At 65.0% G+C, this 56,680-nt stretch carries 53 protein-coding genes (1 of these 53 cut by a window edge); 36 read left to right on the forward strand and 17 right to left on the reverse strand.

The features are described from left to right. A partial coding sequence (locus HL671_RS31475) for a porin (protein WP_172241917.1) occupies positions 1-1,422 on the forward strand: 1,422 nt, incomplete at its 5' end. Between the two features lie 824 nt (positions 1,423-2,246). Continuing rightward, entirely contained in the window at positions 2,247-3,293 is a 1,047-nt protein-coding gene (locus HL671_RS31480; protein WP_307769045.1) for an alpha/beta hydrolase family protein, read from the forward strand. A gap of 116 nt (positions 3,294-3,409) precedes the next feature. On the opposite strand, the gene HL671_RS31485 is transcribed toward HL671_RS31480, so the two are convergent. Then, complete coding sequence (locus HL671_RS31485; protein WP_012044712.1) at positions 3,410-3,892, reverse strand: MarR family winged helix-turn-helix transcriptional regulator; 483 nt, start codon at positions 3,890-3,892, stop codon at positions 3,410-3,412. A 441-nt stretch (positions 3,893-4,333) separates the two neighbouring features. Here HL671_RS31485 and HL671_RS31490 point away from each other — a divergent pair, with 441 nt between their 5' ends. Together HL671_RS31490 and HL671_RS31495 are read left to right on the forward strand one after the other, a co-directional pair. Continuing rightward, positions 4,334-5,893: a porin gene (locus HL671_RS31490; RefSeq protein ID WP_012044711.1), complete on the forward strand. Its 1,560-nt coding sequence runs from the start codon at positions 4,334-4,336 to the stop codon at positions 5,891-5,893. Positions 5,894-6,614: 721 nt separating this feature from the next. Then, a complete protein-coding gene (locus HL671_RS31495) occupies positions 6,615-8,180 on the forward strand; it encodes a porin (RefSeq protein WP_012044710.1) in 1,566 nt (521 codons plus the stop codon). A 99-nt stretch (positions 8,181-8,279) separates the two neighbouring features. On the opposite strand, the gene HL671_RS31500 is transcribed toward HL671_RS31495, so the two are convergent. Beyond that, positions 8,280-10,586 (reverse strand): lytic transglycosylase domain-containing protein, encoded by a 2,307-nt coding sequence (locus HL671_RS31500; RefSeq protein ID WP_012044709.1) that lies wholly within the window; start codon positions 10,584-10,586, stop codon positions 8,280-8,282. A 368-nt stretch (positions 10,587-10,954) separates the two neighbouring features. Between HL671_RS31500 and dapA the strand changes: the two genes are divergently transcribed. The 4 genes from dapA (at position 10,955) to HL671_RS31520 (ending at position 13,438) form a co-directional block, all read left to right on the forward strand. Beyond that, a complete protein-coding gene (gene dapA, locus HL671_RS31505; protein ID WP_172241923.1) occupies positions 10,955-11,845 on the forward strand; it encodes a 4-hydroxy-tetrahydrodipicolinate synthase in 891 nt (296 codons plus the stop codon). A 54-nt stretch (positions 11,846-11,899) separates the two neighbouring features. Next, positions 11,900-12,316, forward strand: coding sequence for a large conductance mechanosensitive channel protein MscL (gene mscL / locus HL671_RS31510; protein WP_012044707.1), 417 nt, complete (start codon positions 11,900-11,902; stop codon positions 12,314-12,316). A 1-nt stretch (position 12,317) separates the two neighbouring features. Further along, a complete protein-coding gene (smpB, locus tag HL671_RS31515; RefSeq protein ID WP_012044706.1) occupies positions 12,318-12,791 on the forward strand; it encodes an SsrA-binding protein SmpB in 474 nt (157 codons plus the stop codon). A 62-nt stretch (positions 12,792-12,853) separates the two neighbouring features. Then, a complete protein-coding gene (locus HL671_RS31520) occupies positions 12,854-13,438 on the forward strand; it encodes a peroxiredoxin (RefSeq protein ID WP_172241926.1) in 585 nt (194 codons plus the stop codon). Positions 13,439-13,581: 143 nt separating this feature from the next. Here HL671_RS31520 and HL671_RS31525 read toward each other — a convergent pair whose 3' ends face one another. Then, complete coding sequence (locus HL671_RS31525; protein ID WP_012044704.1) at positions 13,582-14,271, reverse strand: uracil-DNA glycosylase; 690 nt, start codon at positions 14,269-14,271, stop codon at positions 13,582-13,584. Then, a complete protein-coding gene (locus tag HL671_RS31530; protein ID WP_012044703.1) occupies positions 14,252-14,905 on the reverse strand; it encodes a LabA-like NYN domain-containing protein in 654 nt (217 codons plus the stop codon). Before HL671_RS31530 ends, HL671_RS31525 begins: the two co-directional genes overlap by 20 nt. A gap of 354 nt (positions 14,906-15,259) precedes the next feature. Between HL671_RS31530 and rpoZ the strand changes: the two genes are divergently transcribed. The 11 genes from rpoZ to HL671_RS31585 all read left to right on the forward strand — a co-directional run bounded on the left by rpoZ (position 15,260) and on the right by HL671_RS31585 (position 25,260). Next, positions 15,260-15,652, forward strand: a complete 393-nt coding sequence (rpoZ, locus tag HL671_RS31535) for a DNA-directed RNA polymerase subunit omega (RefSeq protein ID WP_006612728.1) — start codon at positions 15,260-15,262, stop codon at positions 15,650-15,652. Positions 15,653-15,814: 162 nt separating this feature from the next. Continuing rightward, on the forward strand, positions 15,815-18,109 hold the full coding sequence (locus HL671_RS31540) for a RelA/SpoT family protein (protein ID WP_172241929.1): 2,295 nt from the start codon (positions 15,815-15,817) through the stop codon (positions 18,107-18,109). An 81-nt stretch (positions 18,110-18,190) separates the two neighbouring features. Continuing rightward, positions 18,191-18,964, forward strand: coding sequence for a pyridoxine 5'-phosphate synthase (locus HL671_RS31545; protein WP_172241932.1), 774 nt, complete (start codon positions 18,191-18,193; stop codon positions 18,962-18,964). After that, complete coding sequence (acpS, locus tag HL671_RS31550; protein WP_012044700.1) at positions 18,961-19,380, forward strand: holo-ACP synthase; 420 nt, start codon at positions 18,961-18,963, stop codon at positions 19,378-19,380. Before HL671_RS31545 ends, acpS begins: the two co-directional genes overlap by 4 nt. A 286-nt stretch (positions 19,381-19,666) precedes the next feature. Next, a complete protein-coding gene (gene lepB, locus HL671_RS31555; protein ID WP_172241935.1) occupies positions 19,667-20,428 on the forward strand; it encodes a signal peptidase I in 762 nt (253 codons plus the stop codon). Then, positions 20,425-21,531, forward strand: a complete 1,107-nt coding sequence (gene rnc, locus HL671_RS31560) for a ribonuclease III (RefSeq protein ID WP_012044698.1) — start codon at positions 20,425-20,427, stop codon at positions 21,529-21,531. The genes lepB and rnc overlap by 4 nt, the downstream gene beginning before the upstream one ends. Beyond that, entirely contained in the window at positions 21,521-22,447 is a 927-nt protein-coding gene (gene era, locus HL671_RS31565) for a GTPase Era (protein WP_172241938.1), read from the forward strand. The genes rnc and era overlap by 11 nt, the downstream gene beginning before the upstream one ends. Positions 22,448-22,449: 2 nt before the next feature. After that, positions 22,450-22,830, forward strand: coding sequence for a hypothetical protein (locus tag HL671_RS31570; protein ID WP_012044696.1), 381 nt, complete (start codon positions 22,450-22,452; stop codon positions 22,828-22,830). A 247-nt stretch (positions 22,831-23,077) separates the two neighbouring features. Beyond that, on the forward strand, positions 23,078-23,824 hold the full coding sequence (gene recO / locus HL671_RS31575; RefSeq protein WP_172241941.1) for a DNA repair protein RecO: 747 nt from the start codon (positions 23,078-23,080) through the stop codon (positions 23,822-23,824). A 32-nt stretch (positions 23,825-23,856) separates the two neighbouring features. Continuing rightward, positions 23,857-24,843 carry a glutathione S-transferase family protein gene (locus HL671_RS31580; protein WP_172241944.1) on the forward strand — a complete coding sequence of 329 codons (987 nt, stop codon included), beginning with the start codon at positions 23,857-23,859 and terminating at the stop codon, positions 24,841-24,843. A 9-nt stretch (positions 24,844-24,852) separates the two neighbouring features. After that, positions 24,853-25,260, forward strand: coding sequence for an ACT domain-containing protein (locus HL671_RS31585; RefSeq protein WP_172241947.1), 408 nt, complete (start codon positions 24,853-24,855; stop codon positions 25,258-25,260). Between the two features lie 37 nt (positions 25,261-25,297). Here the strand turns inward: HL671_RS31585 and HL671_RS31590 are convergent, their stop codons facing one another. Then, a complete protein-coding gene (locus HL671_RS31590; RefSeq protein WP_172241950.1) occupies positions 25,298-26,329 on the reverse strand; it encodes a LysR family transcriptional regulator in 1,032 nt (343 codons plus the stop codon). Between the two features lie 154 nt (positions 26,330-26,483). On the opposite strand from HL671_RS31590, the gene HL671_RS31595 reads away from it, so the two are divergent. The 3 genes from HL671_RS31595 (at position 26,484) to HL671_RS31605 (ending at position 30,679) form a co-directional block, all read left to right on the forward strand. Beyond that, entirely contained in the window at positions 26,484-28,145 is a 1,662-nt protein-coding gene (locus HL671_RS31595) for an acetolactate synthase large subunit (protein WP_172241953.1), read from the forward strand. A gap of 1 nt (position 28,146) precedes the next feature. Then, complete coding sequence (locus HL671_RS31600) at positions 28,147-29,748, forward strand: FAD-dependent oxidoreductase (protein ID WP_172241956.1); 1,602 nt, start codon at positions 28,147-28,149, stop codon at positions 29,746-29,748. 307 nt (positions 29,749-30,055) lie between these two features. Further along, a complete protein-coding gene (locus tag HL671_RS31605) occupies positions 30,056-30,679 on the forward strand; it encodes a glutathione S-transferase family protein (protein ID WP_172241959.1) in 624 nt (207 codons plus the stop codon). A 3-nt stretch (positions 30,680-30,682) separates the two neighbouring features. Here the strand turns inward: HL671_RS31605 and HL671_RS31610 are convergent, their stop codons facing one another. The 6 genes from HL671_RS31610 to HL671_RS31635 form a co-directional block, all read right to left on the reverse strand. Then, positions 30,683-31,474 (reverse strand): IclR family transcriptional regulator, encoded by a 792-nt coding sequence (locus tag HL671_RS31610; RefSeq protein WP_172241962.1) that lies wholly within the window; start codon positions 31,472-31,474, stop codon positions 30,683-30,685. Between the two features lie 32 nt (positions 31,475-31,506). After that, positions 31,507-32,268, reverse strand: coding sequence for an SDR family NAD(P)-dependent oxidoreductase (locus HL671_RS31615; protein ID WP_172241965.1), 762 nt, complete (start codon positions 32,266-32,268; stop codon positions 31,507-31,509). Continuing rightward, the gene (locus HL671_RS31620; RefSeq protein WP_172241968.1) at positions 32,265-33,998 is read right to left on the reverse strand and encodes an FAD-dependent oxidoreductase; all 1,734 of its coding nucleotides are present in this window, start codon (positions 33,996-33,998) and stop codon (positions 32,265-32,267) included. The genes HL671_RS31615 and HL671_RS31620 overlap by 4 nt, the downstream gene beginning before the upstream one ends. A 10-nt stretch (positions 33,999-34,008) precedes the next feature. Next, on the reverse strand, positions 34,009-35,220 hold the full coding sequence (locus tag HL671_RS31625; RefSeq protein ID WP_172241971.1) for an ABC transporter substrate-binding protein: 1,212 nt from the start codon (positions 35,218-35,220) through the stop codon (positions 34,009-34,011). A gap of 322 nt (positions 35,221-35,542) precedes the next feature. Then, positions 35,543-35,761 (reverse strand): hypothetical protein, encoded by a 219-nt coding sequence (locus tag HL671_RS31630; RefSeq protein ID WP_012044684.1) that lies wholly within the window; start codon positions 35,759-35,761, stop codon positions 35,543-35,545. Positions 35,762-36,286: 525 nt separating this feature from the next. Next, positions 36,287-37,117, reverse strand: coding sequence for an alpha/beta fold hydrolase (locus HL671_RS31635; protein ID WP_172241974.1), 831 nt, complete (start codon positions 37,115-37,117; stop codon positions 36,287-36,289). A 390-nt stretch (positions 37,118-37,507) separates the two neighbouring features. Between HL671_RS31635 and parC the strand changes: the two genes are divergently transcribed. Next, on the forward strand, positions 37,508-39,760 hold the full coding sequence (gene parC, locus HL671_RS31640) for a DNA topoisomerase IV subunit A (RefSeq protein WP_172241976.1): 2,253 nt from the start codon (positions 37,508-37,510) through the stop codon (positions 39,758-39,760). An 83-nt stretch (positions 39,761-39,843) separates the two neighbouring features. Beyond that, complete coding sequence (locus HL671_RS31645; protein ID WP_172241979.1) at positions 39,844-40,806, forward strand: cation diffusion facilitator family transporter; 963 nt, start codon at positions 39,844-39,846, stop codon at positions 40,804-40,806. A 12-nt stretch (positions 40,807-40,818) separates the two neighbouring features. Here HL671_RS31645 and chrA read toward each other — a convergent pair whose 3' ends face one another. Both chrA and HL671_RS31655 read right to left on the reverse strand, forming a co-directional pair. Continuing rightward, entirely contained in the window at positions 40,819-42,210 is a 1,392-nt protein-coding gene (gene chrA, locus HL671_RS31650; protein WP_012044680.1) for a chromate efflux transporter, read from the reverse strand. After that, positions 42,207-43,025 (reverse strand): chromate resistance protein ChrB domain-containing protein, encoded by an 819-nt coding sequence (locus HL671_RS31655; protein ID WP_172241982.1) that lies wholly within the window; start codon positions 43,023-43,025, stop codon positions 42,207-42,209. Before HL671_RS31655 ends, chrA begins: the two co-directional genes overlap by 4 nt. A gap of 210 nt (positions 43,026-43,235) precedes the next feature. On the opposite strand from HL671_RS31655, the gene dmeF reads away from it, so the two are divergent. The 4 genes from dmeF to HL671_RS31675 all read left to right on the forward strand — a co-directional run bounded on the left by dmeF (position 43,236) and on the right by HL671_RS31675 (position 46,445). Further along, on the forward strand, positions 43,236-44,192 hold the full coding sequence (gene dmeF, locus HL671_RS31660) for a CDF family Co(II)/Ni(II) efflux transporter DmeF (RefSeq protein WP_172241985.1): 957 nt from the start codon (positions 43,236-43,238) through the stop codon (positions 44,190-44,192). Positions 44,193-44,228: 36 nt separating this feature from the next. Next, entirely contained in the window at positions 44,229-44,633 is a 405-nt protein-coding gene (gene arsC, locus HL671_RS31665) for an arsenate reductase (glutaredoxin) (RefSeq protein WP_012044677.1), read from the forward strand. Positions 44,634-44,673: 40 nt separating this feature from the next. Further along, positions 44,674-45,948, forward strand: a complete 1,275-nt coding sequence (locus HL671_RS31670) for an adenylate/guanylate cyclase domain-containing protein (RefSeq protein ID WP_172241988.1) — start codon at positions 44,674-44,676, stop codon at positions 45,946-45,948. 62 nt (positions 45,949-46,010) lie between these two features. Further along, entirely contained in the window at positions 46,011-46,445 is a 435-nt protein-coding gene (locus tag HL671_RS31675; RefSeq protein ID WP_012044675.1) for a universal stress protein, read from the forward strand. Between the two features lies 1 nt (position 46,446). On the opposite strand, the gene HL671_RS31680 is transcribed toward HL671_RS31675, so the two are convergent. Further along, entirely contained in the window at positions 46,447-47,673 is a 1,227-nt protein-coding gene (locus tag HL671_RS31680; protein WP_172241991.1) for an MFS transporter, read from the reverse strand. A gap of 309 nt (positions 47,674-47,982) precedes the next feature. Here HL671_RS31680 and HL671_RS31685 point away from each other — a divergent pair, with 309 nt between their 5' ends. Then, positions 47,983-49,365: an Nramp family divalent metal transporter gene (locus HL671_RS31685; protein ID WP_041750812.1), complete on the forward strand. Its 1,383-nt coding sequence runs from the start codon at positions 47,983-47,985 to the stop codon at positions 49,363-49,365. 73 nt (positions 49,366-49,438) lie between these two features. Here HL671_RS31685 and HL671_RS31690 read toward each other — a convergent pair whose 3' ends face one another. From HL671_RS31690 to hemB, 3 genes are all read right to left on the reverse strand, one after another. Continuing rightward, positions 49,439-50,215 (reverse strand): arginyltransferase, encoded by a 777-nt coding sequence (locus tag HL671_RS31690; protein ID WP_012044672.1) that lies wholly within the window; start codon positions 50,213-50,215, stop codon positions 49,439-49,441. A gap of 88 nt (positions 50,216-50,303) precedes the next feature. Next, a complete protein-coding gene (locus tag HL671_RS31695) occupies positions 50,304-50,849 on the reverse strand; it encodes an RDD family protein (RefSeq protein WP_012044671.1) in 546 nt (181 codons plus the stop codon). Positions 50,850-50,974: 125 nt separating this feature from the next. Continuing rightward, the gene (gene hemB / locus HL671_RS31700) at positions 50,975-52,033 is read right to left on the reverse strand and encodes a porphobilinogen synthase (protein WP_012044670.1); all 1,059 of its coding nucleotides are present in this window, start codon (positions 52,031-52,033) and stop codon (positions 50,975-50,977) included. A gap of 230 nt (positions 52,034-52,263) precedes the next feature. On the opposite strand from hemB, the gene HL671_RS31705 reads away from it, so the two are divergent. From HL671_RS31705 to nrdR, 7 genes are all read left to right on the forward strand, one after another. Beyond that, positions 52,264-52,731 (forward strand): DUF6163 family protein, encoded by a 468-nt coding sequence (locus tag HL671_RS31705; RefSeq protein ID WP_041750811.1) that lies wholly within the window; start codon positions 52,264-52,266, stop codon positions 52,729-52,731. Between the two features lie 360 nt (positions 52,732-53,091). After that, a complete protein-coding gene (gene ldtR / locus HL671_RS31710) occupies positions 53,092-53,604 on the forward strand; it encodes a transcriptional regulator LdtR (RefSeq protein WP_006612768.1) in 513 nt (170 codons plus the stop codon). Positions 53,605-53,808: 204 nt separating this feature from the next. Then, positions 53,809-54,033, forward strand: a complete 225-nt coding sequence (locus tag HL671_RS31715; RefSeq protein ID WP_012044668.1) for a hypothetical protein — start codon at positions 53,809-53,811, stop codon at positions 54,031-54,033. A gap of 18 nt (positions 54,034-54,051) precedes the next feature. Beyond that, complete coding sequence (locus HL671_RS31720) at positions 54,052-54,273, forward strand: hypothetical protein (protein ID WP_006612770.1); 222 nt, start codon at positions 54,052-54,054, stop codon at positions 54,271-54,273. Positions 54,274-54,304: 31 nt separating this feature from the next. Then, entirely contained in the window at positions 54,305-54,910 is a 606-nt protein-coding gene (locus HL671_RS31725; protein ID WP_246706021.1) for a hypothetical protein, read from the forward strand. Between the two features lie 129 nt (positions 54,911-55,039). Continuing rightward, positions 55,040-56,344 (forward strand): serine hydroxymethyltransferase, encoded by a 1,305-nt coding sequence (glyA, locus tag HL671_RS31730; RefSeq protein WP_012044666.1) that lies wholly within the window; start codon positions 55,040-55,042, stop codon positions 56,342-56,344. 14 nt (positions 56,345-56,358) lie between these two features. Continuing rightward, positions 56,359-56,680, forward strand: partial view of a transcriptional regulator NrdR gene (gene nrdR / locus HL671_RS31735; RefSeq protein WP_006612773.1) — the 5' portion only. 164 nt of this gene lie beyond the right edge of the window; the window shows 322 of its 486 coding nt (coding positions 1-322); the start codon lies at positions 56,359-56,361; its stop codon lies off the right edge, out of view.

Genomic DNA, 56,680 nt, shown 5'->3' on the forward strand with positions numbered 1-56,680 from the left:
ATCCCCGGCACCGACACCTGCATCAAGCTCGGCGGCTATCTCCGTGCTGAGACGTCGTTCGCCAGCAACGGCCAGTACAACAACGCCGTCAACGGCGTTTCCGGTGCGAACAACCGTCTGAGCAACTACTTCTACAGCCGCGCTCGTCAGGACCTGAACATCGACACGCGCACCGCGACCGAATACGGCGTGGTCCGCACCTACTTCGATGCGACGTTCACCTGGACCTCGGGCACCTACGGCGGCACCGGTTCGGCTGCTGGCGGCACCGCCTACAGCAGCGCCATCGGCCTGAACGCCGCTGGTACCGCGACCGCTGGTGCGACCAGCGTCAACCCGACCGACGGCGGCATCGCCGGTGGCTCGCTCGGCGTGTACTATGCCTTCATCCAGTTCGCTGGCTTCACCATGGGTAAGGCCGTGTCGCAGTTCGACGCGCCCTGGACCAACTACCCGGGCAACAACTTCGACGGTCTGTGGGGCGGCGGCGGCACTGTCACCGGTGTCAACCAGTTCACCTACACCGCCGATTTCGGCTCGGGCATCACGGCGGCGATCTCGGCGCAGGATGCGACCCAGTACTACCAGACCAACCTCTGGAACGTGTCGGGCATCACCGCGGCCGGCATCATCGGCGGCGCCTACGGCAGCAACAGCTACGGCGGCAACGTTGCTCCGGACATCGTCGGTATGGTCCGTGTCGACCAGGCTTGGGGTCTGTTCCAGGCGTCGTTCGCGGCGCATGACAACCACACCGGCTACTACGGCGCTTCGGAGACCTCGGGTCATCCGGGCGACAAGTGGGGCTGGGCTGCTCAGCTGGCCTTGTCGATCAAGAACATCCCGACTGGCCCCGGCGACACGATCAGCATCCAGGGCGTCTACACCAACGGTGCGAGCCGCTACAACGCGCAGAGCCTGGTTCCGACCACCTACGCGATCTACGGCGGCAGCAGCACGCCTGGCGTGTACGGCACGCTGGCCTTCGCTGGCCTGAGCGACTCCGTCTACGTGAACGGTGGCGAGCAGCAGCTGACCACGACCTACGGCTTCCGTGGCGCTTACACCCACAACTGGAGCCCGACCTGGAACTCGGCGATCTACGGTTCGTGGGCTGCCGTGAGCTACAACAACACTGCCAAGGGCCTGATCTGCGGCAGCGCGGCGATGACGACGATCGCGGGCGCAGGCTTCACCTGCAACCCCGACTTCAACATCTCCTCGCTGGGTGTGATCACCCGTTGGACCCCGGTCAAGAACCTGACCTTCTCGGCTGACGTTGCCTGGACGAACCTCGACCAGAAGTACACCGGCAACATCGCCTATCCGGGTTCGGCTGGCATCGCGAAGCCGGCTGCGACCTACCAGCTCAAGGACCAGAACTCGGTGTCCTTGCTGCTCCGCGCTCAGCGCAACTTCTGATCTGATCGAGAGATCGGTTCAAGGATCCCCGGCAGGCAACTGCCGGGGATTTTTGTTTGTGTGGTGCTTGTCTCCGAAGGTGGGCACGCGCCTCAGCCCGCCGCGTGGTAGGATCGGATCGTGGCGTCGGGCAGGGCGATGACCGCAGGGCGGCAGTGCTGCGCGTTTCGTCCCGTCGCTCCGCCGCGTGAGGATGGAGACGTGAGAGCCTGATTTCTGTGCGCAGTGCGGCGAGACGGGGCCTGCTTGCGCCGCATCATGCCGATCTGGAATCCAATCTCTATCGCTGAAAAGCGCGGGTCGAGCCGCGATCACGCGCCGAGGGCAATGAGCACAGCGATAAAAGACGTTTATCAACAGGGCCTTATAAGAATTTTTCCGGTTTCGATAATTGGGTATTGAAATTAGATGAGTTGATAAGATAATTTTCCAGCGTCGCTACATCAGCTGTGTACCGGCCGAATGCTACCGTCCAATGTTGAATCTCCGAAGCCCTCGACGATGCCCCGTCGGGGGTTTCTTCATTTGGGCGGAACCCGCGCGGGCTCCGGTCCTTCCGCTTCGCGTTGAAGCTCTCTCCATATGGGGGCGTGCTCGAGCCGCATTGGCATCAGCGACCCTGTGCTATGGTGACGCGACCGGTTGCTAACCTCCAGAAACATACGGAAAAAAGAGTCATGACGTGGCTTGACCGTGAATTCGCGGATCATCACAGTCTGACAAACAGATGACGGATGAAAAAGCCGTCACGGGCGAGGAAGCGGTGCGCGATGGGTTCGGAAGGCGTTCTGAAGGCGTTTGGGCCGTGGTCTGAGAGGGAAGAGGTGTCCGACGCGTTGACGCGTCTGTTGGACGCGACGTCGGAAAGGGAAAGCGAACTCGCCGAATGTCTGGCGATCGTGCAGCGCATCTACAATGATGACGCCGACTCCTGGTACCAAGAATGGATGCGAGCGGCCGAGGTCATGCGAGGCGGTGCGTGCAGTCTCGCGGATGCAGGGCTGCTCGAAGCGGCCCGGAGAAAGTGGCTTCGCGCCGTCAACTACTATGAGGTCGCCGCGTCGTCGATTGGCAGCTGCCCCGTGCGGTCGCAAAGCGTAGACGCAGGCATTCGCACTTGCGCGTTGGACTATCTCAGTCTCGGCGTTCGGCAGGGCGAGGTGGTCACGATCGCCTGGCGGCCGGATTATTCGCTGGAGGCCTGTTTTCTCCCGGCATCCGATCGGCCAGAGCCTGCGCCGATGGTGGTCTGCATCTGTGAGCCCGGCCGCCGTAAAGAGAAGTCTCTGCTCATGCTTGCCGGACACGCCGCAGAGCGCGGCCTGTCGCTTTTGGTCGTCGATCTGCTCGGGCCGGGGCCGACCAGCCGGTTCGAGGACATCGTCGGGCATCGCGATCTCGAGACCGCGATCGGCAGCGTGATGGATTATGTGTGCGGACGGGACGACGTGGATGACGGCAGGATCGCCATCCTGGCCGACGATTGGAGTTCGTCCTTCGTGGCCCGCGGGATCGCGCTTGATCCGCGCTACGCAGCCGCGGTGTGTGATGCCGGACTTTGGGACATTCACGAGCGCGTCTGTTTGTCTCGCCGGCTGACCCCGGACGAGCGCGCCTGCCTCCCAAGCGCCAGCGATTGTCGCGTGGCGCGACAGATCATGTGTCCGCTTTTGGTCGCTCTGCCTGACCGCGGCTGGTTGCGCGCCGACATTGCGACCCGCTTGGTCGCACAGATGAAGCGCGAGCATCTTGATGTCACGCTGAAGATCTTTGCGAGCGATCAGGGCGGCGTGTGCGACGCGCAGTCGAATGCCGCGATATTCGACTGGATTGCGGCGCGTCTCGCGGGCGCTCCCAAGCTGCCGAGCTGAAGCGGTCGGCTTCTCGAAGGGATCAACGCGCTTCGAGTCCGGGCGCAGCGGTTGCTGTGAGTTGAGCTGTCGATACCGTCACGCTCGTCCTGACGGCCGCGGCTGCCGCGATTCGATCAGACCCCGAGCGAAACTCGGGCGCTCGCCTTTTCGAAGCGCTCCTTGAGCGCGGCGAGCTTGTCCGTGAAAGTCGAAAGCTCGGAGGCGTCGAACTCCTCGAAGATGAAGCCGAAGATCTGCGCCTGGTGGGTTTCGAGTTCGGAAAAATGCTCCGAGGTCTTGGCGGTCAGGGACATCCTGACCACGCGTGCATCCTCCGGGGCGGGCTTGCGGTGCACGAACCCCTTTTTCTCGAGCAGCTTCGACTGAGTCGTGACGAAGGAGGGGTCGACGTGGAGCCGCTTGGCTGCCGCATTGACCGCGACGCCTTCGCCCTGATCGAGTTCCGAGATGGCCATCAGGATCATCCATTGTGGACCGCTGATGCCGATTCGCTTCGCCCAGAAGTACCTCAGTTCCTCGAGATGCACGTTGATCGTTGCGATCTCCCGGGCGAAACGCAGAACAGCGTCGCGATTCTTCGGCAGACGATCTGACATCTGCTGTTCCTCAGCCGCCTCCACAGATGCGGCAGATATATTCTTCAAGGGCGCCATTGCTCGAGAGGTCCAGTTCCTCGGTCGACCCTAATGAAAAAAAATCTGCAGCAAAATCACTAATCTAGGAGGTAATGCGCAGGTGCCCTTGCGTCGCACAATGAGCTGCCTTGGTGTTGCCCTGGGGACACATTTCGGCTTCATTCAATTACCTGACTGCATAAACTATTTTGCTTACCGAATGAGCGGAGGCATAGTTCCTGGCGACGGTGGGGGGATTACTCGATCGTCCCGTTACAGGTGGTTTCGCTTAAGTCCCTCGCGTGATGCGGGTGTGTCCGATGGCGCGAAGCGACTGAAGCGGTTTTTCGGGAGCGGAGGAAGCGGATCGTCCTGGGGGATCCTGGTCCGGTTCTTTCTCAAAAGCGCAACTTGGAGGTTTAAATGAAGACGGTTAAGAGCCTTGTCCTCGGCTCAGCGGCGGCCCTGCTCGCCATGTCCGGGGCTCAGGCGGCCGACCTTCCGATCAAGGCCAAAGCGGTCGAGTATGTGAAGGTTTGCTCCCTGTATGGTGCGGGTTTCTACTACATCCCCGGCACCGACACCTGCATCAAGCTCGGCGGCTACCTGCGCGTGGAAGCCGGTCTGGGCACCAACAGCCTCTACAACTGGGCCAGTGGCGCTCCCGCCGGCGCGCATAACCGCCTCAGCAACTACTACACCGCTCGCGCTCGTGAAGATCTGAACATCGACACCCGCACGGCGACCGAGTACGGCGTTGTCCGCACCTTCTTCGATGCGACCTTCTCGTGGACCACGGGCGGCTACACCGGTACCGGCTCAGCCGCCGGTGCGACGGCCTACAGCACCGCGATCGGCCTCAATGCCGCGGGTACTGCGACCGCAGGTGCGGCGAGCGTCAACCCGACGGACGGCGGCGTCGCCGGCGGTTCGCTCGGTGTCTACTACGCCTTCATCCAGTTCGCTGGATTCACCATGGGTAAGGCCGTGTCGCAGTTCGATGCGCCCTGGCAGAACTACCCGGGCAACAACTACGACGGTCTGTGGGGCGGCGGCGGCACTGTCACCGGTGTCAACCAATTCTCCTACACGGCTGACTTCGGCCAGGGCATCACCGTGTCGGTGTCGGCCGAAGATGCGACCCAGTACTATCAGGCTGGCAACCTCAACCTGTCGGGCGCCAGCGGTGCAGGCATGATCGGCGGTGCTTACGGCGCCAACGCCATCGGCGGTACGCGCTCGCCGAACCTCGTCGGCCAGCTGCGTATCGATCAAGCCTGGGGTCTGTTCCAGTTGTCGGTTGCGGCGCATGACAACCACGTCGGCTACTACGGTGCCAGCGAGACCAGCGGCGCGCCTGCCGACAAGTGGGGCTGGGCGGTCCAGGGTGCTCTGTCGATCAAGAACATCCCGACGGGTCCCGGCGACACGATCAACATCCAGGGCGTCTACACCGATGGTGCGACGCGCTACAACGCGCAGAGCCTGGCTCCGGTCAGCTACTCGATCTACGGCGGCAGCAATGTTGCCGGCGCCTATGGCAGCATCGCCTTCGCCAACGCGCCGGACACGGTGTTCGTGACCAACGGTGCGCAGGAGAGCGTCAAGACCTGGGGCTTCCGTGGTGCTTACACGCATAACTGGAACGCTGCCTGGAACACGGCGATCTACGGATCGTACGCTCAGGTGAAGTACGGCACGGTCGGCACGGCGGCGATTTGCGCCAATGCGACGGCTCTGCTGGGTCTGGTCGGAACCTGCAACCCGAACTTCGATATCTCGACGATCGGCTTGATCACCCGCTGGACCCCGGTCAAGAACCTCACCTTCTCGGCCGACTTCGCCTACAGCCAGCTCGACCAGAAGTATTCGGGCACGATTGCGGCCCCCGCGAGCGCTGGCAATGCCAAGCCCGCCGGCATCTACGAGCTGAAGGATCAGAACAGCATGACCCTGCTGATCCGCGCTCAGCGCAACTGGTAACAGTGCTCTGATCACAGGCTACGACCCCCGGCAGGCAACTGCCGGGGGTTTTCTTTTGCGCCGACGCTGGGCTGGGCGAACGGAGCAGGGCCCGGGCTGATTCGCCGTGCAAGGGACGAATTTCCTGGCCTGCTCTCGAGGCTGGCCGATCAGCATCGCTCTGCAGGATCATTGTAGTTTCGCCTTGTCCCGATTGTGGTGTCGCCGCAGTTCAGCCGCTGACCGGCGCAACCAGCATGCCCACCATGCGCGCGGACCGTCCGGTTGATCGGTCATCGAACCGCGACATGGTGAAACGTGGCGGCGCAGATTGGGCGGCCGCACGGCGAGGTCCTGACGGCATCGAAGCCTCAGACCTTCAGAACAGGCCGCACGGCGGCGCGCCTCCTGAGCAACAGGCCTGACCCCAGTATTGCCCCGCCTGCGGCCGACATTTCCGCTTCATTGCTGCCGTGCTCTCGACATGGATCCGGCGCCGCCGGCCAGCCTCACTCTCTATAAGGCGAAGGTGCGCTGCAGCCGTGCGTGCCGCATCGGCGTCACATGCATGGTCCGGCCCGCCACGAGAATGGTCCGATAAAACACCAAAAGCGCCTCGCGATCGTTCCCACTGTAACGCTATGCGCAAGCACTGTACGGCGGCTGGAGATGAGCTGACCCCGTGGGGGCGGACGTTCGCTTCTGAGCCAGGCCGTCTCGCGTGAGTCATGTGGAGGTTACTATGAAGACTGTGAAGAGCCTTGTTCTGGGCTCAGGGGCGGCTTTGCTCGCCATGAGTGGGGCTCATGCAGCCGACCTTCCGATCAAGGCCAAACCGGTCGAGTATGTGAGGGTTTGTTCGATGTACGGTGCGGGATTCTTCTACATCCCGGGCACCGACACCTGCATCAAGCTGGGGGGATTTCTGCGTGCTGAGGCGGCCTTCGGGACCAACGCTCTGTTTCAGAATGCCACCAACGGCGTAGCTGGCGCGCGCAATCGCCTCAGCAACTACTACACGACTCGCTCGCGCGCCGACTTCAACATCGACACGCGCACCGCGACCGAATATGGCGTCGTCCGCACCTACTTCGATGCCGTCTTCCAGTGGACGTCGGGCAGCTATACCGGCACCGGCTCGGCCACGGGTGCCACTGTCTATAGCAGCAACATCGCCCTCAACGCGGCCGGAAATGCGATTGCCGGCGCAACGACGGTCAATCCGTCCGATGGCGGCATCGCCGGCGGTGGACTTGGCGTGTTCTACGCTTTCATCCAGTTTGCCGGCTTCACGATGGGTAAGGCGGTGTCGCAATTCGATGCGCCCTGGAGCAACTATCCCGGTAACAATTTCGATGGTCTCACCGGCGGCGGCGGCAGCATCACCGGCGTCAATCAGTTCACCTACACCGCCGATTTCGGCTCCGGCATCACGGCCGCGATCTCGGCCCAGGATGCGACGCAATATGGGCAGTCGCAGATCTGGAACACGACCGGGCAAACCGCAGCCGGCGTCATCACCGGCGCCTATGGCACGTCGAACTTCGGCGGCAATGTCGCGCCCGACATCGTCGGCATGGTGCGCGTCGACCAGGCCTGGGGCCTGTTCCAGGCCTCTTTCGCCGCTCACGACAATCACGCCGGCTTCAACGGCGCGACCGAGGTCACCGGCCATCCCGCCGACAAATGGGGCTATGCCGGCCAGCTCGCGCTGTCAATCAAGAACATCCCGACCGGACCTGGCGACACCCTCAATGTGCAGGGCGTCTACACCAACGGCGCCAGCCGCTACAATTTCCAGAGTCTTGCGCCGATCAACTACGCCATGTACGGCGCCAGCAACATGGCGGGTGCCTATCAGAGCCTCGGCTTTGCCGGTGTGTCTGATTCCGTCTTCGCGACGGGCACCCAGCAGCAGCTGACGACGACCTATGGCTTCCGCGGCGCGTTCACCCATAATTGGGATCCGTTCTGGAACACCGCCGTCTACGGTTCCTGGAGCGCGGTCAGGTACAACAACACGGCCAAGGGATTGATCTGCAACGGCGCCGGCATGGTTGCGCTCGGCATCACCGGTGCGAACTGCAATCCGGACTTCAACATCTCGACGCTCGGCGTGATCACCCGCTGGACCCCGGTCAAGAACCTGACCTTCTCGGCCGACGTGGCGTGGACCCGCCTGGATCAGAAGTTCAACGGCGTGGCGAACGCGCCGGCCGCGGCGGTCGTCGCCAAGCCGGCGACGACCTATCAGCTCAAGGACCAGGATTCGGTCTCGCTGCTGCTCCGCGCCCAGCGCAACTGGTAACGAACTGCGAGTGGTAAATAGGGAGTAGCGAATGGCGTTGACAGGCCGGACAAGGCTTGTCTCGCTACTCGCTACTCGCTACTCGCTACTCGCTACTCGCTACTCGACCACGGCACCGCGACGCAGATCGGCCTCGATCTGCAGCCGCGAGCCGCCGCCGAAACGGGCGCGATAGACCTGCAGATTCTCCATGACGCGCTGCACGTAGTTGCGGGTCTCCGCGAATGGGATCAGCTCGACCCAGTCGACCGCGTCGACCTTCGGATCGCGCGGGTCGCCGTAGCGCTCGACCCATTTCTTCACGCTGCCGCGGCCGGCATTGTAGGCCGCAAACGTCATGATGTACGAACCGCGATAGTCCTCGAGCAGCCCGCCCAGCTCGGCGGCGCCGAGGGCGGCGTTGTAGACCGGATCGGTCTTCATCCGGTTCAGATCAAAGCTGACGCCAGCGCGCTTGCAGACATAGCGGCCAGCATCTGGCGTCACCTGCATCAGGCCATAGGCCTGCGCGGGCGAGACCACGGCCTGGTTGAAGGCGCTTTCCTGGCGCGCGATCGAGAAGATCACGCTCTGCTCGACCTCCGGTCCGATCGAGCGGAACGGCGGGATGCCGGTCACGGGATACGCGTAGTGATCGAACGGCAGTCCGCGATTCAGCGCCGCCTTGCCGACCAGCAGCATCGCCCGCGCGTCGCTGTTCCGTCCCGCGATCTCGGCGAGGCCGACCAGCACGTCCGGATCGCCATTGTCCCCCATGTCGGCGAACATCGGGATCGCGACCTCGCCCTCGTCGAGCTCGTAGAGCAGCTGCGCGGCACGCACCACTTCCAGCCGCTCGACGCCGCGTCCGCGGCCGCTCGGCGCGGCGTTGAGCCCGAGCTGCGGCAGCCCCAGCTTGGCCCGGGCGAGCTGTCCATAATAACTGGTCGATTGCTCGGCGGCCGCCGTGTAGGCCGCGCGCGCCTCCTGCATGCGCCCCATCGCTTCCGCCGCACGGCCCTGCCAATATCCGGCCCGGGCCAGGGTGGTCGGATTGACGCTGCCGACGCCGATCCGGGCAAAATGCTGGGCCGCGGTCGCGGGATCGTTGAGGAAGCGCAGCGCGATCCAGCCGGCGGTGAATTCCTGCTCGGTCTTGTAGATGTCGCGGTTGGGCAGTGCGGCATCACGGGCGATCAGATAGGCGCTGCGGTACTCGCCGGTGTCGATCATCTTGCGCGACAGCAGCCGTCGCTCGATCCACCATTCGTCGAGATTGTGCAGGCGTCCCGGATCCTTCGGCGCGTTCAGCATCAGTTGTGCCGCCTCGGCAAACTTCTCGTCGCGTCGCAGCAGCTGGATCCGGCTGAAAATGTAGCCGGCGTCGCCGTGCAGCTCGTGCGGCACCGCATCGAGCAGAGCGCGGCTGTTGGGCGCCTTGCGGTAGGTCGCGATCCGCGCTTTGGCCAGGGCGACATGGCCGGCGCCGAGGCGCCGGGCCGCACGCAACGCGGCCTCGTGCTCGCTGCCATACAGTAGAGTGTCCATCCGCGCCTTGTGGTCGCCGCCGGAGATCAGCGGGCCAAACTGGTCGAGGATGTTGTTCTCCGTCTCCTCCGACATGGCATCGTTGCGCCAGGCTTCGCGCACCAGGCGCTCGGCATTGGCGCGATCCCCCCGGTTGAGCATGACGCGGGCCAGCGCGAACCGGCCCTTGGCCGATAGCGGCGACTCGTTCTCGAACCAGGACCACACCACGGCGTCGTCGCGCTTGTCGTCCCACAGCGCAGCCTCCAGGCGGCGGCGCAGGAAGCTCTGGGACGGCCAGCTCGGATTCGCCGTGATGAAGGCGCGATAGCGCTCGACGGTGGCATTGTTGTTGTCGCTGCGCAGGATCACCCATTCGGCCAGCTTGCGCGCCACGGGATCCGAGATCGCCTGCGCGACCTGGGTGGCATCGTCGGGCTTGCGCTTGCGAACCAGTTCAATGACGTTTTCGAGCGCGTCCTTGTCCGATTGCGAGGTCGAAGAGGTTGCCGCCACGGCGGCCGGGACGACGGGCTTGCGGGCGGCGGGCAGGGCAGCGTGCTGGCGCGGCGCCGGCAGGCCGGCGGTTCCAGGCATGATGTCCCGCGGCGCGGCGGCCCGCGGCGCCTCGCTCGCACCCTTGGGGCCGCTCTTGCTGTCGGGTTTTGCCTCGGCCCGGGCGTCGGCCTTGCCCTTGGACTCCGCGCCCTCTTTGGCGGCGGTACCGGGAACCACGCTGCGGGCGATCGGGCGCGCCTTGGGCAGCGGAACCTTGTCCTTGGCGAGAGCGATGTCTCCGGCGAGCCCCCATGCGAGCGTCAGGCCGGCGGCCAAGGACACCGAGAGGGACTTCGACAGGGCGGTCGAGCGCAATGCGGCGGCGCGGGCAGAGAGGGGCACGGCGTTCCTTTGCGGCGGATAACTTCGATCCCTGACGAACGTGGTCTATCGAAAAGGTGAACAAATCCTAAATGTACCGGGAGGCCCGGCAACCTGCGCCAACACCGCGGCAAAATCACGACCGGAGGGCGGCATGCGGCGACCCCGACCCAGGTGTCGAGGTTCTTGACCCCCCGACAACCGGCACGTCTCGTATCTGGCTTGCAGGGACCGAAGCTCTGGCCTCAAGGTCGGTCCATGGGTGATTCGAACGATTGGTGTGCCTGTTGAGAAGGCAGCTCCGGGGCCGGCGGGCCTTCCGCCCCGTGTCCGGACCCGTTATGTAGGGCGTTTCGTACAGGGGCCAACACGCGTTGGGAGGGAGTTTCATGGCAGCCAAGACGAATTTCCGGGGCTCTTTCACCGCCTTGGTCACTCCTTTCAAAAACGGGGCCGTCGACGAGGCCGCGTTCCGCAGCCTGGTGAACTGGCAGATCGACGAGGGCACCAACGGCCTGGTGCCGGTCGGCACCACGGGCGAGAGCCCGACACTCAGCCATGACGAGCACAAGCAGGTGGTCGAGTGGTGCATCGCCGAGGCCAAGGGCCGCGTGCCGGTGATCGCGGGGGCCGGATCGAACTCGACCAGGGAAGCCGTCGAACTCGCGGAGCACGCCGAGAAGGCCGGCGCCGACGCGGTGCTGGTGGTGACGCCCTATTACAACAAGCCGACGCAGGAAGGCCTGTATCAGCACTTCAAGGCGATCAACGACGCAATCGGCATTCCGATCATCATCTACAACATTCCGCCGCGCTCGGTGATCGACATGTCGGTCGACACCATGAAGCGGCTGTTCGAGCTGAAGAACATCGCCGGCGTGAAGGACGCCACGGCCAGCATGGTGCGGGTGTCGCAGCAGCGCGCGGCGCTGGGCGAGGATTTCAACCAGCTGTCGGGCGAGGACGCCACCATCATCGGCTACATGGCCCATGGCGGCCATGGCTGCATCTCGGTGACCTCGAACGTCGCGCCGCGGCTGTGCGCGGAATTCCATGCCGCCTGGCAGAAGGGCGATGTCGCCACCGCGCTGAAGATCCACGACAAGCTGATGCCGCTGCACACCAACCTGTTCATCGAGTCCAATCCGGGTCCGGTGAAATACGCGCTGTCGCTGCTCGGCAAGCTGGAGGAGCGGCTGCGTTTGCCGATGGTGCCGGTCTCCGAGCCGACGCGGATCGCCGTACGCGAGGCCATGGTCCATGCCGGGCTGATCAACTGAGACGGGGCGGCCCGGCCGGGAATTTTCTCGCAACGCTTCAAGGGGGATGAGAGCATGCTGAAGGAATTCCGCGAATTCGCGATGAAGGGCAACGTCGTCGACCTCGCGGTCGGCGTCATCATTGGCGCGGCCTTCGGTGCCATCGTCACCTCGCTGGTTAGCGACGTCATCATGCCGATCATCGGCGCGATCACCGGCGGCCTCGATTTCTCGAACTACTTCATCCCGCTGTCCAAGTCGGTCACGGCCGGCAATCTCGCCGATGCCAAGAAGCAGGGCGCTGTGCTGGCCTATGGACAGTTCCTGACACTGACCTTGAACTTCTTCATCATCGCCTTTGTGCTGTTCCTGATCATTCGTGGGATGAACAGGCTGAAGCGGTTGCAGGAGACCCAGCCTGCGGCGGCGCCGAAGCCCTCGCGCGAGGTGGAGCTTTTGACCGAAATCAGGGATCTCCTGAAGAAAGCCTGACGTGGCAGACAAGAAAGAGCCCAAGATCACGGTCGCTGCCGAGAACCGCAAGGCGCGGTTCAACTATGCGATCGAGGACACGATCGAGGCCGGCATCGCGCTGACCGGCACCGAGGTGAAGTCGATCCGCAGCGGCAAGTCGACGATCGCGGAATCCTATGCGGATTCCCGCGACGGCGAGATCTGGCTGATCAACGCCAACATTCCCGAATATCTGCAGGCCAACCGCTTCAATCACGAGCCGAAGCGGCCGCGCAAGCTGCTGCTCCATCGCAAGCAGATCAACAAGCTGATGGGCGCGGTCGAGCGCGAGGGCATGACGCTCATTCCGCTCAAGCTCTATTTCAACGAGCGCGGCCGCGCCAAGCTCTTGCTCGCGGTCGCCAAGGGCAAGAAGCTGCACGACAAGCGCGAGAGCGAGAAGAAGCGCGATTGGGGCCGCGAGAAGGGGCGGCTGCTGCGGGCGCGCGGCTGACCAGGCGATGGCGCGGTCGTCCGTGCCAGCGCAAGCGGCAAAACCATGCTGGGACATGACCGATGACTCAGAAGAACCTGCTCGACGTCGACTGGAGCAAGATTCCGGCACCGACCGATGACGGTGCGGCTGATCATCTGGTCGGGATGATCATGCCCGCCATCGGGCTGCGGGCCACCGACGACACCGTCGTGGATCTGTCGGCCCTGAAGGGGCGCACCGTCGTGTTCGCCTATCCTCGGACCGGCGAGCCCGGCAAGGCCTCCCTGGTCGAAGACTGGGACATGATCCCGGGCGCCCGCGGCTGCACGCCGCAGGCCTGCAGCTTCCGCGACCTGTTCGGGGAACTGAAGGCCGCAGGGGCCGCGCATGTGTTCGGGCTATCGACGCAGAGCAATGCCTATCAGACCGAGATGGCCTCACGGCTGCATTTGCCGTTTGCCGTGCTGTCGGACGAGAAGCTCGAACTGACCGGCGCGCTGCGATTGCCGACCATGGAAATTGCCGGCCTGACCTTGATCAAGCGGCTGGCGATGATCGTTGACGATGCGCGCATTACCCACGTCTTCTATCCGGTCTTTCCGCCGGACCGGAATTCCGCCGACGTGCTGGCCTGGCTGCGCGCGAACCGCCTGTCCGCTGCGTGACGGGCCGGCATACAACAGATGCGCGGGATCAGGGGCTGCTCGCTCGGCCCGTGGGCTGCGCCGATCTGGCGCGAGGGCTGATCGGATCATTCGTTGCGCTTGATCTTTTCGGAAAACCGGTTTCGACCGTTCCGGACCTGGCTCTAATCCAGCTCCGCCTTCACGCGGGCGAACACGGCATGAAACATCTCGGTGGTGAGCACGCCGGTATTCGTGTTGTAGCGTGAGCAGTGATAGCTGTCGTAAAGCTTGATCGCTCCGGCCTGATGCACGGCGCCGTGAGCAAACGGCGCGGCGGCGGCGCGCAGCCCGAGCAGTTTCAGCAGCGTGTCGTGCGAGATGCGGCCGAGCGCGACGATGCTGCGCAGGCGCGGCATCGCTGCGATCGTGGCGCCGAGAAACGCCCGGCACTGATTGATCTCGGCCGGCAGCGGCTTGTTCTGCGGCGGGACGCAGCGGACGGCGTTGCTAATCCGGCAATCGACCAGCGTCAGCCCGTCATCGGGGCGTGCTTCGAAGCGGCCTTTGGCAAAGCCGTAGCGCAGTAGGGTTCCATAGAGCAGTTCCCCGGCGTAATCGCCGGTGAAGGGGCGGCCGGTACGGTTGGCACCCTGCAGTCCCGGCGCAAGCCCGACGATCAGGAGGCGGCCGTCGGCGGCGCCGAACGAAGGTACGGGGGAATTGAACCAAGACGGCTCGCGCGCCCGCTGCGCCTCGCGGAACTCCACGAGGCGAGGGCACAGCGGACAGTCTTGATGCGGATCGGTTGACGAGGGCGGGGCGCTGCCGGCCCGGCCGCCGCTGGAGCGCGGCCTAGTCGTCGAAGTCGTCATCAGGGGTCGTGGCGGCGGTGGTCGTGGTGCTGCGGGTGGCCGGGGTGGTCGAGCGCTGCAGGAACTGCGGAGAATGGTGGCGCGGCTCGCGCGGCGCCGGGCGTTCCGACGGATCGCGGCCGAGCTTGGATTGCAGCTCGACGAGATCGGTGAACACATCGGCTTGGCGGCGCAGCTCGTCGGCGATCATCGGCGGCTGGCTCGAAATGGTGGAGATCACGGTGACGCGAACGCCGCGCCGCTGCATCGCCTCGACCAGGGAGCGGAAGTCGCCGTCACCGGAAAACAGCACCATCTGGTCGATGTGCTCGGCGAGTTCCATGGCATCGACGGCGAGCTCGATGTCCATATTGCCCTTCACCTTGCGCCGGCCGCTGGCGTCGATGAATTCCTTGGTGGCCTTGGTGACCACCGTGTACCCGTTGTAGTCGAGCCAGTCGATCAGAGGCCGAATCGACGAGTACTCCTGATCTTCGATGATCGCCGTGTAATAGAACGCGCGCAGCAGGGTGCCGCGGCTCTGGAATTCCTTGAGGAGGCGCTTGTAGTCGATATCGAATCCGAGCGTCTTGGCCGTGGCGTATAGGTTGGCGCCGTCAATGAAGAGCGCAATCTTGTTGGTCGAAGATGACATTCAGTGTCTCGCGTTGAGTTAGCTTCTGTTTTTTGGCGCGACTCAGGCCGGCCGCGCATTCCATCTCAAGATACTGCCAAGGCGTCGAAGCCGCCCGTCTGGTGTGAGGCTACCGCAAACTGGAGTGATATGGGCAACAAAGGCGCACTAATGACGACGCAATGAAGCGTTTTCTTGTCCAAAGTGCGCACGAGGCAGATCCGGGCGGACTGCCAGCCAAGGTTGCGGAATCCTTACTCCTTGCCCCTTACCGAAGCCTGACCACCAGATTGGCCTTGCGAAAACCCGTCAGGCTCTATAACTAGCCCAGCATAATCAGCATATTAAGCACACAAACGACCGGAGCGACAATCAATGGCGCGCGTCACCGTTGAAGATTGTATTGATAAAGTGGACAATCGGTTCGACCTGGTCCTCCTGGCCGCGCATCGCGCCCGTATGATCTCGTCGGGCTCACAACTTACAATTGACAGAGATAACGACAAGAATCCCGTTGTGGCACTCCGGGAGATTGCGGATTCTACCATTTCTCCCGAAGACTTGAAGGAAGAGCTGGTGCATTCGCTGCAGAAGTTTGTCGAAGTCGATGAGCCGGAGCCCGATACGGTGCCGCTGATCGGTTCGGCCGGCGCCAGCGTCGATGCCGACGACACCGAGGTCGCGGTCGAGCGGATGACCGAGGAAGAGCTCCTCAAGGGGCTCGAGGGCCTCGCCCCGCCGGAAGAGCAGCCGGAAGAGGACGAGTGACGATCCCGCCATCGTCCTCTCGGATTAACTTGTGAGAATGTGAAGGCCCGGATCGCGTCCGGGCCTTTGCATTTGATCGGGATTCCGTGATTACCATAGGGGCATCGGGCGGCATCGGCGTCGCCGAATCAGGCACTGACGGTAAAGGTTTAGACAATTTTCATGGCGGTCTCTCGCCACACGCCTCCGCAAATGCAGGCCGCAGCCGAATCAGCTGTGGCGGCCCCGACGGCTGAGCGGCCTCGGCCCCAGAAGCCGCGCTCCCGCATGATGCGGCAGTATGACCTCGTCGAACGGGTCCGCTCCTACAATCCCGATACTAACGAGGATCTGCTCAACCGCGCCTATGTCTATGCGATGAAGGCGCACGGCTCGCAGACCCGGGCCTCGGGCGATCCGTATTTCACCCATCCGCTCGAAGTCGCGGCCATTCTGACCGACCTCAAGCTCGATGACGCCACCATCGTGGCTGCGCTGCTTCACGATACGATCGAGGACACCGAGGCCACCCGCGCCGAGATCGATCGCCTGTTCGGGCCCGAGATCGGCGCGCTGGTCGAAGGTCTGACCAAGCTGAAGCGGCTCGAGCTCGTCTCGCGCGAGGCCAAGCAGGCCGAGAACCTGCGCAAGCTGCTGCTGGCGATCGCCGACGACGTGCGTGTGCTGCTCGTCAAGCTTGCCGATCGTTTGCACAACATGCGCACGCTGGAATTCGTGCCGGAAGCCTCGCGGCGGCGCATCGCCGAGGAGACGCTCGACATCTATGCGCCGCTCGCCGGGCGCATGGGCATGCAGGAGATGCGCGAGGAACTCGAGGATCTCTCGTTCCGGACGCTCGACCCGCAGGCGTATGACGTCGTCATGCAGCGGCTCGACGCGCTCGCGGAGCGCAACCGGAACCTGATCGGCGAGATCGAAAGCCAGCTCGCGCGGAAGTTTCGCGATCACGGCCTGACGGCGCGGGTTTTTGGTCGTCGCAAGCGGCCATTCTCGATCTGGACCAAGATGGAGCGCAAATCCATCGGCTTTGAGCAGCTGTCGGACATCTTCGGCTTCCGGGTCATCATGCCGGACCTCGAGTCCTGCTATCGTGCGCTCGGCATCGTGCACACGACATGGCCGGTCGTCCCAGGGCGCTTCAAGGATTACATCTCGACGCCCAAGCAGAACGATTATCGCTCGATACACACGACTGTGATCGGACCCGGTAAGCAGCGCGTCGAGCTCCAGATCCGCACCGAGGAGATGGACCAGATCGCCGAGCTCGGGATCGCCGCTCACGCCTTCTACAAGGACGATATCGGCTCGCCCACCGAGCTGCTCAAGCGCGAATCGAATGCGTTCGCTTGGCTCCGTCACACCATCGGAATCCTGTCGGAGAGCGCCAACCCCGAGGAGTTTCTCGAGCATACCAAGCTCGAACTCTTCCACGACCAGGTGTTCTGCTTCACGCCGAAGGGGAAGTTGATCGCGCTGCCGCGCCACGCAAATGTGATCGACTTCGCCTATGCCGTGCATACCGATGTCGGCAACAGCGCCGTCGGCTGCAAGATCAATGGCAAGTTCGCCGCACTCTCGTCGGAATTGCAGAACGGCGACGAGGTGGAGGTGCTGACATCGGATGCTCAATCCGCGCCGCCTTCGGCCTGGGAGACGCTCGCGGTCACCGGCAAGGCGCGAGCTGCGATCCGCCGCGCCACCCGCACGGCGGTGCGCGATCAATATGCCGGGCTTGGCCGGCGCATCGTCGAACGCCTGTTCGAGCGCACCAAGCTCGATTATGCCGATGACAAGCTCAAGGGCGCCTTGCCGCGCCTCGCGCGGGCCTCGATCGAGGACGTGATGGCGGCGGTCGGCCGCGGCGAGATCAAGGCCTCCGACGTCGCCCGCGCGATGTATCCCGACTATAAGGAAGAGCGGATCGTGCGCTATGGCAGCAAGAAGACAGCCGCTGCGGCTGCCAAGGCTGCTGCGGCGCCGACGGCCGAGCCCGCGCGCGGGGCTTTCGCGATCCCGATCAGTGGCCTCAATTCAGGCCTGCCGGTGAAGTTCGCGCCCAATGGCGGCGCCGTTCCCGGCGACCGCATCGTCGGCATCGTGACGCCGGGCGAGGGGATCACGATCTATCCGATCCAGTCGCCGGCCCTGAAGGATTTCGAGGAGGAGCCGGAGCGCTGGCTCGACGTGCGCTGGGATGTCGACGAGACCACCCCGCAACGCTTCCCGGCGCGGATCCGGGTGGAGAACGTCAACGAGCCCGGCAGCCTCGCCCAGGTCGCGACCGTGATCGCCGAGCATGACGGCAATATCGACAATATCAGCATGAGCCGCCGCTCGCCCGATTTCACCGAGCTGACGATCGATCTCGAAGTCTACGACCTCAAGCATCTCTCGGCGATCATCAACCAGCTCCGCGCGAAAACCATCGTCGCCAGGGTCGACCGCGTGAATGGCTAATCTGCGGGTTTGGTGGCGGCGTTCTGGCTCGTGATGCGCTAAACAAGCCGTATTCCTACCGAGAGTTCTGCGAGCCGGTCCATGTCAGATCCTGCGAAGCCACATCCTCCGAAGCTGCGCCTCGGCGTCAATGTCGACCACGTGGCGACGTTGCGAAATGCCCGCGGCGGCAGCAGTCCGGATCCGGTGCGCGCCGCGCTGCTGGCCATCGAGGCCGGTGCTGACGGCATCACCGCCCATTTGCGCGAGGATCGGCGGCATATCCGCGACGACGACATGGCGCGCCTGAAAGCGGAAATCGCCAAGCCGCTGAATTTCGAGATGGCCGCGACCGACGAGATGGTGCGGATCGCGCTTGCAACCCGCCCGCATGCCTGCTGCCTGGTGCCGGAGCGGCGCGAGGAGCTGACCACCGAGGGAGGCCTCGACGTGGTCGGCCAGCACAATGCCCTGGCGCCCGCGATCGCCCGGCTGAACGATGCCGGCATCCGTGTCTCGCTGTTCATCGCCGCCGATCCTGCGCAGATCGAGATGGCAGCGCGCCTGCGCGCGCCGGTGATCGAGATCCACACCGGCGGCTGGTGTGATGCCATCGCCGACGGCCATCACGACAAGGCTGCCACCGAATGGGAGCGAATCGTCGCCGGCGCCCGGTTGGCCTATTCCGCCGGCCTCGAGGTCCATGCCGGCCACGGGCTCGATTATACGACCGCCGAGCAGATCGCGGCTTTGCCGGAAATCGTCGAGCTCAACATCGGTTACTTCATGATGGGGGAGGCGCTGTTCGTCGGCTTGCCCCAATCGGTGCGGTCCATGCGCGTGGCGATGGATCGCGGCCGGAGCCGGGCGGCATGATCATCGGCATCGGCTCCGACCTCATCGACATCCGCCGCGTGGCCGAGGTCATCGAGCGCCATGGCGATCGGTTCTTGAACCGTATCTTCACCGAGGCCGAGCGCGCCAAGGCCGAGCGGCGTGCCAAGAACGAGAAGATGGTGGTCGCCACCTATGCCAAGCGATTCGCCGCCAAGGAGGCCTGCTCCAAGGCGCTCGGCACCGGCATCCGGCACGGGGTGTGGTGGCGCGACATGGGCGTGGTCAATTTGCCCGGAGGCCGGCCAACGATGCAGCTCACGGGCGGCGCGGCGGAGCGGCTGAAGGCGCTGACCCCGGCGGGCCATGACGCCCGCATCGACCTGTCGATCACCGACGATTGGCCGCTGGCGCAGGCCTTTGTCATCATTTCGGCGGTGAGCCTGGCCACCTCCTGAGCCGTCCCGGCTTTGTCGGAAAAACAAAAATGCAATCGATTCCAGTACGTTATGGAGTTTTGATGCGGCCCTTGATTGCGCGGGCCGGAACAGTCGTCTAAAACCCGCTGGAATTGAACCGGCAGCATCAGGGGCGGATTCTGGGTCATACCGGAATTGGCCTTTACCACCAGAATCAGGCCAGACTCCCTCAAACCGCGGCACGAAGCGTTGTTCGCGGGGAGGAGGGTGTTCTGCAACGGCTGGCGAATCGTCGGACCATTCGCCAAGGGACAGTGAAAGAGCGATGAGCGTGACCTCCGGAACCAAGACTGAGAGCGGCGTCGGCGAAACCGTTCGCGTCGTCGTTCATGCGCTCCTGATCGCGCTCGTGATCCGCACCTTCCTGTTCCAGCCCTTCAACATCCCGTCGGGCTCGATGAAGGCGACGCTGCTGGTCGGCGATTATCTGTTCGTGTCGAAATATTCCTACGGCTACAGCCACTACTCGATCCCGCTGTCGCCGCCGCTGTTTTCCGGCCGCATCTTCGGCTCCGAGCCGAGCCGGGGCGATATCGTCGTGTTCCGTCTGCCGAAGGACGACACCACCGACTACATCAAGCGCGTGATCGGCTTGCCGGGCGATCGGATCCAGGTCCGCGAGGGCCTGCTCTACATCAACGACAAGCCGGTGCAGCGCGAGCGTCTCAGCGACTTCATCGGAGAGGATCCGTGCGGGCAGCCGGACTCCACGGCGCGGGTGAAACGCTGGAAGGAAACCCTGCCGAACGGCGTGAGCTACGAGACGCTGGATTGCGTCGACAATGGCTATGTCGACAACACCAATGTCTACACCGTGCCGCCCGGCCACTTCTTCATGATGGGCGACAACCGCGATAACTCGACCGATAGCCGCTTCCTGTCCCAGGTGGGCTATGTGCCGTTCGAGAACATTGTCGGCCGCGCCCAGCTGATCTTTTTCTCCATCGCCGAAGGCGAGCATGCCTGGGCCTTCTGGCGTTGGCCGGTGTCGGTGCGTTGGAACCGTATTTTCAAAATTGTGCGATGATCGACGACTCACCCGAGATCCAGACCACCCAGGCGGCCGCACCGAGCCCGCAATCGGGCACGGCTGCGCTGGACTCGCCGGCGAAATCCGTGTCCCGGCCCAGATCGGAGAGCAAGTCCGAGATAAAGTCCGAACCGAAGCCTGACGGAAGATCTGAAGCCAAGTCTGATACCAAGTCTGATACCAAGCCTGAAGCCAAGGTCGAGGCCAAGTCCGACAAGGCAGAGGCAAAGACCGAGTCCCGCGGCGCCGACGCTAGCGAGGCCCAGGCGGAGACAGACGCCGGACCTGACGCACCGCCTGCGGAGAAGTCTGATGCCAAGCCGCGGAGCAAGGCCAAGGGCAGTCGCGGCACCAAGAGTGCTGGCGCCAGCGCGACCAAGGGCGCCAGGGCCGCCGAGAAGGCGGCCAATGCCGCGATCGAAGCGCGAATCGGGCATCACTTTGCCGATCCGTCCTTGCTCAGCACCGCCGTTACCCACGTCTCGGCGCTGAAATCGTCCAAGAAGCGCGGCGACAGCTATCAGCGGCTTGAATTCCTCGGCGATCACGTGCTCGGCCTGATCGTCTCCGACATGCTCTACCGGTCGTTTCCAAGTGCCGATGAGGGCGAATTGTCGAAGCGGCTGGCCGATCTCGTGCGCAAGGAAAGCTGTGCCGACGTTGCCAAATCGCTCGGCCTGCTCGATGACATCAAGCTCGGCGCCGTCGGCGCAGGGGCGGGCGCGCGGCTGCGCAAGTCGGTGCTGGGGGATGTCTGCGAGGCGGTGATCGGCGCGATCTTCCTGGACGGCGGCTATGCGGCCGCGGCCGGTTTCGTCGAGCGCAACTGGACGGAGCGCATGCACAAGCCGCGGCGTCCCTTGCGCGATCCCAAGACGGTGCTGCAGGAATGGGCCCAGGGCAAGGGCCTGCCGACGCCGGTGTATCGCGAGGTCGAGCGGACCGGTCCACATCACGACCCGCAGTTCCGGGTCGCCGTCGATCTGCCGGGCCTGGAGTCGGCCGAAGGGGTTGGCGGGTCCAAGCGTGCAGCGGAGAAGGTGGCCGCATCCGTCATGATCGAACGTGAAGGCGTCAGCGGCGGCAGCAATGACGGCTGAGCAACACGCCGGGCCGGAGGCCGAGACCCGCTGCGGATTCGTCGCGCTGATCGGCGCCCCCAATGTCGGCAAGTCGACGCTGGTCAATGCGTTGGTGGGCTCCAAGGTCACGATCGTCTCGCGCAAGGTTCAGACCACGCGCGCGCTGATCCGTGGCATCGTGATCGAGGGAACGTCGCAGATCATTCTGGTCGACACGCCCGGCATTTTCTCGCCGAAGCGCCGGCTCGATCGCGCCATGGTGACGACGGCCTGGAGCGGCGCCCATGATGCCGATCTCGTCTGCGTGCTGCTCGACGCCAAGAAGGGTCTCGACGACGAGGCGCAGGCCATCATCGACAAGGCGGCCGCGGTCGCGCATCAGAAGATCCTGGTGGTCAACAAGGTCGATCTGGTGCCGCGCGAGAAGCTGCTGGCGCTGGTTGCGGCGGCCAATGAGAAGCTGCCCTTTGCGCGCACCTTCATGATCTCGGCGCTCTCCGGCGATGGAGTCGACGATCTCAAGCAGGCGCTGGCGGCAATGGTGCCGCCCGGTCCGTTCCATTATCCCGAGGACCAGATGTCGGACGCGCCGATGCGTCACCTCGCGGCCGAGATCACCCGCGAAAAGATCTACTCGCATCTGCATCAGGAATTGCCGTATCAATCCACCGTCGAGACCGACAGCTGGACGGAGCGCAAGGACGGTTCGATCCGGATCGAACAGACGATCTTCGTGGAGCGCGACAGCCAGCGCAAGATCGTGCTCGGCAAGGGCGGCGCGACGATCAAGTCGATCGGCGCACAGTCGCGCAAGGAGATCGCCGAGATCACCGGCGTGCCGGTGCATCTCTTCCTGTTCGTCAAGGTCCGTGAGAACTGGGGCGACGATCCCGATCGCTATCGGGAAATGGGGCTTGAGTTCCCCAGGGAATGACAATGAGCGTGCCGCGCAACGTGTTGTGGTTCGAAGTCCTGCTCTACATCTCGTTGATGCTGGATGCACTTTCTGTGGCCGTGTCCGATCGCACGCCGAGCTTCGACATGACGGAGGACATGATCACGGCGCAGACCGTGCTCAACGGCGCCATCATCCTGCTGCTGTTCTATTTCGTTTATCTGGCGGCGCAGCGCCGCAAGAACTGGCCGCGCTGGGTGATCCTGGCCGCGCTGGTGCTGTCGGACATGTCGCTGGTGCAGGTCATCGGCCAGAAGGGCATGACCCTCGACGCCGGCATCGAGGTCATCTCCTGCGCACTCACGACCATCGGGCTGTACTACTCCTTCACTGGCGATGCTCGCGGCTGGTTCAATGCGTGAGCTCACTGTGCCCGGCCTCGTTTGAAGCTGGAGCGGAGCCCGTCATCGACCAGCAAGCCTGACGCGTTCGCCGCATGATTGCCGGCGTCACCGGGCGGTGCCAGGGAGAATCGGAGGCGGCAGGCCCGCTTGGCTCGTCCCATTGAGGTGTTTGCGGAGACATCACGCGCAGGCTACGTTAGCCATCGATGCGCAGTTGGCGTTGGCGATCGAGCGCCCTGTGAGAACCGTGGAGACCGTCCGCCTCATGGAATGGACCGATGACGGCATCGTGTTGGGGCTGCGGCGGCACGGCGAATCCTCGGCCGTGCTGGAACTGCTGACGCGCGAGCATGGCCGCCATCTCGGGCTGGTGCGGGGCGCCAGCGGCGCGCGCATGCGGCCGATGCTGCAGCCCGGCAATACGGTGCGGGCGGTCTGGCGTGCACGGCTCGACGAGCATCTTGGCATGTACGCGATCGACGGCCTGACGCTGCGCGCGGCGGAGCTGATGTCGGTCGCGCATGGCGCCTATGGGGTGACCCATCTCGCGGCGCTGGCGCGGCTGTTGCCCGAGCGAGATCCGCATCAGGAGATGTATCTGAGGCTGGAACATGCGCTCGACGATTTCGCCGAGGCCGGCGGAGCCGCGGTTCACATCGTGCGCTTCGAGCTCGCGATCCTGGCCGAGCTCGGCTTCGGGCTCGATCTGGAGTCCTGCGCCGCGACCGGCGAAACCTCCGACCTGGTCTACGTCTCGCCCAAATCCGGCGGCGCGGTGTCGCGCAGCGCCGGCGCGCCCTGGGCAGACCGGCTGCTGCCGCTGCCGCCGTTCCTGCGTGAGAGCGAGGACGATCATGGCTTCAGCGATCAGGACCTGCTCGATGGCTTTCGCCTGACCGGCCTGTTCCTGCTACGTCACGTGCTGGAGCCGCGTGGGCAGGGCCACTCCGATGCGCGCGAAGGCTTCATCAATGCGGTGACACGGGCGAGGGCGCGGCTGGCGCAAGTCTAGGGCTGGCGCAAATTTAAGGTTGGAGAAGGCTGATGGGATTGCTCGTCGACGGCCAATGGCACGACGTCTGGTACGACACGGCGGCCTCGGGCGGGCGCTTCGTGCGCAAGGATTCGTCGTTTCGCAGCTTTGTCACCGCCGACGGCAGCCCGGGCCCGACCGGGTCCGGCGGCTTCAAGGCGGAGCCCGGGCGCTACCACCTCTATGTCAGCCTGGCCTGTCCCTGGGCGCACCGTACCCTGATCATGCGGGCGCTGAAGGGATTGACCGAGATGATTTCCGTCTCGGTCGTGCATTGGCTGATGCGGGAGCAGGGCTGGACCTTTGCCGACGGCCCGGCCGTCGTGCCCGACAGCATCAATCACGCCGAGCTGCTGCACCAGGTCTACACCGCGGCCGATCCGCATTATTCGGGGCGCGTCACCGTGCCGGTGCTGTGGGACAAGGCGCAGCGAACCATCGTCAACAACGAGTCGTCCGAGATCATCCGGATGCTCAATGCGGCGTTCGACGGCATCGGGGCCACGCCAGGCGACTACTATCCGGAGCCGTCGCGCAGCGAGATCGACGCCATCAATCAGCGCGTCTACGACACGCTCAACAACGGCGTCTACAAATGCGGTTTTGCGACCACCCAAGCCGCCTATGAGGAGGCGATCGGGCCGCTGTTCGCGACGCTCGACTGGCTGGAGGAGCGATTGGCGACCCGCCGCTTCCTGCTCGGCGATGCCATGACCGAGGCCGATATCCGGCTGTTCACCACGTTGATCCGCTTCGATGCCGTCTATGTCGGCCACTTCAAGTGCAACATCCGCCGCATCGCCGACTATCCGCATCTGTCGGCCTATACGCGCGACCTCTACCAATGGCCCGGCGTTGCGGCGACGGTGAATTTCGAGCACATCAAGCGGCATTATTACGAAAGCCACCGCACCATCAATCCGACCGGCATTGTCCCGGTCGGGCCGTTGCAGGATTTCGCCGCGGCGCATGGGCGCGAGCGCCTGTCGGCGAGCTGACGAAGGCCGATGACAGGCGAGCGTGAGCTGGCTTCGCTGCTCAAGACGATGACGCCTGAGCTGCAGGATGGCGTCTTCGTGTTCTGCACGATCGGTACGACCGACGCGCTTCCCGCGTCGCTGACGCCGATCATGCTGTTTCGTGAGCGTGAAGGCATCACGCTGATCCTGCGGCGTGAGCATGCCGAGCTGGCCGGCCTGACCTGTCAGTTCGCGGCACGCCTGATCACGCTCACCGTCCATTCCGCACTGGATGCGGTCGGTTTTCTCGCCGCCGTGACGGCGGAGCTGGCCGCAGTCGGCATCAGCGTCAACGCGGTATCCGCGTTTCACCACGATCATCTGTTCGTGCCCGAGCAACGCGCCGAAGAGGCGCTGGCGGTGCTGCTGCAGATGTCAGACCAAGCCCGGCGCTGACGGCTGGCCGCCGACGCGGGCTGGCCGACGCGGGAGCTCAGGCGCGGCGCTTGATGGCGGAGCGAGCCGGCTTCGGCTTGGTGCGCGACGACGGCCGCGTCTTGCGGCGCGGCGGCGCTGCCCCGGCTCTCGGCGGCATCAGCGTTCGGCCGGCTTCCGCGCGGACCATGTCCATCAGCACCATGGCGGCAGGCGAGAGCGTGCGCCCCTTCAGCGTGAGCATGCCGAACTGAGCCATCAGGAGACCTGAGATGCGCGGCTCCTCCAGCTCCTTGACATCGAGCCGGACCAGCTGGCCGGATGCAAGCTCGGAGGTGAGCACGGCATCGCCGGCGAGCAGCAGGAGGTCCGAGCGGATCGCGACCTGCGTCAGCAGGCTGACATTCTCGGATTGCAGCGTGACGGCGAAGCCATTGCCGTCGTCCGACGCGATCAGCTGGTTCAAGCGCTTGCTGAAATCCTCCGGGATGATGACCGAGGCGAAGCGCTGACCGGCCAGGTCGCGGGCCGAGAGCGCAGACCGTCCGGCCAGCGGATGTGCCGGCCGGCAGTAGAAGTGTCCCGGCTGATTGCCGAGGGCCTCGACCTGAAGGCCGTCATCGCCGCGGATATCCGACGTGTGCGCCAGGAAGAAGTCGAGCTTGCCCTGCTGCAGCAGATGCATCAGCGCGCGCCAATTGTCCTGCACCAGGGTCACGCGGACCGACGGGTGCTCGGCATAGAGCCGCGCCAGCGCCTCCGGCAGCAAGGTCAGCGCGGTGAAGGCGCCGACGCCGACGGCGACCTCGCCGGCATCGCCCGACCGCAGCATGCGCATCTCGCGGCCAAGATCGGCGGCGCTGGAGAGCAGCGTCTGCGCGTGGGCCACCAGCCGCTCGCCGACCGGCGTGATCTCAACCGAGCGCGAGCTGCGGTCGAACAAGCGCATGCCGACCGCGTCCTCCAATGTCTGCAGGCTGCGGCTGAGCGCCGACTGGGTGACGTTCGCGCGCTTGGCAGCCTTGGCGAAATGCCGCTCGTCGGCGAGGAACACCAACTGCTGCAATTGCCGGAGGGTTGGAATATCCATTGATGATCGCAATGCATTGATTGAGGCACAACAATTCATTGGATTTCTTGGCGCGTCAATCCCACAATGACACAAACAACATCGGGGAACGCCACAGCCAGGCCGATCGGGGTCGCGCTCATGCTCTGGCGCCCCTCGGCAACAGGCCGTCTCCATGCCCAATGGCGCACAAGCTCTGATACGGACCCTCGCCAATGCTGGCGTGCGGGTCTGCTTCACCAATCCCGGCACGTCCGAAATGCACTTCGTCGCGGCGCTGGATTCCGCAGCCGAGATGCGCGCCGTGCTGTGCCTATTCGAGGGCGTCGCCACCGGCGCGGCCGATGGCTATGCGCGCATGACCGGCATGCCCGCGGCGACCTTGCTGCATCTCGGCTGCGGTCTCGGCAATGGGCTCGCCAACCTGCACAATGCGCGCAAGGGCAAGGTGCCGGTCGTCAACATCGTCGGCGACCACGCGACCTACCACGTCAAATACGACGCGCAGCTGCAGTCCGACATTGAGACCGTGGCCCGCAACGTCTCGCCCAACTTCGTCTGGACGTCGCAGGTGACCTCCGAACTGTGCCGGGACGCGGTCGCGGCCGTCAAGGCGGCGTGCTCCTGGCCAGGGCAGGTGGCGACCTTGATCCTGCCCGCCGATGTCTCCTGGGGCGAGGGCGGCGTTCCGGAGCCGGCACCGGTGATCGAGCCGCCTCCCGCCGCGGACGATGCGACCGTGACGCAGGTCGCCGACACCATCAAGGCGGGCGGCCGCAGTGCCATTCTGCTCGGTGGCACGGCGCTGCACGAAGAGTCGCTGCTGGCCGCGGCGCGCATTGCCGCGACTTGCGGCGTCAAGGTCTATGCCGAGACCTTTCCGACGCGCATGCAGCGCGGCGCCGGCCTGCCTGCGGTCGATCGCATCGCCTATCTCGCCGAGATGGCGTCGATCCAGCTCCGGGAGATCGACACGCTCATCCTGGTCGACGCCAAGGCGCCGGTGTCGTTCTTCGCCTATCCGGGCAAGAAGAGCTATCTCGCTCCCGACAATTGCAAGGTGCTGACCCTGTCGACCCCGGCGCAGGACGCCGCCGGCAGCCTTAAAAAGCTTGCGGCCGCGCTGCAGGCTGAGAGTGCTACGCCACCATTGGCGCCGCCGGCGCGGCCCGGACGTCCGCGCGGCAACAAGCTCACGGCGGAGAAGGTCTGCAAAGCGGTGGGGCATCTGCTGCCCGAGAACGCCATCCTCATCGACGAGGCCATCAGCTCCGGCCTGATGCTGTCGAAATTCACCGCCGGCGCGCCGCGCCATGATCTGATCACGCTGACAGGCGGTGCCATCGGGCAGGGGCTGCCGAATGCGATCGGCGCCGCGATCGCCTGCCCGGACCGGCCGGTGATCGCTCTGATCGGCGATGGCAGCTCGATGTACACGATCCAGTCGCTGTGGACGATCGCGCGCGAGCAATTGAACGTCACCGCCATCATCTTCAACAACGCCTCCTATTCAGTGCTCAATGTCGAACTGGAGCGGGTCGGCGCCGAGCGGATCGGGCCAAAGGCCAGAGCTCAGCTCGACCTGCACGGACCGGTGTTGAAGTTCGCCCAGATCGCCGACGGCATGGGCGTGCGCGCGACCCGTGCCACCACACCGGATGAGTTGACGGATGCCTTGGCCAGTGCGCTGAAACGGCCGGGGCCGCATCTGATCGAAGCGGTAGTGCCGCCGGCGCTCTCCGGGCTCAAGCTGAAGCTGCTGCCGCATCTGTTGGGCTCGCTGGATCGCATGCCGCTGTCGGTCGCGCGCATGCTCAAGCGCAAGATCGCGCCGTGACATGAGCACGGCCATTCAATCCGATGTAGTCATCGTCGGCGGCGGTCTCGCCGGCATCGTCACGGCGCTGGAGGCGATGCGGCGCGGCAAGTCGGTGACCCTGCTGGATCGCGACACACCGGAGCGGTTCGGCGGGCTGGCGCTGTGGGCGTTCGGCGGTATGGCGCTGGTCGGCACCCCGCTGCAGGCGCGGATGAAGATCCCCGACACGCCTGAGATCGCGCTGCGCGACTGGATCAGGTTCGGCGAACTCGACGCGTCCGAGCACTGGCCGCTGCAATGGGCGCGCTATTACGTCGAGCACTCGCGTGCCGAGGTCTATGACTGGCTGCTGTCGCATGGCGTGACCTTCATGCCGGCGGTGAACTGGGTCGAGCGCGGCCTGCAGGGCGACGGCAATGCGCTGCCGCGCTATCACATCGTCTGGGGAACATCGCAGCGGCTCACGCGGTTGATGATCGATGCAATGCGCGCCGCCGACAAAGGCGGCCGGCTGACCGTGCTGCATCGTCACCGCGTCGTCAGCCTCGATCACACTGCGGGCGTCGTGTCGGGCGTGGTGGCCGTCAACGAGGAGACCGGCGCCGAGATCCGCATCGCCGCGCCGCTGACGGTGCTGGCGATGGGCGGCATCAATGGCAGCCATGAGGAAGCCCGTGCGAATTGGGTGAGAGGGCGGCCGCTGCCGGCGGCGATGCTCAACGGCGCGCATCCGTTTGCGGATGGGAAGCTGCACCACCACGCCGCCGATACGGTCGGCGCTGAGATCACGCATGCCGGCGAGATGTGGAACTACGCCGCCGGCATTCCGCATCCCTTTCCGCATTTCGAAGGCCATGGCCTGTCGCTGGTGCCGTGCAAATCGGCGCTTTGGCTCAATCACCGTGGCGAACGCATCGGGCCGGAGCCGCTGGTCACCGGCTTTGATACTCATGATCTGTGCCAGCGCGTCGCGTCGCAGGAGAAGCCCTATACGTGGCATCTCCTGAACTGGCGCATCGCCGCCAGGGAGTTCGCCATCTCGGGCGCCGAGCACAATCCGCGCATCCGCGACCGCCAGATGCCGATGTTCCTCAAGGAGATGCTGCTCGGCAACCATCGCCTGGTCCGGCAAATGCAGCGCGAGAGCCGGCACTTCCTGGTCGATCCGACCCTCGCCGGCCTTGCCGCCAAGATGAACGCGCTGACCGGCACGGACGACGTCAAGCCGGAGGTGCTGCAGGCGACGGCCGATGCCTTCGACGCCAACTTCAAGAATGGCGACAGGCTATTCAACGACGATCAGCTGCGCCGCATCCTGCATGCGCGACAATGGGGCCCGGACAAGCTCCGCACCTGCAAGCCGGCGCCGCTGCAATCCATCGGGGCAGGGCCGTACATCGCGATCCACATGCAGCTGATCACCCGCAAGAGCCTCGGTGGCCTCAAGACCGATCTGCAGAGCCGGGTGCTGGATGCGGCGGGCGCGCCGATCCCGGGCCTCTATGCGGTGGGCGAGGCGGCCGGCTTCGGCGGCGGCGGCGCGTCGGGCAAGCGCTCGCTGGAAGGCACCTTCCTGCCGGGCTGCATCCTGACGGCACGGGCAGCTGCGCGGGGAATGTGATCTCCCGAGGCGGCAAGTCTGTCGCGTAGGATGCTCCGAGCTTGGGTCTGCCTCCCTCCGCGGCGTCATGGCCGGGCTTGTCCCGTCCATCCACGTCTTCCGGCAGCCGCGGTCGGACCTGGATGCCCGGGACGGAGCCCGGGCATGACGACGGAGAGCCGCCTGGCGAAGCCTCTGCAGCAGCCGTTGGCCAGCCTAGCTAGGAGAGCGGCGGGCATCCGCGGAACCGTTGCAAACTTTTCCGTGGGCCGCTGTCGATCCGGCGCTCGTGCGTTCGTCTTCATAGTATCGGAAACGGAGATCCGTCATGAAGATCTATTGGATCAAGGCCCAGGCGCCGCGCCGCGTGCTGGCGCTGGTCAAGCATCTCGGCGCGCCGGCCGAGTTCATCGACATCAGCCGTGGCCTGAAGACGCCGGACTTCGCCGCGCTCAATCCCAACATGAAGGCGCCGGTGCTGGTGGATGGCGAGACCGTGCTGTGGGAGTCCACCGCCATCATGGCGCATCTCTGCGTCCGCGAGAGCTGCGACATGTGGCCAGCGCGCCATCCGCAGGAGCAGGTCGAGGTGCTGCGCTGGCTGGCCTGGACCGACAGTCACTGGAGTCCGGCGGTCGCGCCGTTCTATTTCGAGCACATCGTGCGGAAGAATTTCGGGCTCGGGGCGCCGAACCGCGCTGCGCTGATCGACAAGGTCGCCGACCTCAAGACCTTCGCATCCGTGCTCGACGCGCATCTGCGCTCGCACAGCCACGTCGCCTGCGACCGGCTGACCATCGCCGATTTCGCCGCGGCGTCGATGGCGACTGATTGGCGCGAGGCGGAGATGCCGTTCGAGACGTTTCCGAACATCGTGCGCTGGCTCGATGGCCTGATGCGGCTGCCGGCCTGGGCCGAGCCGTGGCCCGACATGCGTTCGGCCGCGGCGTAAGGGCTACGCGGGCTGCACGATGCCGTGGCCGAGCTGTTTGGAGATCTCGGCCGCGCAAGCCCGCAGGCGGTTGGCGAGGGGGGATTGCCAGCCGGCATCGAAGGTGCCGGCCGGCCCCATCGCGGTGATCACCAGCGCGACGTGTCCGGCGTGATCGAACACCGGCGCGGCGAAGGCGTTGACGCCGGGAAGGGGATCGCCGACGGCGCGCGCCAGGCCTTGCGCGCGCACCTCGGCCAGCATCTCCGTGACCTTCGGACTCTTGGGGGCGCGCTTCGGATTGTAGCCGACGCCGAGATGATCGAGGCCTGCGTCGAGCGCGGCCTTGACTGTCTTCGGCGGAAGAAAGGCTGCGAAAGCGCGGCCCGTCGCGGTCTCCAGCAGTGCCATGATCGAACCGACGCGCATCACGATATGCACCGCATGGCTCGGCTCCTCCAGCCGCACCACGGTCGGGCCGTTGGTGCCCCACACCGCGAGCGACACCGCGTGGTCGATGGCGCCGGCGAGTGCGGCGATCTTGGGTGTCGCGATCCGCACGGCCGACAGCCTTCGCAGGCTGATCAGGCCGAGCTCGAGCGCCAGCGGGCCGATCTCGTAGCGGCCGGTGGTCGCGTCCTGCTCGATCAGGCCGATGCGCGAGAAGCTGACGAGATAGGGATGCGCCTTGGCGGGCGGCAGCCCGGCCTCGCGCGCGAGGTCGCGCAGCATCATCGGCTCGCCGCTGCGCGCCAGGGCCTGCAGCAAGGTGCCGCCGACCTCGATCGACTGGATACCGCGGCTCTCTCGTCCCATGCTGTTGAAGGTCCCCTGGTCCGGCGCCGTGCCTACACCGCCAGGAAGCCGCCGTCGACCGGCAGCGTGACGCCGTTGACGTAGGACGCCATGTCGGAGACCAGGAACGCGACGGGGCCGGCGAGCTCCTCCGGCTGGCCGACTCGGCCGAGCGGCGTGCGGCTCATGAAGCCGGCGAGCCGCTCCGGATCATTGCGGGTCGACTCGGTCATCGCGGTCGCGATCACGCCGGGCGCGATAGCGTTGACGCGGATGCCGTCGGGCGCGAGCTCGCGGGCCAGCGCCTGGGTCAGCGACTTCACGCCGCCCTTGGACGGCGAGTAGCCCAGCGTGTTGCTGATGCCGATGAAGGACGCGACGGAGGCGATGTTGACGATCGTGCCGCGCGTCTCGCGCAAGGCGCCGAGAAAGGCATAGGTGACGTTGAACACGCCGTTGAGATTGACGTCGAGCACGCGCTGCCAGTTCTGCGCCGCGCGCGGCGAGTCGATGTTCTCGCGGATGATGATGCCGGCATTGTTGACGAGGATCGAGATGGCGCCGACCTCGGCGCGCAGCTGCGCCGCCAATGCGTTGCAGCCGGCGGCGTCGGTGACGTCGAGCCGATGCGCCCACGCCTTGCGGCCGTGGTCGCGGATCTCGGTGGCGCAACGCTCGGCCCCGTCCACGTCGATATCGGTGATGACAAGATCGGCGCCGCGGCCGGCGAGCCCGAGCGCAATCGCGCGGCCATTGCCGTTCGCGGCCCCCGTGACCAGGGCGAGCCGTCCGGCCAACATCTGACTGTCGCTCATGCGGCGCTCCTTTGGCCAGCGCGTTCGGCGAGATGCCGGCCGGCAATGTAGCCGAATGTCAGCGCCGGTCCCAGCGTGATCCCGGCGCCGGGATAGTTGCCGCCCATGATGCTCGCCATGTCGTTGCCGGCGGCATAGAGCCCCTCGATCGGCTGGCCCTGGGCGTCGAGCGCGCGGGCGTGTTCGTCGGTGCGGATTCCGGCATAGGTGCCGAGATCGCCGATCACCATCTTGATCGCGTAGAACGGCCCGTACTTGATCGGCGCGACGCACGGGTTCGGCCCATGCAGCGCATCGCCCTGATAGCGGTTGTAGGCGCGCGAGCCCTTGCCGAAACCCGGATCCTGGCCGAGCGCGGCATCCGCATTGAAGGCGGCGACGGTCGCTTCCAGCGACATCGCATCGATTCCGGTCACGCGCGCGAGCTCGGCAAGCGTCGCGCCGCGCTTGAGATAGCCCGTGCTGAGATGGTGGCTGAGCGGCATCGGGAAGGGCGGCACGCAGCCGAGTCCGTAGCGGCGCAGCGAGCGGTGATCGGTGACCAGGTAGGCCGCGATCTCGCGGCCGGGCTTGGCCGCTTTCACCATCGCCTGCACGAAGTCGTGGTAGGAATTGCCCTCATTGGCGAAGCGCACGCCATCTGCGGTCACCGCGATCACGCCCGGCTTGGCGCGATCGATGAAATGCGGCATCACGCCTTTGCTGCCGTCCTTCCGCGTGGTGACGGAGACCGGCACCCAGGCCGCCGCATGCGGCAGGCCGTCCTCGACGCGGCCGCCGACGGCTTCCGCCAGCCGAAGCCCATCGCCGGTGTTGCCGACGGGCCCGGGCGAGACATGCTCCTGTCCCGTCGGCGCATGCGGAAACATCGCCCTGCGTCGTTCGACGTCATGTGGGAAGCCGCCGCAGGCGAGCACCACGCCGAGCCGCGCATTCACCCGGATACGCCGGCCCTGCCGGGTGACCACGGCGCCGCGCACGGCCTCCCCGTCGCGGATCAGCTCGGCCACCGGCGAGGACAGCCACAAGGGAATGCCGAGGTCGAACGCCGATTTCGCCAGCCGCCCCGCCAGCGCATTGCCGTTGGTGAGCGTCATGCCGCGGCCATGGCGCAGCACGTCCAGCGCATGTTTCGACAGCCGCTTGGCGACGTAGAAGGCCGAGGTCAGCGACTTCGTCGCGCGCATGAAATGGATGATCTCCTTGCCGGAGCCGAGCATCATGCCGAACACGGTGAGCTCGGGCAGGGGCTGCCCGAGATCCTTGATGTGATGGCCGAGCTCGCGGCCGTCGAACGGCCGCGTCACCATCGAGCGACCGCCTTGCGTGCCGCCCGGCGCCTCCGCGTGATAGTCCGGAAAGGTCAGCGGCATGTCGAATTTCAGCGCCGTCTTGCTGGTGAAGAAGTCGACTGCCTCCGGCCCCTTGGTCAGGAACGCATCGACCCGCGCGGCGTCGTAATTGTTGCCGGCTTCGTGACGCAAATAGGTGCGCGCCAAGTCCGGCGGCTCGTCGATGCCCCAGGCCTTGGCCAGCGACGTGCCGGGAATCCATAGCCAGCCGCCGGAGCGCGCCGTGGTGCCGCCGAAGCGCGGCTCCTTCTCGGTGACCACGACCTTCAGCCCGGCATAAGCGGCGGTGACCGCCGCCGACAGCCCGGCGCAGCCGGAGCCGACCACCAGCACGTCGCAATCATAGCTGTCGCCGTCCTTGGGTTCAGCTCCGCTCATGGACGTGCTCCTATTTCTTCAACAGCGGGCACTTGGATTCGGAGACCGGGCGGAATGCATCCTCGCCCTTCACGGTCTTGACGATCTCCAGATAGTCCCACGGCTCCTTGGATTCCGACGGCTTCTTGACGCGCGCGAGATACATGTCGCGGACGACGCGGCCATCCTCGCGCAGCTTGCCGCCGTGGACGAAAACATCCTCGATCGGCAGCTCGCGCATCTTGGCCATCACAGCCTTGGGATCATCGGTGCCGGCCGCCTTGATCGCCTTGAGATAATGCAGCACGGATCCGTAGACGCCGGTCTGGATCATGGTCGGCATCACCTTGGTGCGGGCGAAGAACCTCTTCGACCAGGCGCGGGTGTTGTCGTCCATGTTCCAGTATGACGCCGTCGTCATGTAGGTGCCTTGGGCTGCCTCGAGGCCGATCGCATGTACGTCGGTGTCGAACATCAGGAGGCCGACCAGCTTCTGGCCGCCCTTGACCAGGCCGAACTCACCGGACTGCTTGATGGCATTGTCGGTGTCCTGGCCGGCATTGGCGAAGGCGACGACATCCGCCTTCGAGCTCTGCGCCTGCAGCGCAAAGGAGGAGAAGTCGGCGGTGTTGGTCGGATGCTTGACGCCGCCGAGGATGGTACCGCCGAGCTCCTTGATGAAGCGCGTGGCGTCCTTTTCGAGCTGCTGGCCGAAGGCGTAGTCCGCGGTGATGAAGTACCAGGACTTGCCGCCCTGGCTGATCACAGCGGAGGTCGTCACCTTGGACAGCGCATAGGTGTCGTAGGTGAAATGCACGGTGTTCGGGCTGCACAGCTCATCGGTCAGCGAGCTTGCGCCGGGGCCGGACAGCAGCGCGATCTTGTTGCGCTCGCGCACCATGTTGTGCACGGCGATCGCGATACCGGAATTGGGGATATCGACGACCGCATCGACCTTGCCGTTGTCGAACCAGTCGCGGACGATCGTGGTGCCGACGTCGGTCTTCATCTGGTGGTCGGCGCTGATGATCTCGATCGGCTTGCCGAGCACGGTGGGACCGAACTCCTCCACGGCCATCTTCGCGGCTTCGACCGAACCCGGGCCGCTGTTGTCGCGTCCCCAGCTCGAAAGGTCCGTCAGCACGCCGATCCGCACCACGTCGTCGGAGACCTGGGCCGATGCGTTGGTCGCAAGGAATGATGTTGTGGCCAGAAACGCGCAGGCGAGCAGCTGCCGTCGCATGAAGATCCTCCCCGGTTCATCCGCTCTGTCGGCGGTGATCACGAGTTAGGCATTGACGAATTGATTTGTCAATTGCGAATAGCGCGCATGCGGCGCGACAATGGTGGTCGGAACAGGCTTGAGCTTTGATGTCTTGGTCGATGAGCGCCGTGGTGCGTCCGCCCATGGAGGTCCTCGTGATGCCCGGGCTTGCCCCAGGCATCAACGTCGTTCGGCGTGTGCGGTGCCGCGTGGATGGACGGGACAGGCCCGGCCATGACGAGGAGATCGCGCTCACAGAACAGGCGTTCGTGTGCGCAGCGAAGGAAGGGGCGTCCGCGCGCTACACGCGCGGCATGATTTGCAGTTCGAGCAAGGCGAGGCGCTGCATCACCGCGGGGTCGCGTTCTCCCGTCTTGGCCGCCCGCAGGACCGACTCCGCGAGCAGGGTGACATGGGTTGAACTGACCGGCTCGGGAAGGGCGGCCACGGCGCCATCGAGCGCCTGCGTCATCAGCGCAATCAGGTCAGGAGAAAATGAAGCGTCTGAAAAGTCCTTCATCGGACGGGATCCGCAGCAGAGGAGTTCGGAAAAATCGTTGACGCGATACGCTGCGAGGCTTGGCAACTTCATTGGCAACTTCATTGGCAACTTCACGCGATCAACGCGCGGCCCGGCCGACCGGTTCCCCGTGAGCCGATTCGATTATGCAGAAATGCGAGTCTCCCATGTGCAAACTGCCCGTCGAGCCGAGCTGTGGCGGGCAGATCAGGACGATTTCACATCAGCAACGTATCGCGGTCGTCGCGAGACGTAGGAGGCGGAGGTTTGACCACAGCGTCAGCTAAGGGGATTGAAGCGATGGCGGATGAGTATCAGCTCGTCATGCCCGGGTTTGCCCCGCCTGCGCGGCCGAAGCCGCTTCGGCGCGACGAAGGCCGGAACATCCACGTCCTTTTGGGTGCGCTACGACGTGGATGGCCGGGACAAGCCCGGCCATGAGAGCAAGCTGGGGCGTCTCCCCCGTCATCTGCGTTTGGCTATTCACTGAAAAGCGCGTCTCGTTCAGCGAACGGGGCCGTCGGGTTACCCCTTGATGAACGCCAGCAGGTCCGCATTGATGATTTCGGCATGCGTGGTGGCCATGCCGTGCGGGAAGCCGGGATAGGTCTTCAAGGTCCCATGTTTCAGCAGCTTGATGCCGATGCGCGCGGAATCGTCGATCGGCACGATCTGGTCGTCCTCGCCATGCATCAGCAGCACGGGCACGTCGATCGCCTTGAGATCCTCGGTGAAGTCGGTCTCGGAGAACGCCTTGATGCAGTCGTAATGCGCCTTGGCGCCGCCCATCATGCCCTGGCGCCACCAATTGCGGATCACGCCTTCGGAGATTTTGGCGCCGGCGCGGTTGAAGCCGTAGAACGGGCCGGTCGGAATATCGAGGAAGAACTGCGCGCGGTTGGCGGCGAGCGCGGCACGGAAGCCGTCGAAGACCTCGATCGGCAGGCCGCCCGGATTGCTCTCGGTCTTCAGCATGATCGGCGGCACGGCGCCGAGCAGCGCCGCCTTGGCGACGCGGCCCTTGCCATGCTTCGCCACATAGCGCGCGACCTCGCCGCCGCCGGTGGAGTGGCCGACATGAACAGCATCCTTGAGGTCGAGCTTGGCGGCGAGGGCGGCGACATCGGCCGCATATGTATCCATCTCATTGCCAGTCTCTGTCTGGCTCGACCGGCCATGGCCGCGACGGTCATGCGCGATGACGCGAAACCCCTTGGCGAGGAAGAACAGCATCTGCGCGTCCCAGTCGTCTGACGACAGCGGCCAGCCATGGTGGAAGACGATGGGCTGCCCCGCGCCCCAATCCTTGTAGAAGATCTGCGTGCCGTCCGATGTCGTCACGTAACCTGAGCTCATGGCTGTGCCTTTCTCTCGGGATGGAGTCAGCCGCGAAGGCGCGGCCCGCTGGCGCCCCGCGTCGATGCAATGTGTCGGCGAGGGGGTGCATCGTCATCTTATCCGTCACCACGGACGTTCTCAGTACGGCAGAGGTATATGCGACATCGTTACGCCCCGAGGCTGCGATGCGCTCTGCTCAAATCATGAGCCAGCGCCCCAGCATGATGGCGGCCTTATTCAGCGCCGTTCCCAGGCAAGCCGCCCGGTTCCATGCCAGACGCCTCGATCGCGTGCGCGGAACCCGGCGAGCGCATCGTTGCGCCGGGGCCCGCGATCGCATAAAGCCTGTTCCCAAATCGTTCACGTTGGCTCAAGCCCATGGGCTAACTCATTGAAAGCTCAACGCTAATGGGAAAATCGCTGATTCCGCCGGAGCCCGCGGAGATTCACGAGGTCGCACTGCGCGAGGCGCTGGAAGAGCGCTATCTGGCTTATGCGCTCTCCACCATCATGCACCGCGCGTTGCCCGACGCCCGCGACGGCCTCAAGCCGGTGCACCGGCGCATCCTCTACGGCATGCGGCTGCTGCGGCTCGATCCCGGCACGGCGTTCAAAAAGTCGGCCAAGATCGTCGGCGACGTGATGGGCTCGTTCCATCCGCATGGCGACCAGGCGATCTACGACGCGATGGTGCGCCTCGCGCAGGATTTCTCCTCGCGCTATCCGCTGGTCGACGGCCAGGGCAATTTCGGCAATATCGACGGCGATAACGCCGCCGCCTACCGCTACACCGAAGCGCGCATGACCGACGTCGCGCGGCTGCTGCTCGAGGGCATCGACGAGGACGGCGTCGAGTTCCGGCCGAATTATGACGGCCAGTCGAAGGAGCCGGTGGTGCTTCCGGGCGGCTTCCCGAACCTGCTCGCCAATGGCGCGCAGGGCATCGCCGTGGGCATGGCGACCTCGATCCCGCCGCACAACGCCGCCGAGCTGTGCGACGCCGCGCTGCATCTGATCGAGAAGCCCGACGCCAAGTCGCGCGCGCTGTTGCGCTGGGTGAAAGGCCCGGACTTCCCGACCGGCGGCACCGTGATCGACTCGAAGGAGTCGATCATCGAGGCCTACACCACGGGCCGCGGCTCGTTCCGCGTCCGTGCCAAGTGGAAGCAGGAGGAGGGCAACCGCGGCACCTGGATCGTGGTGATCACCGAGATCCCCTATCTCGTGCAGAAGTCGCGCCTGGTCGAGAAGATCGCCGAGCTGCTCAACGAGAAGAAGCTGCCGCTGGTCGGCGACGTCCGCGATGAATCCGCCGAGGATGTGCGGCTCGTCATCGAGCCGAAGTCGAAGAACGTCGATCCCGCGCTGATGATGGAATCGCTGTTCCGGCTGACCGATCTCGAGAGCAAGATTCCGCTGAACCTGAACGTGCTGATCAAGGGCAAGATCCCGAAAGTGGTGGGTCTCGCCGAGTGCCTGCGCGAATGGCTCGACCATCTGCGTGACGTGCTGCTGCGGCGCTCGAACTACCGCAAGAAGCAGATCGAGAACCGGCTGGAGATCCTGGGCGGCTATCTGATCGCCTATCTCAACATCGACGAGGTGATCCGGATCATCCGCACCGAGGATGAGCCGAAGCCGGTCCTGATGAAGACCTTCAAGCTCACCGAGGTGCAGGCCGAGGCGATCCTCAACATGCGCCTGCGCTCGCTGCGCAAGCTCGAGGAAATGGAGATCCGCACCGAGGACATGAACCTGCGTGGCGAGCTCAAGGGCATCAACGAGCTGCTCGCCTCCGAGCAGGTGCAGTGGGCCAAGGTCGGCGAGCAGGTCAAGACGGTGCGCGACCTGTTCGGGCCGAAGACGCCGCTGGGCCGACGCCGCACCAATTTCGCCGACGCGCCGGAGCACGACCTCGCCGCCATCGAGGAAGCCTTCATTGAGCGCGAGCCGGTCACGGTGGTCGTCTCCGAGAAGGGCTGGGTGCGCACGCTCAAGGGCCACGTCGCCGATCTGTCGAACCTGCAGTTCAAGACCGACGACCAGCTCGGCCAGGCGTTTTTCGCCGAGAACACGTCCAAGGTGCTGCTGTTCGCCTCCAACGGCAAGTTCTACTCGCTCGATGTCGGCAAGCTGCCCGGCGGCCGCGGCCATGGCGAGCCGATCCGCATGTTCATCGACCTCGACCAGGACGCCTCGATCGTCTCGATGTTCGTCAGCAAGGGCGAGCGCAAATTCCTCATTGCCGCCTCCGACGGCCAGGGGTTCGTGGTCAAGGAAGAGGATTGCGTCAGCAACACCCGCAAGGGCAAGCAGGTGCTGAACGTGACGGCGCCGGCCGAGGCGCGCGCGATCACCACCGTCCAGGGCGATCAGGTCGCGGTGATCGGCACCAACCACAAGATGGTGGTGTTCGGTCTCGATCAGGTGCCGGAGATGGCGCGCGGCCGCGGCGTCCGGCTGCAGAAATACACCAGCGCGCAACTGTCCGACGTCACGACGTTCGAGCAGAAGCAGGGGCTGGCCTGGAAGGATTCCGCCGGTCGCGACCAGGGCCTCAGCTGGAAGGAGCTGGCCGACTACCGCGGCAACCGCGCCGACGCCGGCCGCATCGCGCAGGGGCTGCCGAAGTCGAACAAGTTCAACCGGCCGATCGAGTAGCGACGTAATAGTATCCGTCCGGCCGCCGTCTATATCAGACAGCAGGCGATCACGAGGTAGCGCGATCGCCGGGGACCTTTCGGATGGCGCACTCGCATTCTCACCATCACGGCCATGATCATTCGCATGATCATGGCCAGTCTCACGCCCACGGCCACGCCGGCCACAGCCACGCGCCCACGAGCTTCGGTGCGGCGTTCGCGATCGGCGTCTCGCTCAACACCGCGTTCGTCATCGCCGAACTCGTGTTCGGCTATGCCGCGAACTCGCTGGCGCTGATCTCGGACGCCGTCCACAATCTTTCCGACGTGATGTCGCTGCTGCTGGCCTGGGGTGCGCTCTGGCTGTCCGGCCGCAAGCCGACCGATCGCCACACCTACGGTTATCGGCGCGCCTCGATCCTCGCTGCGCTCATCAATGCCGGCCTGCTGCTGCTCGTGGTCGGCGGCATCGCCGTCGAAGCCATTGATCGCCTGCGCAACCCCGGCGAAGTGGCCGGCAGCACCGTGCTGTGGGTCGCGTCGCTCGGCATCGTCATCAACGGCGCCACCGCGCTGTTGTTCATGCGCGGCCGCGACACCGACCTCAACATTCGTGGCGCCTATCTGCACATGGCCGCCGATGCCGGCGTGTCGTTCGGCGTCGTCGTGGCCGCGCTGGTGACGATCTGGACCGGCTGGCTATGGGTCGATCCGGTGGTCAGCCTGGTCATCGCGGTGGTGGTGCTGCTGAGCGGCTGGGAGCTCGCGCGCGACAGCGTCAACCTCGCGCTCGACGCCGTGCCGCGCGACATCGCGCTGCCGGAGGTGCGCGACTATCTCGCCGCGCTCGACGGAGTCAGCGAGGTACATGATCTCCACATCTGGGCGATGAGCACCAACGAGACCGCCCTGACCGCGCATCTGGTGCGGCCGGGCGGCACCGACGACGCGTTCCTGCATCAGGTCTGCGCCGAACTGTCCCGCCGCTTCAACATCCAGCATCCGACGCTGCAGATCGAGGCCGATGGCTGCGCCTGCAAGCTGGCGCCGGCGGACGTGGTCTGAGCCGGCGATGCCTCAGCTCCATCCTGCCAGCCTCAGCAGCACGCCGGCGGCGCAAGCCGCTCCAAGCACCGTCATCATGCCGAGCTTGAAGCGGAGGATGGCGACCGCCGCGGCAAGCGAGAGCAGCAGCGCCGCTCCGTCGACGCTTGCCAGCACCGGCGCGTCGAAGTCGAGGCCGAAGCCGGTGACCGGGACAGTCTGGCGGAACAGCGTATGCAGCGCGAACCAGATCGACAGATTGAGGATCACGCCGACCACTGCCGCGGTGATCGCGCCCAGCGCGCCCGCGAGGCCCTTGTTGCCGCGCAGACGCTCGATGTACGGCGCCCCGACGAAGATCCACAGGAAGCATGGCGTGAACGTCACCCAGGTCGCGAGCAGGCCGCCGAGCGTGCCGGCGATCAGCGGTGAGAGCGATCCGGGATCGCGCGCAGCGGCGATGAAGCCGACGAATTGCAGCACCATGATCAGCGGGCCCGGCGTGGTCTCGGCCATGCCGAGCCCGTCCAGCATCTCGGCAGGGGCAAGCCAATGATAGTGCTCGACCGCCTGCTGCCCGACATAGGCGAGCACCGCATAGGCACCGCCGAACGTCACCATCGCCATCTTGCTGAAGAACAGCGCGATCTGGCTGAAGGTGCTCTCGGTGCCCAGCATCGCGACCAGTGCGATCACGGGGGTCAGCCAGAGCGCAAGCCAGACCAGGGCCGTGACGACCGTGCGTCGCGGATTCGGCTTGGCATGCTCCGGCAGCAGCTCGCCGAGCGCGCTGTCGCGGTCGCCATTGTCGCCGGATCCATGGCCCGCGGCGGCGAATTCGGGGCGTCCGGCGCGGGCGCCGAGATAGCCGATCACCCCGGCGGCGATGATGATCAGCGGAAACGGGACGGCAAAAAAGAAGATCGCGATGAACGCGGCGGCGGCGAGGCCGATCATGAGGTTGTTGCGCAGCGCGCGGCTGCCGACCCGCACCACCGCCTGGATCACGATCGCGAGCACCGCGGCCTTCAGCCCGAAGAACAATGCCTCGACGAACCAGACATGGCCGAACGCAACGTAGATCCAGCTCAAGGCCATGATGGCGATGATGCCGGGCAGGATGAACAGGCCGCCGGCCATCAAGCCACCGGCGGTCCGGTGCATCAGCCAGCCGATATAGGTCGCCAGCTGCTGCGCCTCGGGGCCAGGCAGCAGCATGCAATAGTTCAGCGCGTGCAGGAACCGGCTCTCCGACACCCAGCGCTTTTCGTCGACGATGATCCGGTGCATCATCGCGATCTGGCCCGCCGGGCCGCCGAACGACAGCAGCGCCACGCGCAGCCAGACCCGGAACGCCTCGGCAAAGCTGACGCCGTGACCGGCGTCAACCTTGGTGGAGGCAGTTGATGAGACCAGTTCGGTCATGGCTTCACCTTGCTGGTCGGCCAGTTGTGCGATTCGCCGGTTGCGTCGCGGCACCAGCGATAAAACGCATCATAGAGCCCAAGGCCAGCGTCGAGTTGCGCAAGGTCGTCGTCGTAGATGCGGGACAGGCCGAGCGAGGCGGCGAGCAGCCCCGGCGCCTCCGGGCTGAGATCGAGCCGCGCCGTATCTGCCGCGCGCACGATCCTGGCCAGCCGCTGCAGGGCCGGCGTCGTCAGCCCGAATTCCTCGATCATGACATCGAAGGTACAGAATTCGCCGCGGTGGCTCCAGAACGTGCTCTCGATGTCGAACGGCGCAGCCTTGAAACGCTCGCCGACCGCCATGACTTCGGACGGAGCGACGAAGAGAAACACCGCCTGCGGATCGACGAAGCGGCGGATCAGCCAGGGGCAGGCGATGCGGTCGATCTTCGGCCGGGCGCGGGTGACCCAGACGGTTCGTCCTTCGCCGTCCCGCGGCGGCAGCTTGGCGACGGGGACCAGCGGCAGGCCCGCAGCCTTCCACGCCTCGAAGCCGCCGTCCAGGTTTTCGGCCGAGGCCTTGGCCACGCGCAGCCAGGCCGCAGCACCGTGCGAAAGCTTGGCACCCCGCTGGCAGATGACAATGACCGAGCGGCCGGCGAACGCCGCGCTCCACTGCGGCGCCTCCACCGCGGGGCGCCGGATCGCGCCGGGAATGAGCCGCGGATCGGCGGCGAAATCCTCGTCGGTGCGAACGTCGATCAAGATCGGTGCCTGCGGGGTTCCGATCAGACGGCTGAGCTTGTCGGGAGAAATCGATGCGAAGGATGACATGTTGCGTCCTCGTGTCAAAATGACGGGACGCGATACTTGGGCATGTCGCCTCGTGGGGAGATCGCGAGGTCCCCATGTCGGGCATTACAGCGGAACCGAATTGCGCTGTCAATCGCGGTGCGGCGCAGTCGTCCGGCTCTATGGTAACGTCGCTGCCGCGCCACTCGGGTCGCGCCGAGAGCGATGCGGGTGAAACGAGGAGAACGGGCGATGCCCTCACAAGCCGATCATTGGGCGCATGATCACGTCTTCCTGGGCGCCCAGCACGAGCGCAACGAGCGCCGCACCTGGTTCGTGGTCGGCCTGACCCTGGTGATGATGGCCGGCGAGCTCGCTGCCGGCTCGCTGTTCGGATCGATGGCGCTGCTCGCCGACGGCTGGCACATGGGCACGCATGCGGCGGCGCTCGGGATCGCCGGGCTGGCTTATCTCTTTGCCCGCCGGCACGCGCGCAATTCGTCGTTCAGCTTCGGGACCGGCAAGTTCGGCGAACTGGCCGCCTTTTCGAGCGCGATCATTCTGCTGATCATCGCGCTCCAGGTCGCCTATGAGAGCGTGATCCGGCTGTTGCGCCCGGAGCCGATCGCCTATGGCGAGGCGATCGCCGTCGCGATCCTGGGTCTCCTCATCAATCTCCTCAGCGCCTGGCTGCTGGCCGATTCGCACCCGCATCATCACGGTCATCACCATCACGCCGAACATCATCATGACCACGGCGACCGCGAGCATCACCACCATCACCACGACAACAATCTGCGCGCCGCCTATCTCCACGTGCTGGCGGATGCGGCGACTTCACTGCTGGCCATCGCGGCCCTGCTGATCGGCATGTATCTGGGCTGGGCCTGGGCGGATGCCGCCGTCGGCGTCGTCGGCAGCGCCGTCATCGCCAGCTGGGCGTATGGACTGATCCGCGATGCCGGCGCAGTGCTGCTGGACGTCAATGCCGATCGCAGGCTCGAGGCCACGATCCGGGCTCGGCTGGAGGCGGGCGGCGACCGTGTCACCGATCTGCACCTTTGGCAGGTCGGGCCCGGTCACCGCGCCGTGGTCGTTTCGATCGTTTCTAAGACCCCTCTGGCGCCGGCGATATACAAAAAGCGCCTGACGGATCTGCATGGGCTGAGCCACGTCACCGTCGAGGTGGAGCACGGCCTGCATGTCTGATAACAGCCCCTTGCAATACATGGATGGACTGCCCCGATGCCTGTGACGATCTATCATAATCCCGCCTGTGGCACGTCGCGCAACACGCTGGCGATGATCCGCGCGTCCGGCGAGGAGCCAGAGGTGATCGAATATCTCAAGACGCCCCCGAGTTGGGAGCAACTGATTGCGCTCATCAATGCCATGGGAGTGAAGGTGCGTGACGTGTTGCGCGAGAAGGGCACGCCCTATGCCGCGCTCGGGCTCGGCGATCCCAAATGGACCGACGATCAGCTGATCGAGGCGATGCTGGCGCATCCGATCCTGATCAACCGGCCGATCGTGGTGACCGGCAAGGGCGCGCGTCTGTGCCGTCCTTCGGAACTCGTTCTCGACCTGCTCGATCATCCGGTCACGTCGTTCACCAAGGAGGATGGCGAGCGGGTGACCTGGCCTGCCTGATCAGGCGCTTGCACGTTGAACGCGTCGGTGAGTTGAAAGCATGGATATCGCGGCCCGCCTCGATCTGATCAACTGGCTCGTCGCCCAGAGCCTCACCGGCGTCGCCGAGAACGATATTCTGCGCGGCTTCTGCGAGCGCTGCCGCGCTGCCGGGCTCGATCTGTCGCGCGGCCTCGCCTTCATCGACACATTGCATCCGATCTTCGAAGGACGTGGCTTTCGCTGGAACGAGATCGCCACCAACGAGTCCGACAGTTTCGAATATGGCTCCAGCAATGACGGCGAGGCGGCGCAGAATTGGCGGCGCTCGGTGTTCCACCACATGCTGGAGAAGGGACATGACGAGCTCAGCATCGATCTGACCGATTGTGCGCATCTCGACTTCAACATGATCCATGATCTGTCGGCCAGAGGGCATCGGCACTTCCTGGCCTTCGTGCACCGGTTCGGCGAGGCCGGAACGCTGGGCCAGATGGACTGCTTCTATTCCTATTGGCTGACCCGGCGTGACGGCGGCTTCACCGAGCTGCAGCTGGCCGCGCTCCGCGACCTGATTCCGTTGCTTGCGCTGACCATCAAGTCCGCCCAGCAGGTCGACATCGTGCGCACCTTGGGACGGGTCTATCTCGGCCGCGACGCCTCCGAGCAGGTGCTGCGCGGCCGCATCTCCCGCGGTGTCACCGAGCGCATCAATGCGGTGCTCTGGTTCTCCGACCTGCGCGGCTCGACCGCGATCTCCGAGAGCATCGCTCCCGACGAGATCATTCCGCTGCTCAACGACTACGCCGAGGCGTCGATCGACGCGATCTATGAAGCCGGTGGCGACGTGCTGAAGCTGATCGGTGACGGCGTGCTGGCGATCTTTGCCGGCGGCGACATGAGCGCAGCCCGCCAGGCCGCGCTGCGCGCCGAGCATCGATTCCGGCTCAATATCGCCAGGCTCAATGCCCGTCGCACGGGCGAAGGACGGCCCGTCACCTCGGCCTATGTCGGCCTGCATGTCGGCGAAGTGTTCTATGGCAATATCGGCAGCGAGGACCGGCTCGACTTCACCGTTGTCGGGCCCGCCGTCAACGAGGTCAGCCGCATCGCCTCGATGTGCCGCTCCGTCGATCGCGAGCTATTGGCCTCGTCGGAGTTCTGCGAGGGGCTTGATCCTGAGGGGCGCCGCTACCTGGTGTCGACCGGTCGCTATGCGCTGCGGGGCATTGGCCGCGCGCAGGACCTGTTCACGCTCGATCCGGAGATCGCGGCGAGCAGGCCCGCGACCAAGGCCTATGAGAACTACCTGGCGGACGAGTTGTCGCACCCTTGACCCACGTCAATGCCCGCCAGCCTCGAGTCTGCCCAGCATCGGAAGCCGGGGAGATGACGCTCATGTACACGCATATCTTGCTTCCGACCGACGGTTCCGATCTGTCCAAGGCCGCGATCAAGCACGGCGTCGCGCTCGCGAAGGCCACTGGCGCCAAGATCACCGCGCTGGTGGTGTCGACGCCGCTGCATTCGCTGGTGGTCGATCCGCACGCCGCCACCAAGGCGCTGGCGCAATACAAGTCGCTGGTCGCGGATCAGACCGCGAAATATCTCGACCATGTAAAAGAGGATGCGGAGCAGGCCGGCGTCGCCTGTTCCACGCTCTGCGTCGAGCATGACAAACCCTATGAGGCGATCGTTGACGCGGCGCGCAACGAGGATTGCGACCTGGTGCTGATGGCCTCGCATGGCCTGCGCGGCGTCTCGGCGATTCTCGGTAGCGAGACCTTGAAGGTGCTGACGCATTCGACCGTGCCGATCCTGGTCTACCGCTAGATTAGGCCGGCTGTGGGGCGGGCTGCTGCGGGATCGCGATCGCCGGCGAGGTCAGGATGACCAGGGCCTGCAGGCCGAAGATCGCGGCGGCGACGTAGAGGCAAGCGTCGGCGCCGTAGCGGCCGCCAATGATCGCCCCGAGCAGCGAGCCCAGCGGACGGGCGCCGTAGCTCAGGATGTTGATGGCGGAGACGCGCCCGAGCAATCCCGCCGGCGTCACCGACTGCCGCAGCGTGGTGGTCGAGATCACCCAGAGGATCGGCCCCGCGCCGAGCAGGAAGAAGCTGAGCGCCGCCAGCAAAGGGGAGGGGACGATCGTGGTCAGCGCCATCACCAGCGCCGCGGCGAAGCCGGTGACGGGGCCGAGCCCGATCACAGTGCCGAACGGGAGAAGCCGCAGGACGCGCGTTGCCAGCAGCGCGCCGCACACCATGCCGACGCCGAACATCGACAGCACTGTGCCGATGCCGCCGGCCGCCAGGCCGAGCCGATGCACCGCATAGGGCACGAACACGGCCAGCAGCAGGAAATGCGCGGTATTGAAGATGAACTGGGTCACGAACACCGGTCGCAGCAGCGGATGACGCAACACGAAGGCCGCGCCCTCGCTGAGGTCGGCGAGCGGGTGGCGGCTGGGCGCTGGCGCGCGAACGGGCTCGCCGAGGCCGGCGAGGCACAGCGCCGCGATCAGCGACAACACCGCGGCGCAGCCGAAGGCGGGAACTCCGCCGATCCAGCCGACCAGCATGCCGCCGAGCGCGGGCCCGGCGGCGAAGGCGACGGTGCGGGCGAGCTCGATCCTGGCATTCGCAGTGGCGAGATGGGCCGGAGCCACCAGGCTTGGCACCAAGGCCGGCGCCGCCACGCTGAACACGACCGTGCCGCACACCGCCGTGAAGCCGAGCGCAGCCAGCAGCGGCAGCGTCAGCATGCCGCTGGCAAACGCCAGGACGATCGTGAGCAGAGCGAGCGCGCGCAGCGCCTCTGCCGAGGCCATCAGCAGCCGTCGCGGCATGCGGTCGGCGAGCAGGCCAGCCGGAATGGCGAACAGCACGAAGGGCGCGGTCAGCGCCATCTGCAGCAGGCCTGTCTCGCCCTCACCAACGCCGAGCGCAAGCACCGCAACGATCGGCGCGGCGGCGAGCGCGATCTGCTCGGCCGATTGCGCGACGAGGTTGGACCAGGCGAGGCGATGAAAGCCTGTGGGAAGGGCGGGCGTGCGATGCATGACAAGGAACCTGACGTGATGTTGCCTGGCCATCATCGACTTGGGAAATCAGCGCGCCCACCCGGTTTCCGACCGCGCCGCAGCAGTCGTCCCAAGCGGCCGCCCGACTGCCGTCGCGGCAAGGGCCTCGTCGCAATGCGCCGGGGGAGGTGCGAACGGCTGCGCCGACATCAACCGGCGGAGCGGCCATGATCGATCGGCAGCATCATGGTATCGAGGTATCTCCGGTCCCCGTTGCCGAACTGCCCCGGAAATGTCTGCTCTTGCAAATAAGTTGCATTAAACGTCTGTTTCGTTCAGGATAATGCCATGGACGCAAAACCGTCAGACCTCTCTCCTGTGCACGCCATGGCCTCGACGAGCGACGGCCATGCCCGAGGCGGCTGGCGCGGCGAGCGGGGCGACCCCTCGCTGGGGAACATGTTCGCATCAGTGCGCACCAGCGCCAAGGGGTCGCTCTGGCGCAAACTGGTCGCCTTTCTCGGCCCGGGTTATCTGGTCGCGGTCGGCTACATGGATCCGGGCAACTGGGCCACTTCGCTCGCCGGCGGGTCCAAGTTCGGCTACGTGCTGCTCTCGGTCGCGCTGCTGTCCAACATCATGGCGATCGTGCTGCAATCGCTGTGCACGCGGCTTGGCGTCGGCACCGGCCGGGACCTTGCCCAGGCCTGCCGCGACTCCACGCCGCGCTGGGTATCCGTGCCGCTGTGGCTGTCGGCGGAAATCGCGATCACGGCGACCGACCTTGCCGAAGTGATCGGTACGGCGATCGGTCTCAGCCTGCTGTTCGGACTGCCACTGTCGATCGGCGTCTGCGTCACGGCGCTCGACGTCTTTCTGATCCTGGCGCTGCAGGCCTTCGGCTTCCGTTGGATCGAGGCCTTCGTGGTCGCGCTGCTCGGCATCATCGCGCTGTGCTTTGCGATCCAGATCGCCATGGCGCAGCCGGACTGGGCGCAAGTGATCAAGGGTTTCGTTCCGAGCGGGCAGCTGCTCGCCAATCCGGAGATGCTCTATCTGGCGCTGGGCATTCTCGGTGCGACGGTGATGCCGCATAATCTCTACCTGCATTCCGGTCTGGTCCAGACCCGCGGCTATGGCGACAGTCTCAAGGAGAAGCGCGAGGCGATCACGCTGTCGACGATCGACTCCACGATCGCGTTGTGCCTGGCGCTGACCATCAACGCCTCGATCCTCATCCTTGCCGCGGCGACGTTCCACCGCACCGGCCAGCATGACGTGGCCGAGCTCGATCAGGCGCATTCCTTCCTGGCACCGCTGCTGGGCTCGACGCTGGCTCCGACCCTGTTCGCGATCGCGCTGTTGTGCTGCGGTCTGAATTCGACGATCACCGCGACCCTCTCCGGGCAGATCGTGATGGAAGGCTTTCTGCATTGGCGCATTGCACCATGGCTGCGCCGGCTGATCACGCGCATGATCGCGATCGTGCCGGCCGTGGTGGTGACGATCTGGGCCGGCGAGAAGGCGACGGGGCAGCTGTTGATCCTCAGTCAGGTCGTGCTCAGCCTGCAACTGCCGTTCGCCGTTGTGCCGCTGGTCCTGATCACGGCGAGCCGCGCCAAGATGGGACCGTTCGTCGCGCCGCGCTGGCTCACGGCGATCGCAACCGTGATCGCGATAGCCATCATCGGGCTGAATGCCAAGCTGGTGTGGGATCTGGCGACGGGATAGGGGCGAATGGCGAATAGGGAGTAGCGAAGAGGGCGATTCGAAGTGCGCTACTCCCTATTCGCTACTCGCCCTCTCACTCCTGCGGCTCCGGCGCCGTGTGGCCCTCGTCATCCACGCGCAGCCAACCGGCCGCCGCCAGCCGCTGCTGCGGCAGATAGCGGCTCTTGTAGTCCATCTTCTTCGAGCCCTCGATCCAGTAGCCGAGATAGACGTAAGGCAGCCCCTGGCGCCGGGCGCGCGCGATGTGGTCGAGGATCATGAAGGTGCCGAGCGAGCGCGTGGTCTCGGATGGGTCGAAGAAGGAATAGACCATCGACAGCCCGTCGCTGAGCACGTCGGTCAGGGCGACCGCGATCAACTCACCACCCCTGGCGTTCGGGCCGTTGCTCAGATTGCGGCGGCGGTACTCGATGATTCGCGTCTCGACATGGCTGTCCTCGACCATCATGGCGTAGTCGAGCACCGTCATGTCGGCCATGCCGCCATGGCGATGGCGTTGATCGAGATAGCTGCGGAAGATCGAATATTGTTCCGAGGTCGGCACGGCGCTGCGCTGCTCGCCGACCAGATCCGAATTGCGCGCGAGCACCTTGCGGAAATTGCGCGAAGGGCGGAATTCATTGGCAATCACGCGGACCGATACGCAGGCCCGGCACTGGTCGCAAGCTGGCCGATAGGCGATCGACTGGCTGCGGCGGAAACCGCCATGGGTCAAAAGGTCGTTGAGATCGGTCGCCTTGTCACCGACCAGATGCGTGAACACCTTGCGCTCCTGTCGCCCGGGCAAATACGGACAGGGCGACGGCGCGGTGAGATAGAATTGCGGGGTGTCACGCGAATGCTGGGTCAAGGAACGTCGCGAGCCTCCGAGGCGATCGTGAACAGAATTGCGCTCCGAAGGCGGCCGGTCAATCGCTTTTGATGCGCCACGTCAGCTCTCACCAGGTGCGGGCGGGTTGAGCGAGTTGCGCCCGCACGGAGGTGTTGATCACCACGGTTCCGAGCACGAAATCGTGGAGCAGTCGCCGGCGTCCGTTGAACAGTCCGACAAGCAGCACGAAAGGCGAGAGCACGGACACCGAGATCCAGAAGCACACCGCGTGCACCGCACCGAGCACAAAGTAGCCGGGCGCGCCGTACCAGGTCCGCAACTCCAGATCCATGATCCGCATGCCGATCGTCGCCGAGTTCGGACCGCCGATGGTGGCGCCGTAATAGACGATCGCCCAGATCACCGAGGCCGGCGACACCAGCCAGAACAGTGCCCAGCCGAGACCGAGCGTGACCAGGCCGAACACCGCGATGAAGATCACGGCCAGGATCACGGGGACCGCGAGCACGAGCAGGTCGATCAGGAACGCGATCATGCGCCGGGTCAGCACGCCGCGAAACAGCTCCGGCTGTTGATAGGGATCATAGGCGTGCGGGCGAATCTCGGCGCCGCCGCTGGACCAGCCACCTCTGCCGGGGTCCGTATACGCCATCGATGCATCCTCCCAAATTGGCAACGAGGACATGGGAACCCCGGCGGCGCTTGCAAGAGGCGATCCTTGGACACTCCGCGGCGAATTTCTGGCGTTTTCGCGTCGTGGCGCGCGAGACGCGTTGGTCAGCGATGCTGCTGGCGAAGCCGCTCGGCCGCTTGCGGTGCGAAATAAGTGAGCACGCCATCGGCCCCGGCGCGCTTGAACGCGAGCAGGCTCTCCATCATCGCCCGGTCACCGTCGATCCAGCCATTATTCGCCGCCGCCGCGATCATCGCGTATTCGCCCGACACCTGGTAGGCGAAGGTCGGCATGCTGAACGTGTCCTTCACGCGCCTGACAACGTCGAGATAGGGCATGCCCGGCTTCACCATCACCATGTCGGCGCCCTCGGCGATGTCGAGTTCGACCTCGCGCAGCGCCTCGTCGGTGTTGGCGCTGTCCATCTGATAGGTGCGCTTGTCGCCGGTCAGCGTCTTGGCCGAGCCGATCGCATCGCGAAACGGGCCGTAGAAGGCGGAGGCATATTTGGCCGCATAGGCCATGATCTGCACATCGAGGAAGCCGGCCTGGTCGAGCGCCTGGCGGATGGCTCCCACCCGGCCGTCCATCATGTCCGATGGCGCGATGATGTCGCAGCCGGCTTCGGCCTGGACCAAAGCCTGGCGCACCAGCACCGCGACGGTCTCGTCGTTCAGGATCCGGCCATCCTTGATCAGGCCATCATGGCCATGGCTGGTAAACGGGTCGAGCGCGACGTCGCACAGCACGCCGATGTCCGGGAATTCCTGCTTGATCGCGCGCACCGCCTGGCAGACCAGATTGTCGGGGTTGCAGGCTTCGGAGCCGTGCTCGTCGCGCAGCGACGGCTCGGTATAGGGGAACAGCGCGATGCAGGGAATGTCGAGCTTGGCAGCGCGTTCCGCATCGCGCACGATCTCGTCGACGCTCAGCCGTTCCACGCCCGGCATGGAGGCGACCGTGCTGCGGGTCCGGTCGCCCTGGACAACGAACAGCGGCCAGATCAGGTCGTCGGTCGTAAGCACGTTCTCGCGCACCAGCCGACGCGCCCACTCGGCCTTGCGGTTGCGGCGGGGACGAATGGTCAGATCGAGCGCCGGCTGAGTCGCGGTGGTGCGCGCGACGTCGCGCAGGTCGATCGGGCGCCCGAATTTGATCGCCATGGGGTGCTGGCTCCTTGAGCTGGCCGGCGAGCCGGAGGATTTGATTTGTTGTAATTCCAACAATGTCTATCACCTTGCGCGCGCCTCGTCACTTGACCTGACGCAAGCTGCCCAGTTGATTTGCCGCCCGGTTGGTTTCACGGTCCCCAGCCGGCCCAGAATCGCCATTCTCCTGATCTTGAGAACCCTTATGATCCCCTTGATGACGCGCCCCATCCCGCCGAGCCGCTATGCCTGAGATCCCTTCGGCGAGAGATCTGGCCCGCGACAACGCCGCCATGTCGGTCGCGGCCCTGTCCTCGGAGCGGCGTGACAGCGACGAGAATATCTGGACCCGCCGCCTCGTGCTGTTCCTGCGGGTCATGGCCATGCTGTCGATTGCCAAGGGGCTCTACCATTGGGCCCAGGTGACCGGGTTCATCGGCGGCGAGGACGACGCGTTCGAGAACCAGGCCATGGCCTGGCAGGCGGCGACGGTCTATTTCGCGGTCATCGAACTCGTCGCCGCCGTCGGCCTGTGGCTGGCCACCCCCTGGGGCGCGGTGGTGTGGCTCACCACGGTCGTGTCCATGGCGGTGATCGAGCTGATGTTCCCGGGAATCTATGGCGGCAGCCTGCTGGTGGTCGCGGGCGAGGCGGTCATGCTCGCCGCCTATCTGGTGCTGGCCTGGATGGCTGCGCGCGAGCGTCCACCATAGGTGGTGCGGTAAATTTGTTGCACGTTGTAAATCTTCTCAGCGCGATGCAAGTAATGTTTCGAACACCTTAAGATCGCTTGCCACAGCTGTTACACAGACCTTAGCGGCGGCAAGCTCACCTGTTTTGGAATGCAACAGGGGGGTGAAACAGAGCGCGAACATCGCGCATCGACCGTCAACGGATACTTGCAAAAGCTGCTGTATTTACAGGCTTAAAAGAGGATTCACTCTCCGCGATTCATTCTCTCTTTATGCTCTTATTTAAGGCGATCTTCAAAGCACCCCCCTTAAGTTCGTTCTATCAGACGGGACAAAAGTTTCGTCGAATAAGTCGACAAAAACGACGACAGGGGAAGTGTCATGATGAAAGCCGTTGCGACGGCCGTGGAGACTGCTGCGCCCGGCCAGGGCGGCACCGTGCAGTCGCTCTATCTGGAAGCCCTGACGCTGGTGGAGCGGCTGCATCGCCGCCTGCTCGACGTCATCAAGGACGAGTTCGATCGGCGCGGTCGTTCCGACATCAACTCTGTGCAGGCGCTTCTGCTGTACAACATCGGCGACAAGGAGCTGACCGCGGGCGAGTTGCGCACGCGCGGCTATTATCTCGGCTCCAACGTCTCCTACAATCTCAAGAAGCTGGTCGAGCTTGGCTTCCTCGATCACCAGCGCTCCCGCGTTGATCGCCGCTCGGTCCGCATCCGCCTGACGCCGCAAGGGCAGGAGATCCGCCGCATCGTCGACGCGCTGTATCAGAAGCACGTCAAGACCGTGGAGCAGGTCGGCGGCATTTCGAGCGAGGAGTTCTCCACGCTCAACAAGTCGCTGCATCGTCTCGAGCGGTTCTGGACCGACCAGATCCTGTATCGCCTCTGAGGCGTTCACCTCGTTTCGGCTGAGCCGGCGTCGACGATAGAGACCGGAGAGCTGATCATCATCTGAGTTCGATTTCGCGTCGGCCCGATCGGGCCGGCGCTTTTTCTTTGCGCGCGCGTCCGATCATTCGCTGTTGCGAGAAACAGTCGTTCCGAACTGGAACCATTCACGCCGTCCGGACTTGTCCCTGCCGGAGGTCGCATCATGCTGCACGATCACGGAATGCAGATCATGAACGTGGAGCTGGTCGGCGACGCCTACGCGATCGCGGCCAACTATCTGCGCCTGTCGGGGGCGATGCCTGACACCATCGCGCCGGACGAACGGCTCGTCGACATCATCGTTCAGCTGGTTCACCGCGGAGAGTTCAACAAGCTCAGGCTCGCGAACAAGGCCATCTCGATGTTCGAGATGGCCCAGTCGGCCTGACCATCAAGAGGGGATGATATGGAAGCCGCCATCGATCGCATCATGCACACTTATGACCTGCTGGCGAACCGCACGGCTGCGGCCAGCGAGGAGGCGCGCCGGAAGGTCAGCGCCTACATCCAGACTCTGTTCGAAGCCGGTGAGCGGGACCCGCATCGCCTGACGGTGTGCGGCCTGACTTACTTGCGTCAACTCGATGGGCGCGTCGATCCGGTGAAGGCGGGCTACACCGGACTGTGAGATAGATCGCAAGGTTGCTCGCGCTGCGCGCTTGCCTCATGATACCGACAACCTGTATGAGACCATCCGGTTTCATGCAGGTTGTTTGTTTTCGGGGGGAAGCGATGCGTTTGCGCCTCGCGCCGTCGGTACGGCGGTGACTTTGGCTTTGATATGCGCACAGTCGAGCCGGTCGACGAGCACAGCTGAAACGGTCGCTGCACCGCAGTTCACGAAAGAGTGGAAGGTGCTGGGGAAGATTGGCGCCTGCGCTGAGACGACGACCACGAAAATCTCTGATCGCGGCGAGAAGCCCTTGTCTCCCACCCGATTCAAGTTGAGGGAAAAGCTCGACGAGGATGGTGAACCCCTGATGGATCAAGGGACCTACGAACAAAACGGCGCGGAGCAGATCGGTGCGGAGTGGAACGCCGGCGTGGTCCACTCCAGACTGGGCGATCGTGTGCGTCTTTGCACCGTCTGGAAGCCGAAGAAGTGCCCGCCCGGCGATGATCGGGGACGAATCTACAAGGCGACCAATCTCCGGACCAAGGACACGTGGCAGATGTCGGAAAGCTGGCACTGCTGCGGCGGGGCCTGTGGGACCGGACTTGCTCTGCCGCCCGTCCACCATATCTGGCATAATGACCCAGGATGACCCGCAACGGCTGGCCTGTCCCTTGGCCTGCCGCCGTCCGTATGGTAAGGGCAGGAGATCTTTCCGACCGCCTTCACTGAACCGACCGCAGGCCACTTAAGGTCTTGCGGACGTGGAGATATTCCGCCGATGACCGCTTCCAGCGCCAAGCCCGCCTCGTCAGTCGATTCCTTCTTCTCCGCCACTTTGGCCGAGGCCGATCCCGAGATCGCCGCCGCCATCAAGGGTGAACTCGGTCGGCAACGGCACGAAATCGAACTGATCGCCTCGGAAAACATCGTCAGCCGGGCGGTCCTTGAGGCCCAGGGCTCGGTGATGACCAACAAATACGCCGAAGGGTATCCGGGCGCGCGCTATTATGGCGGTTGCGAATGGGTCGACGTCGCCGAGAACCTCGCGATCGACCGCGCCAAGAAGCTGTTCGGGGCCAATTTCGCCAACGTCCAGCCGAACTCCGGCAGCCAGATGAACCAGGCCGTGTTCCTGGCGCTGCTGCAGCCTGGCGACACCTTCATGGGCCTCGACCTCGCCGCCGGCGGCCATCTGACCCACGGCTCGCCGGTCAACATGTCCGGCAAGTGGTTCAAGGCCGCGCATTACACCGTTCGTCGCGACGACCATCTGATCGACATGGACGCGGTGGCAAAGCAGGCCGAGGAGGTCAAGCCGAAGCTGATCATCGCCGGCGGCAGCGCCTATTCGCGCCCGTGGGACTTCAAGCGCTTCCGCGAGATCGCCGACCACGTCGGCGCCTATCTGCTGGTCGACATGGCGCATTTCGCCGGCCTGGTCGCCGGCGGCGCGCATGCCTCGCCGGTGCCGCATGCTCACATCGTCACCACCACCACCCACAAGTCGCTGCGCGGCCCGCGCGGCGGCCTGATCCTGTGGAACGACGAGCAGTTCACCAAGAAGCTGAACTCGGCGATCTTCCCGGGCCTGCAGGGCGGCCCGCTGATGCACGTGATCGCGGCCAAGGCGGTGGCGTTTGCCGAGGCGCTGCGGCCGGAGTTCAAGACTTACGCGAAGAACATCGTCGAGAATGCGAAGGCGCTGGCGGAATCGCTGCGCGCGCAGGGCTTCGACATCGTCTCCGGCGGCACCGACAATCATTTGATGCTGGTCGATCTCCGGCCGAAGGGGCTGAAGGGCAACGTCTCCGAGAAGGCGCTGGTCCGCGCCGGCATCACCTGCAACAAGAACGGCATCCCGTTCGACCCCGAAAAGCCGTTCGTCACCTCGGGCCTGCGGCTCGGCACCCCCGCCGCGACCACCCGCGGCTTCGGTGTCGCCGAGTTCCAGCAGGTCGGCAGCCTGATCGCCGAGGTTCTGAATGCGATCGCGCAGGCGCCGGACGGCAGCGCGCCGCTGGTGGAAGCCGCGGTCAAGGCCAAGGTGAAGGCGCTGACCGACCGGTTCCCGATCTATCAGTAAGGCTTGACGCCACGATGCGCTGCCCGAGCTGCAACAGCCTCGATACGCAGGTGAAGGACTCCCGTCCCACCGAGGATTCCTCGGTGATCCGGCGGCGGCGGGTCTGCGTCACCTGCAATTTCCGCTTCACGACCTTCGAGCGGGTGCAGCTGCGCGAACTCACCGTCATCAAGCGCAACGGCCGCCGCGTGCCGTTCGACCGCGACAAGCTGATGCGCTCGGTGCAGATCTCATTGCGCAAGCGCTCGGTCGATCCGGAGCGGGTCGAGAAGATGGTGTCGGCGATCGTGCGCGAGCTCGAGAGCGGCGGTGAATCGGAAGTGTCCTCGGAGGCGA

Origin of the sequence: Bradyrhizobium denitrificans, from assembly GCF_013179005.1 — a bacterium.
In the GTDB taxonomy this organism is placed as follows: Bacteria; Pseudomonadota; Alphaproteobacteria; order Rhizobiales; family Xanthobacteraceae; genus Bradyrhizobium; species Bradyrhizobium denitrificans.

What these genes read in the sequence shown, in the direction of transcription:
- HL671_RS31485 (WP_012044712.1), bottom strand. Translation starts at nt 3,892, where the DNA reads ATGTCAGATCGTCTGCCGAAGAATCGCGACGCTGTTCTGCGTTTCGCC.
- HL671_RS31490 (WP_012044711.1), top strand. Translation starts at nt 4,334, where the DNA reads ATGAAGACGGTTAAGAGCCTTGTCCTCGGCTCAGCGGCGGCCCTGCTC.
- HL671_RS31495 (WP_012044710.1), top strand. Translation starts at nt 6,615, where the DNA reads ATGAAGACTGTGAAGAGCCTTGTTCTGGGCTCAGGGGCGGCTTTGCTC.
- dapA (WP_172241923.1), top strand. Translation starts at nt 10,955, where the DNA reads ATGGCAGCCAAGACGAATTTCCGGGGCTCTTTCACCGCCTTGGTCACT.
- mscL (WP_012044707.1), top strand. Translation starts at nt 11,900, where the DNA reads ATGCTGAAGGAATTCCGCGAATTCGCGATGAAGGGCAACGTCGTCGAC.
- HL671_RS31520 (WP_172241926.1), top strand. Translation starts at nt 12,854, where the DNA reads ATGACTCAGAAGAACCTGCTCGACGTCGACTGGAGCAAGATTCCGGCA.
- HL671_RS31525 (WP_012044704.1), bottom strand. Translation starts at nt 14,271, where the DNA reads ATGACGACTTCGACGACTAGGCCGCGCTCCAGCGGCGGCCGGGCCGGC.
- HL671_RS31530 (WP_012044703.1), bottom strand. Translation starts at nt 14,905, where the DNA reads ATGTCATCTTCGACCAACAAGATTGCGCTCTTCATTGACGGCGCCAAC.
- rpoZ (WP_006612728.1), top strand. Translation starts at nt 15,260, where the DNA reads ATGGCGCGCGTCACCGTTGAAGATTGTATTGATAAAGTGGACAATCGG.
- HL671_RS31540 (WP_172241929.1), top strand. Translation starts at nt 15,815, where the DNA reads ATGGCGGTCTCTCGCCACACGCCTCCGCAAATGCAGGCCGCAGCCGAA.
- HL671_RS31545 (WP_172241932.1), top strand. Translation starts at nt 18,191, where the DNA reads ATGTCAGATCCTGCGAAGCCACATCCTCCGAAGCTGCGCCTCGGCGTC.
- acpS (WP_012044700.1), top strand. Translation starts at nt 18,961, where the DNA reads ATGATCATCGGCATCGGCTCCGACCTCATCGACATCCGCCGCGTGGCC.
- lepB (WP_172241935.1), top strand. Translation starts at nt 19,667, where the DNA reads ATGAGCGTGACCTCCGGAACCAAGACTGAGAGCGGCGTCGGCGAAACC.
- rnc (WP_012044698.1), top strand. Translation starts at nt 20,425, where the DNA reads ATGATCGACGACTCACCCGAGATCCAGACCACCCAGGCGGCCGCACCG.
- era (WP_172241938.1), top strand. Translation starts at nt 21,521, where the DNA reads ATGACGGCTGAGCAACACGCCGGGCCGGAGGCCGAGACCCGCTGCGGA.
- HL671_RS31570 (WP_012044696.1), top strand. Translation starts at nt 22,450, where the DNA reads ATGAGCGTGCCGCGCAACGTGTTGTGGTTCGAAGTCCTGCTCTACATC.
- recO (WP_172241941.1), top strand. Translation starts at nt 23,078, where the DNA reads ATGGAATGGACCGATGACGGCATCGTGTTGGGGCTGCGGCGGCACGGC.
- HL671_RS31580 (WP_172241944.1), top strand. Translation starts at nt 23,857, where the DNA reads ATGGGATTGCTCGTCGACGGCCAATGGCACGACGTCTGGTACGACACG.
- HL671_RS31585 (WP_172241947.1), top strand. Translation starts at nt 24,853, where the DNA reads ATGACAGGCGAGCGTGAGCTGGCTTCGCTGCTCAAGACGATGACGCCT.
- HL671_RS31590 (WP_172241950.1), bottom strand. Translation starts at nt 26,329, where the DNA reads ATGGATATTCCAACCCTCCGGCAATTGCAGCAGTTGGTGTTCCTCGCC.
- HL671_RS31595 (WP_172241953.1), top strand. Translation starts at nt 26,484, where the DNA reads ATGCCCAATGGCGCACAAGCTCTGATACGGACCCTCGCCAATGCTGGC.
- HL671_RS31600 (WP_172241956.1), top strand. Translation starts at nt 28,147, where the DNA reads ATGAGCACGGCCATTCAATCCGATGTAGTCATCGTCGGCGGCGGTCTC.
- HL671_RS31605 (WP_172241959.1), top strand. Translation starts at nt 30,056, where the DNA reads ATGAAGATCTATTGGATCAAGGCCCAGGCGCCGCGCCGCGTGCTGGCG.
- HL671_RS31610 (WP_172241962.1), bottom strand. Translation starts at nt 31,474, where the DNA reads ATGGGACGAGAGAGCCGCGGTATCCAGTCGATCGAGGTCGGCGGCACC.
- HL671_RS31615 (WP_172241965.1), bottom strand. Translation starts at nt 32,268, where the DNA reads ATGAGCGACAGTCAGATGTTGGCCGGACGGCTCGCCCTGGTCACGGGG.
- HL671_RS31620 (WP_172241968.1), bottom strand. Translation starts at nt 33,998, where the DNA reads ATGAGCGGAGCTGAACCCAAGGACGGCGACAGCTATGATTGCGACGTG.
- HL671_RS31625 (WP_172241971.1), bottom strand. Translation starts at nt 35,220, where the DNA reads ATGCGACGGCAGCTGCTCGCCTGCGCGTTTCTGGCCACAACATCATTC.
- HL671_RS31630 (WP_012044684.1), bottom strand. Translation starts at nt 35,761, where the DNA reads ATGAAGGACTTTTCAGACGCTTCATTTTCTCCTGACCTGATTGCGCTG.
- HL671_RS31635 (WP_172241974.1), bottom strand. Translation starts at nt 37,117, where the DNA reads ATGAGCTCAGGTTACGTGACGACATCGGACGGCACGCAGATCTTCTAC.
- parC (WP_172241976.1), top strand. Translation starts at nt 37,508, where the DNA reads ATGGGAAAATCGCTGATTCCGCCGGAGCCCGCGGAGATTCACGAGGTC.
- HL671_RS31645 (WP_172241979.1), top strand. Translation starts at nt 39,844, where the DNA reads ATGGCGCACTCGCATTCTCACCATCACGGCCATGATCATTCGCATGAT.
- chrA (WP_012044680.1), bottom strand. Translation starts at nt 42,210, where the DNA reads ATGACCGAACTGGTCTCATCAACTGCCTCCACCAAGGTTGACGCCGGT.
- HL671_RS31655 (WP_172241982.1), bottom strand. Translation starts at nt 43,025, where the DNA reads ATGTCATCCTTCGCATCGATTTCTCCCGACAAGCTCAGCCGTCTGATC.
- dmeF (WP_172241985.1), top strand. Translation starts at nt 43,236, where the DNA reads ATGCCCTCACAAGCCGATCATTGGGCGCATGATCACGTCTTCCTGGGC.
- arsC (WP_012044677.1), top strand. Translation starts at nt 44,229, where the DNA reads ATGCCTGTGACGATCTATCATAATCCCGCCTGTGGCACGTCGCGCAAC.
- HL671_RS31670 (WP_172241988.1), top strand. Translation starts at nt 44,674, where the DNA reads ATGGATATCGCGGCCCGCCTCGATCTGATCAACTGGCTCGTCGCCCAG.
- HL671_RS31675 (WP_012044675.1), top strand. Translation starts at nt 46,011, where the DNA reads ATGTACACGCATATCTTGCTTCCGACCGACGGTTCCGATCTGTCCAAG.
- HL671_RS31680 (WP_172241991.1), bottom strand. Translation starts at nt 47,673, where the DNA reads ATGCATCGCACGCCCGCCCTTCCCACAGGCTTTCATCGCCTCGCCTGG.
- HL671_RS31685 (WP_041750812.1), top strand. Translation starts at nt 47,983, where the DNA reads ATGGACGCAAAACCGTCAGACCTCTCTCCTGTGCACGCCATGGCCTCG.
- HL671_RS31695 (WP_012044671.1), bottom strand. Translation starts at nt 50,849, where the DNA reads ATGGCGTATACGGACCCCGGCAGAGGTGGCTGGTCCAGCGGCGGCGCC.
- hemB (WP_012044670.1), bottom strand. Translation starts at nt 52,033, where the DNA reads ATGGCGATCAAATTCGGGCGCCCGATCGACCTGCGCGACGTCGCGCGC.
- HL671_RS31705 (WP_041750811.1), top strand. Translation starts at nt 52,264, where the DNA reads ATGCCTGAGATCCCTTCGGCGAGAGATCTGGCCCGCGACAACGCCGCC.
- ldtR (WP_006612768.1), top strand. Translation starts at nt 53,092, where the DNA reads ATGATGAAAGCCGTTGCGACGGCCGTGGAGACTGCTGCGCCCGGCCAG.
- HL671_RS31715 (WP_012044668.1), top strand. Translation starts at nt 53,809, where the DNA reads ATGCTGCACGATCACGGAATGCAGATCATGAACGTGGAGCTGGTCGGC.
- HL671_RS31720 (WP_006612770.1), top strand. Translation starts at nt 54,052, where the DNA reads ATGGAAGCCGCCATCGATCGCATCATGCACACTTATGACCTGCTGGCG.
- glyA (WP_012044666.1), top strand. Translation starts at nt 55,040, where the DNA reads ATGACCGCTTCCAGCGCCAAGCCCGCCTCGTCAGTCGATTCCTTCTTC.